The organism is Actinoplanes sp. TFC3, from assembly GCF_001553785.1.
Taxonomy (GTDB): Bacteria; Actinomycetota; Actinomycetes; order Mycobacteriales; family Micromonosporaceae; genus Actinoplanes.
This window is the reverse complement of sequence record NZ_LOJP01000001.1, coordinates 5,104,238-5,145,550: the sequence shown is the minus strand read 5'-3', so window position 1 is coordinate 5,145,550 and position 41,313 is coordinate 5,104,238. Positions and strand designations below refer to the sequence as shown.

At 67.4% G+C, this 41,313-nt stretch carries 35 protein-coding genes and 2 pseudogenes; 13 read left to right on the top strand and 24 right to left on the bottom strand.

Annotated features, from left to right (window positions below):
* Positions 1-110 precede the first annotated feature (110 nt).
* From TFC3_RS23190 to TFC3_RS23165, 7 genes are all read right to left on the bottom strand, one after another.
* On the bottom strand, positions 111-2,417 hold the full coding sequence (locus TFC3_RS23190) for a discoidin domain-containing protein (protein ID WP_067503669.1): 2,307 nt from the start codon (positions 2,415-2,417) through the stop codon (positions 111-113).
* A 35-nt stretch (positions 2,418-2,452) separates the two neighbouring features.
* Positions 2,453-4,036 (bottom strand): glycoside hydrolase family 13 protein, encoded by a 1,584-nt coding sequence (locus TFC3_RS23185; RefSeq protein WP_067503666.1) that lies wholly within the window; start codon positions 4,034-4,036, stop codon positions 2,453-2,455.
* Positions 4,037-4,087: 51 nt separating this feature from the next.
* On the bottom strand, positions 4,088-5,047 hold the full coding sequence (locus TFC3_RS23180) for a carbohydrate ABC transporter permease (protein ID WP_236718267.1): 960 nt from the start codon (positions 5,045-5,047) through the stop codon (positions 4,088-4,090).
* Between the two features lie 10 nt (positions 5,048-5,057).
* Entirely contained in the window at positions 5,058-5,975 is a 918-nt protein-coding gene (locus TFC3_RS23175; protein ID WP_082772246.1) for a carbohydrate ABC transporter permease, read from the bottom strand.
* On the bottom strand, positions 5,972-7,330 hold the full coding sequence (locus TFC3_RS23170) for an ABC transporter substrate-binding protein (protein WP_067503660.1): 1,359 nt from the start codon (positions 7,328-7,330) through the stop codon (positions 5,972-5,974). Before TFC3_RS23170 ends, TFC3_RS23175 begins: the two co-directional genes overlap by 4 nt.
* A gap of 198 nt (positions 7,331-7,528) precedes the next feature.
* Entirely contained in the window at positions 7,529-7,660 is a 132-nt protein-coding gene (locus TFC3_RS39570) for a DUF899 family protein (protein ID WP_255363808.1), read from the bottom strand.
* A gap of 81 nt (positions 7,661-7,741) precedes the next feature.
* The gene (locus TFC3_RS23165) at positions 7,742-8,722 is read right to left on the bottom strand and encodes a LacI family DNA-binding transcriptional regulator (RefSeq protein WP_067503657.1); all 981 of its coding nucleotides are present in this window, start codon (positions 8,720-8,722) and stop codon (positions 7,742-7,744) included.
* A 230-nt stretch (positions 8,723-8,952) separates the two neighbouring features.
* Between TFC3_RS23165 and TFC3_RS40220 the strand changes: the two genes are divergently transcribed.
* From TFC3_RS40220 to TFC3_RS23140, 5 genes are all read left to right on the top strand, one after another.
* On the top strand, positions 8,953-9,483 hold the full coding sequence (locus TFC3_RS40220) for a methyl-accepting chemotaxis protein (RefSeq protein ID WP_369819640.1): 531 nt from the start codon (positions 8,953-8,955) through the stop codon (positions 9,481-9,483).
* Between the two features lie 42 nt (positions 9,484-9,525).
* The gene (locus TFC3_RS23155; RefSeq protein WP_067503652.1) at positions 9,526-9,909 is read left to right on the top strand and encodes a YchJ family protein; all 384 of its coding nucleotides are present in this window, start codon (positions 9,526-9,528) and stop codon (positions 9,907-9,909) included.
* 9 nt (positions 9,910-9,918) lie between these two features.
* On the top strand, positions 9,919-11,229 hold the full coding sequence (locus tag TFC3_RS23150; RefSeq protein WP_369819639.1) for a kynureninase: 1,311 nt from the start codon (positions 9,919-9,921) through the stop codon (positions 11,227-11,229).
* Positions 11,226-12,224, top strand: coding sequence for an amidohydrolase family protein (locus TFC3_RS23145; protein ID WP_067503649.1), 999 nt, complete (start codon positions 11,226-11,228; stop codon positions 12,222-12,224). Before TFC3_RS23150 ends, TFC3_RS23145 begins: the two co-directional genes overlap by 4 nt.
* A 227-nt stretch (positions 12,225-12,451) precedes the next feature.
* Complete coding sequence (locus TFC3_RS23140; protein WP_067503646.1) at positions 12,452-13,276, top strand: SDR family oxidoreductase; 825 nt, start codon at positions 12,452-12,454, stop codon at positions 13,274-13,276.
* A 146-nt stretch (positions 13,277-13,422) separates the two neighbouring features.
* Here the strand turns inward: TFC3_RS23140 and TFC3_RS23135 are convergent, their stop codons facing one another.
* The 3 genes from TFC3_RS23135 to TFC3_RS39560 all read right to left on the bottom strand — a co-directional run bounded on the left by TFC3_RS23135 (position 13,423) and on the right by TFC3_RS39560 (position 17,774).
* Positions 13,423-14,442 (bottom strand): Gfo/Idh/MocA family oxidoreductase, encoded by a 1,020-nt coding sequence (locus tag TFC3_RS23135; protein ID WP_067503643.1) that lies wholly within the window; start codon positions 14,440-14,442, stop codon positions 13,423-13,425.
* Positions 14,443-14,548: 106 nt separating this feature from the next.
* On the bottom strand, positions 14,549-16,879 hold the full coding sequence (locus TFC3_RS23130; RefSeq protein WP_067503639.1) for a bifunctional diguanylate cyclase/phosphodiesterase: 2,331 nt from the start codon (positions 16,877-16,879) through the stop codon (positions 14,549-14,551).
* The gene (locus TFC3_RS39560; protein WP_236718438.1) at positions 16,872-17,774 is read right to left on the bottom strand and encodes a GGDEF domain-containing protein; all 903 of its coding nucleotides are present in this window, start codon (positions 17,772-17,774) and stop codon (positions 16,872-16,874) included. The genes TFC3_RS23130 and TFC3_RS39560 overlap by 8 nt, the downstream gene beginning before the upstream one ends.
* Before the next feature lie 783 nt (positions 17,775-18,557).
* Here TFC3_RS39560 and TFC3_RS40525 point away from each other — a divergent pair.
* Positions 18,558-19,118: pseudogene (locus tag TFC3_RS40525) on the top strand (methyltransferase domain-containing protein); the annotation flags it as partial.
* Between the two features lie 42 nt (positions 19,119-19,160).
* Positions 19,161-19,388 carry a hypothetical protein gene (locus TFC3_RS39550; protein WP_236718460.1) on the top strand — a complete coding sequence of 76 codons (228 nt, stop codon included), beginning with the start codon at positions 19,161-19,163 and terminating at the stop codon, positions 19,386-19,388.
* 11 nt (positions 19,389-19,399) lie between these two features.
* Here TFC3_RS39550 and TFC3_RS23115 read toward each other — a convergent pair whose 3' ends face one another.
* Complete coding sequence (locus TFC3_RS23115) at positions 19,400-20,023, bottom strand: hypothetical protein (protein WP_201787201.1); 624 nt, start codon at positions 20,021-20,023, stop codon at positions 19,400-19,402.
* Positions 20,024-20,222: 199 nt separating this feature from the next.
* Between TFC3_RS23115 and TFC3_RS23110 the strand changes: the two genes are divergently transcribed.
* On the top strand, positions 20,223-21,329 hold the full coding sequence (locus tag TFC3_RS23110) for a sensor histidine kinase (protein WP_067503633.1): 1,107 nt from the start codon (positions 20,223-20,225) through the stop codon (positions 21,327-21,329).
* A gap of 14 nt (positions 21,330-21,343) precedes the next feature.
* On the opposite strand, the gene TFC3_RS23105 is transcribed toward TFC3_RS23110, so the two are convergent.
* Positions 21,344-22,444, bottom strand: a complete 1,101-nt coding sequence (locus TFC3_RS23105; RefSeq protein ID WP_067503630.1) for a lactonase family protein — start codon at positions 22,442-22,444, stop codon at positions 21,344-21,346.
* A gap of 30 nt (positions 22,445-22,474) precedes the next feature.
* Between TFC3_RS23105 and TFC3_RS23100 the strand changes: the two genes are divergently transcribed.
* Entirely contained in the window at positions 22,475-23,140 is a 666-nt protein-coding gene (locus TFC3_RS23100; RefSeq protein WP_369819638.1) for a response regulator, read from the top strand.
* 31 nt (positions 23,141-23,171) lie between these two features.
* Here the strand turns inward: TFC3_RS23100 and TFC3_RS23095 are convergent, their stop codons facing one another.
* The 4 genes from TFC3_RS23095 to TFC3_RS23080 form a co-directional block, all read right to left on the bottom strand.
* On the bottom strand, positions 23,172-24,677 hold the full coding sequence (locus tag TFC3_RS23095; protein WP_067507308.1) for a glycoside hydrolase family 130 protein: 1,506 nt from the start codon (positions 24,675-24,677) through the stop codon (positions 23,172-23,174).
* Positions 24,674-25,843 carry a glycosyltransferase gene (locus TFC3_RS23090; RefSeq protein ID WP_067503627.1) on the bottom strand — a complete coding sequence of 390 codons (1,170 nt, stop codon included), beginning with the start codon at positions 25,841-25,843 and terminating at the stop codon, positions 24,674-24,676. The genes TFC3_RS23095 and TFC3_RS23090 overlap by 4 nt, the downstream gene beginning before the upstream one ends.
* On the bottom strand, positions 25,840-27,003 hold the full coding sequence (locus tag TFC3_RS23085) for a glycosyltransferase (RefSeq protein ID WP_067503624.1): 1,164 nt from the start codon (positions 27,001-27,003) through the stop codon (positions 25,840-25,842). Before TFC3_RS23085 ends, TFC3_RS23090 begins: the two co-directional genes overlap by 4 nt.
* A 126-nt stretch (positions 27,004-27,129) precedes the next feature.
* A complete protein-coding gene (locus TFC3_RS23080) occupies positions 27,130-28,131 on the bottom strand; it encodes a glycosyltransferase family 4 protein (protein WP_067503621.1) in 1,002 nt (333 codons plus the stop codon).
* A gap of 61 nt (positions 28,132-28,192) precedes the next feature.
* Between TFC3_RS23080 and TFC3_RS23075 the strand changes: the two genes are divergently transcribed.
* Positions 28,193-29,893: an alpha-glucosidase gene (locus TFC3_RS23075; RefSeq protein ID WP_067503618.1), complete on the top strand. Its 1,701-nt coding sequence runs from the start codon at positions 28,193-28,195 to the stop codon at positions 29,891-29,893.
* 431 nt (positions 29,894-30,324) lie between these two features.
* On the opposite strand, the gene TFC3_RS38580 is transcribed toward TFC3_RS23075, so the two are convergent.
* Positions 30,325-30,471 (bottom strand): hypothetical protein, encoded by a 147-nt coding sequence (locus TFC3_RS38580; RefSeq protein ID WP_173745343.1) that lies wholly within the window; start codon positions 30,469-30,471, stop codon positions 30,325-30,327.
* A gap of 220 nt (positions 30,472-30,691) precedes the next feature.
* On the opposite strand from TFC3_RS38580, the pseudogene TFC3_RS36160 reads away from it, so the two are divergent.
* A pseudogene (locus TFC3_RS36160) lies at positions 30,692-31,162 on the top strand (TspO/MBR family protein).
* Here TFC3_RS36160 and TFC3_RS23070 read toward each other — a convergent pair.
* The 3 genes from TFC3_RS23070 to TFC3_RS23060 all read right to left on the bottom strand — a co-directional run bounded on the left by TFC3_RS23070 (position 31,134) and on the right by TFC3_RS23060 (position 34,304).
* Entirely contained in the window at positions 31,134-31,691 is a 558-nt protein-coding gene (locus tag TFC3_RS23070; protein ID WP_067503615.1) for an NUDIX domain-containing protein, read from the bottom strand. The pseudogene TFC3_RS36160 and the gene TFC3_RS23070 overlap by 29 nt on opposite strands.
* A 163-nt stretch (positions 31,692-31,854) precedes the next feature.
* Positions 31,855-32,220, bottom strand: coding sequence for a VOC family protein (locus tag TFC3_RS23065; RefSeq protein WP_067503612.1), 366 nt, complete (start codon positions 32,218-32,220; stop codon positions 31,855-31,857).
* Between the two features lie 56 nt (positions 32,221-32,276).
* Positions 32,277-34,304: an N-acetylmuramoyl-L-alanine amidase gene (locus TFC3_RS23060; RefSeq protein WP_236718265.1), complete on the bottom strand. Its 2,028-nt coding sequence runs from the start codon at positions 34,302-34,304 to the stop codon at positions 32,277-32,279.
* A gap of 95 nt (positions 34,305-34,399) precedes the next feature.
* Between TFC3_RS23060 and TFC3_RS23055 the strand changes: the two genes are divergently transcribed.
* Positions 34,400-36,643, top strand: coding sequence for a bifunctional diguanylate cyclase/phosphodiesterase (locus TFC3_RS23055; protein ID WP_236718264.1), 2,244 nt, complete (start codon positions 34,400-34,402; stop codon positions 36,641-36,643).
* Between the two features lie 7 nt (positions 36,644-36,650).
* Here TFC3_RS23055 and TFC3_RS23050 read toward each other — a convergent pair whose 3' ends face one another.
* The 4 genes from TFC3_RS23050 to TFC3_RS23035 all read right to left on the bottom strand — a co-directional run bounded on the left by TFC3_RS23050 (position 36,651) and on the right by TFC3_RS23035 (position 39,902).
* A complete protein-coding gene (locus tag TFC3_RS23050; protein WP_067503603.1) occupies positions 36,651-37,550 on the bottom strand; it encodes an NADP-dependent oxidoreductase in 900 nt (299 codons plus the stop codon).
* Positions 37,551-37,686: 136 nt separating this feature from the next.
* Positions 37,687-38,607 (bottom strand): sugar kinase, encoded by a 921-nt coding sequence (locus tag TFC3_RS23045; protein WP_236718263.1) that lies wholly within the window; start codon positions 38,605-38,607, stop codon positions 37,687-37,689.
* Positions 38,608-38,630: 23 nt separating this feature from the next.
* A complete protein-coding gene (locus TFC3_RS23040; RefSeq protein WP_067507305.1) occupies positions 38,631-39,260 on the bottom strand; it encodes a bifunctional 4-hydroxy-2-oxoglutarate aldolase/2-dehydro-3-deoxy-phosphogluconate aldolase in 630 nt (209 codons plus the stop codon).
* 48 nt (positions 39,261-39,308) lie between these two features.
* Entirely contained in the window at positions 39,309-39,902 is a 594-nt protein-coding gene (locus TFC3_RS23035) for a hypothetical protein (RefSeq protein WP_067503601.1), read from the bottom strand.
* A 111-nt stretch (positions 39,903-40,013) separates the two neighbouring features.
* Between TFC3_RS23035 and TFC3_RS23030 the strand changes: the two genes are divergently transcribed.
* Positions 40,014-40,808: a transglutaminase domain-containing protein gene (locus tag TFC3_RS23030; RefSeq protein ID WP_067503597.1), complete on the top strand. Its 795-nt coding sequence runs from the start codon at positions 40,014-40,016 to the stop codon at positions 40,806-40,808.
* Positions 40,809-41,313 lie beyond the last annotated feature (505 nt).

The window sequence follows — 41,313 nt, the reverse complement described above, 5'->3', positions numbered from 1 at the left end:
CCCCGATCCCCGGTCAGCAGCTCGGGGCCGGCTTGCTGGCCGGCCCCGAGCTGCTGACCGGGGATCGGGGTGGGCGGCGATCGGTGAGTCGCCGCCCACCCCTGGGCTGCCTAGGAGGAATAGACCTCGAATTCGGAGACCTGACCCGCCGGCCAGCCCGTGTTGCCGGTGAACGTCAGCCGCAGATACCGCTGCGTAGTAGCCGGGAACGAAACCGTGACAGTGTTCCCCGACGCCGGGTTGAACGTGTATCCAGCCGAAGCCTTGACGGTGCTGTAAACCGAGCCGTTAACGGAACCCAGCACCGACAATGTCTGCGTACGCGTACCCCAGGCCGAGGCGGGCGGGAGCTTGAGCACAACGCGCGACACCGAGCGGTTCTGGCCCAAGTCGACCGTCAGCGATTGCGGCCAGGCATTGTTTGCGCTTTCCCAATACGTGTTCGCGTTGCCATCCACCGCGTTACCCGGACCGTACACATCCGCTTGCCCGGTCGCAGTGGCCGGCCTGCCCAGCGCGAGATTGCCAGTGGCCGGCGGCGGCGTAGTGGGCGGCGTAGTGGGAGGCGTCGTAGGAGGAGTGGTCGGCGGCGGGGTGGTGCCGGAGTTGTTCCACTGCGGCGCGGGCCACGGGCCGCAGTACGGGGTGTCCGTGTACCACCCGGTGTTCGTGCCGGTTCGCGTGATCTGGAAACCCGAGCCGACACAGTTGTGAATGGGCGTCGGCTGGGCGATACCGGTTGCCCGTACATTGTTGAAAGTGACCTGGCTCGGCGCTTGCACCTGCAGCGCGTAGGTCCCGGCGCCTTGGATGGTGACGTTTGACAGCGTGATGCCGCTTGACTGGCCCTCAATCCACTGCAGCGCGGCGTAGGAACTGTCGATGATGTCGGTGTCCGTGATGTTGATGGCCGCACCGGTGATCGGGCCGTTGAGCGCGTCGAACCAGATGGCGCCGACGCCGAAATTCCAGTTGTAGTCGGAATTGCCGGCCCGGATGGTGGTGTTGCGTGCGAGCGTCCAGGTGCCGGCGACTCCGGTCGGCCCGTTGACGCCGGGATAGCGGTTCGCCACGTGGATACCGCCGCCGTTGGTAACGGTATCGGTGACCACATTGTCGGTCATGACGATGTCGCGGCCGCCGTAGCTGACGATGTTGTTGGCCAGAATGGGCGCGACCACGGTGTTGTGGGTGAAGGAGTTCGCCACGTTCGGCGTGTTCTCGGCCCACATGGCCAGGCCGTCGTCGCCGGTGTTGCGCACGAACGTGTTGGTGACGGTCGAGTTTGTGACACCGATGTGGAAGTTCACGCCATCGGCGGTCTGGTCGAGGATCCGGCTGTTGCGGATGGTGAAGCGGTCCATCGGGCCGTCCATCCACGCACCGACCTTGGTGTGCTGCATCCACACGTTGTCGATGACCGAGTTGCTCATCGCCCCGCCGAAAGCATTCACCTGATCGGCATCGACTCGTTCACGAATGTCGCCGATGACCGCCAGATCTTTTACGGTTACGTTCTGACTCGGACCGCCTTCGGTCGTGTATTTGCCGTAGATGCCCGCGGCCAGGTTGCGCTGGGTCGGGTGCCGCCCGCCGAGCACGGTGTACCAGGGGCCGGCGCCGGCCAGCGTCACCCGGTCGACGATCACGTGGCTGTACAGCGTGAAGTTTCCTTGCGGCACGTAGACGACCCGGCCGGAGGAAGAGCCGGCGTTGACCGCGGCCTGGAACTTGGCGGTGGAGTCGGTCGCGCCGCTCGGGTCGGCGCCGTAGTCAGCGACCACGTCGATCGCACCGGCGGGCTTGGCGATGGCGGCGGGAACGTTCTCGAAGTCGGCCAGGTCGATGGTGAAGGTGGGGGACTGGGCAGTCGAAGAAACTTGTAGACGGATCTTTGTTCCGGCAGCGTAGGTGGTGCCGAAAAAGGTCCGCGCTTCATCGTAGAAATGGTGCGGGTTGGTGTCGCCCGGGTTGTTGTTGAACGGATAACCGCCGTAGTACCAGCCGTACTTCGAGGTCACCGGCACCGACTTGAGCACGGTGCCGTTCGCCCGCAGCTCCAGCGACGCGTCGCGGCCCGCGCCGTTGTTCCCATCGGGGATGCTGTAACGGAACGTGACCGCGTTCGCCGGCTTGCTCAGGGTGAACTCGACATATTCACCGGTGGCGTCGAGGGTGACGGCTTCCCGCCCGGACGCCTCCGACGACAACTGTCCGTAGTAACGGCTCGTACCGGTGCGGGTGCCGTTGGTTGCTGCGTTCTCCGCTTCCTGCTCCGTGAACGGCACGGTGGCGCCGCGCCCGGCGACGTCGAAGGGGGAGAGGCCGGCGGCTTGCGCGGGGGAGGCGGACGACCAGGGGACGGCGACGGCGGTTGCCAACAGCGCGAGCGCGGTGAGCGTTCTCTTTGCTGCCATGGGGGATTCCCTTCCGGGTTTCGGATCAGATCCGATCAGGTGCGGGGGATGCGCAGCCAGACGGCGGTGTCGGGGGGAAGCCGACCACCGTCGAGAGGACTGCTGGCGAGCTGGACGGTGTGACGATCCGGCAGCGCAACGGCTTCCGGAGACATGTTGAGAACACAGGCAAAGTCCAAGCCGCGGCGGTACGAGAGCACGCCCGCGTCATCGCCGAGCCACGCGAAGTCCGGCGTATGCAAGCCACTTTCACCGCGACGCAAACCAATTGCCGAGCGGTACAGCTCAAGCATCGAGTTCCGGTCGCCTGTTTGCGCTTGGACTGTTCGGTCTTTCCACTCGGCTGGCTGGGGGAGCCACGGCTCGGTGGCGGAGAACCCGAACGGCGGTTCGTCCCCGCTCCAGGGCAACGGCACCCGGCACCCGTCGCGGCTGTGCCCGCGGCGCGCGTACATCGGGTCCTGCATGCGCTCGACCGGAATGTTTTCGTTCTCCCAGAGACCCAGTTCTTCGCCCTGATAGAGATAGGTGGCACCGGGCAGGGACAACGACAGAAGCGCGGCGGCGCGGGCCCGGCGGGTACCGAGTTCCAAATCGACCGGGGTGCCGTCGAGGTTGTTCTCGAAACTGAAAGTCGTGGTGCCGCGGCCGTACCGGGTGACGTGGCGGGTCACATCGTGATTGGAGAGCACCCAGGTTGCCGGCGCTCCGACCGTACGGTGGGCGTCGAGGGTTCTGTCCACGCATTCGCGCATGAGCGTCGCATCCCAGGCGCACCCCAGAAAATCGAAGTTGAACGCGGCGTGCAGTTCGTCCGGGCGCAGATAGTTTGCGAAGCGCTCCACCTCGGGCATCCATACCTCACCGATCAGCGCCCGATCCGGATATTCGTCCGCAACCCGGCGCCAGGCCCGGTAGACGTCGTGCACCTCATCAAGGTCGTGAAACGGGTGCGGCCGGCCCTCGACCACCGCGGGCAAGTCGCGATCCTTGAACAGCAGAGCCGCGGAGTCGATGCGGATACCGTCCACCCCACGGTCGAACCAGAACCGCAAGATGTCCTCGAACTCCGCACGCACCGCCGGGTGATCCCAATTCAGATCCGGCTGCTGCGGCGTGAACAAGTGCAGATACCAGGCTCCATCGGGAGTACGGGTCCACGTCGACCCGCCGAACTCCCCGACCCAGTCCGTGGGCAGCTGATCGCCCTCCGGTCCCCGCCCGGGCCGGAACCAGAACAACTCGCGTTCCGGGGCGTCCGGATCGGCCAGCGCCTTCTGGAACCAGGCGTGCGCGCTGGAGATGTGATTCGGAACGATGTCCACGATCATCCGGATACCGGCCGCGTGGGCGTCCCGGATCAGCGCTTCGGCTTCGGCAAGGGTGCCGAAAACCGGATCGATATCGCGGAAATCCGCCACGTCATAGCCGGCGTCGGCCATCGGTGAGGGATACCAGGGGCTCATCCAGATCGCGTCGACACCGAGCCCGGCCAGATGCTGCAGATGCGCGCGAATGCCGCCGAGGTCGCCGATGCCATCGCCGTCAGAATCGGCGAAACTGCGCGGATAGACCTGGTAGATGACGGCGTCGCGCCACCAGGCTGTGGGGTCAGCCACTTCGACCTGCTTTCTGTTGACGAGCGTCAGCCCGAGAGACCGGCGGACCGGTCAGCCCTTGACGGAACCGGCGGAAAGACCGCCGATGATGCTGCGCTGGAAGATCAGGAAGACGACGATCATCGGCAGGCTCGCGATGGCCAGCCCGGCCATGAACTCGGTCGGCGGCACCTGACTGGTGTTGGCCAGCCGGCTCAGCGCCACGCTCAGCGTCTGCGAATCCGGGTCCTGCAACACCAGCAAGGGCCAGAGGAAGTCTTTCCACAACGCGACGATGATGAAGATGGAAACCACGCCGAGCACCGGACGCGACAACGGCAGGATTATCGACCACAACTGGCGCAGCTTGCCGGCACCGTCGATCGCGGCTGCGTCCAGCAGATCATCGGGGATCTGGTCGAAGAAGCGCTTGAGGACGTACACGTTGAAAGCGTTGGCGGCAGCGGGCAACCACAGTGCCCAAGGGGTGTTCAGAAGGTTGATGTGCACCAGCGGCACATCCGCAACGGCTTTGTAGGCGGGCACCAGCAAAGCGGCCGGAGGCAGCATCAAGCTGGCGAGCATGCCGCCCAGCACCACCCGTCCGAAAATGGGCTTCAGCTTGCTCAGCGCATAGGCGACACCCACGTCGACGAGCAGGGAGATAAGCCAGCCGCCGAGGGCGTAGAAGACGGTGTTGGTGAAGTACTTCGCGATCTGCATATTGGTCCACGCCGTGGCATACGTGCCCGGATGCCAGCTCTGCGGAATCAGTGTCGGCGTACTCTGGGCGTATTCGGCGGGCGACTTCACCGCGCTGGTGACCATCCAGTACAGCGGGAACAAGAAGACCAGCGCGAACACGACGAGCGTCACGCCGAGAACGGCGAAGTAGAGCTTGCGATGGCGCCGCAGATCCACCACCGAGATGAGGGTACGAACAGCAGGCTCACCGGATTTGCGATTCTTCATCGGCGCCGGCTGAACGGGTGGGGCGGATGCGGGAGTCTGCGGCGGGGCGGTCAGGGTCACGGTTACCTCCTCAGTCCGCATTGCGGGTAAGGCGCAGATAGACAGCCGAGAAGGCGCCGAGCACCACGAACAACAACACGCTCATCGCGGCGGCCAAGCCGAAGTCGTTGTTGACGGTGAACGCGTAGCGGTAGACCAGGACGAGCACCGTGATGGTGTCCGGGTTCGAGGTGCCGGTCAGGGCGTACGGCTCGATGAAAACCTGCATGGTCGCGATGATCTGCAGCAGCAACAGGACCAGCATGATGAACCGCATCTGCGGGAAAGTGACGTGTCGCAAGCGCTGCCAGATGCTCGCACCATCCAGCTCCGCAGCCTCATAGAGCTCGCCCGGAATGCCCTGCAGCGCGGCCAGGTACATCAGTGTCGCACCGCCCAGATTTGCCCAGGTCGAAACGAGGACCAACGAGATCATCGCGGTGTGCGAGGACTGCGTCCATTGCGACTCGGGCAGGCCCACGCTGCGCAGGATCGAGTTGAACAGCCCGTTGCCCGGGTCGTAGAAATAACGCCACAGCAGCACCGACACAATCGGCGGCAGCATCACCGGCAGGTACACCAGCACCCGGAAGTAGCCGCGGAAGTGACGGAACTCGTTGAGCAGCACCGCGATGAAAAACGGCAGCACATAGCCGAAGACCAGCGCCAACCCGGTGAAGAAAAGCGTGTTCTTCCAGGCAGTCCAGAACAGCGGGTCGGCAAAGAGCGTCCGGTAGTTGTCCCATCCGACCCAGTACGGCGGTACCACGAAGTTGTCCTGCTGGAAGCTGAGGATCACACCCTTGACCAGCGGATACCAGGAGAACAGCGCGAAGCAGGCCAGGCCGGCAGCCAGGAACACGTACGCCAGCAGGTTCTCCGAAACCTTGCGGCGCAGGCGGCCCGCGCGCGCGTCACGCGCGCGGGCACCTGTGGACAGAGCAGTCACTTGACGCTGGCCAGGATCTGGTTGGCCTGCGTTTCCGCGTCGGCCAGCAACTGGTCGACGTTGGCGTTCTTGTCCGTGAGCACCTTCTGCATCGCCACGTCCAGCGACGCGTAGATCGGCTGGGCGTTCGGCGGCTCCAGCTTCACCGGGATGCTGCCCATGCTCGCGGTGAACGGTGCATAGTTGGCCTGCGGCACGTTGGCGTACTTCTTGTCCGCAGTGGCCTGCGTCTGGGCCGCCGCACCGGTGAAGATGGCCGGTTCGGGCAGGCCAACGGGCTGCTTGGTCTCACTGGACCACTTGTTCTCGGCCTCGAACCGGTCCGCCGAGGTGAACCAGAACGTCAACCACTTGAGGCCGGCGCGGATCTTCTCGGGGCTGAGCCCAGCCTTGAACATGTAGCCCTCGCCGCCGCCCAGGGTGCCCTTGCCGTCGGGGATCGGGCCGAGGCCGTACGTCTCGTACTTCCCCTTGTACTGATTGACGATTGTCGGGATGTTGTCGGCCGTTGCCAGGTACATGCCAAGCTTCCCCGAGCCCATCTGCTGCAGCAGGTCGGCCCACTCCAGCAACTGCTTCTGACCCATGGAGTTGTCGGTCCAGCGCATGTCCTTGAGCTGCTGCAGGACCTGCTTGCCTTGCGGGCTGTTGAAAGCCGCTTTCCACGTCCCGTTGTTGTTTACCGCGACCTCGCCGCCAAGCGAGTAGAGCTCAGTCGTGTAATGCCAGCCGCCAGTATTGTTCTTGCTGTAGTCGCCGTACCCGACGGTCCCGTCACCCAACGCGGCGATCTTCTGCGCCGCGGTGCGCACATCCCCCCAGGTCTTTGGTGGATTGTCGGCATCCAGCCCGGCCTTCTTGAACAGGTCCCGGTTGTAGAGCAGACCCATCGAATAGTTCTTGTACGGCAACCCGTACGTCTTGCCGCCCTCGTCCTGGAAGACGCGCAGCACCTCCGGCTTGAGCTGCGAGGTGATCGGATAGTCCTTGAGGTACTTGCTGATGTCGGAGACCTGGCGCTTGGCGATCAAGCTGGCCGGGTCGGTGAAGTAGACGTAGAAGACGTCCTCGAGCTGGCCACCGGCCAGTTTCGCCGGGAATGTCTGCGGGTCCATCTTGCCCTCGCGGGCGTCAATCTTGATGTCCGGATTCGCCTTCTCGAACTCGGCGACGTTGGCAAGGAAGCGGTCGTGGGTGGCCTTCTCGGTAGCCGGCGGCAGCCCGTTGATCACGAGCGTGACCTTGCCGTCCTTGGACGCGGACGCATCATCGTCCCCGCCGCAGGCCGCGGCCGACATGGCGACCCCGGCAACGAGCAGCAACCCCAGAGCACTGCGCAGCCTGGTTCTCAACATGGGGGTTCAGCCCTTCTATGTGACGCAGGTCTCGTGCTTTGTTTCGTAGCGGTGACGATACAAAGTCCAACGAGGTCGCGCAAGAACTCGACTGAAGGTAGAAAAAACGCGACTGTGACCGCAAAGAAGGGACAGGCCGGGTGGCCTGTCCCCTCGGTCGGTGCTTCGCTGAGGTCCTTACCGGTGCTTCGAGCCTGGTCAAGAGCTGTTTGGAGCCCGGCGGCGGGCGGGCGGCCGAACCGCCGCAATCGCGTCGCCATCATGGGTATGGGCCTTTTCGCGCAGCAGCAGCTCATCGCGCGCCGCCTGCCAGGTGGAGAGGTCGACGATGGGCGGAATGTTCGTCGTGGTTGTCCTCCTCGGTGGACTTCTCTCACCGTCAGGACTTACGACACCGCCGGAACTCAGCTCTCAGCGCGGAGCCGGTCCCGTCGATCCCCGCACCACCAGTTCCGGCTCGAACAGCAGCTCGTCGGTGGTCGCGGCGGCGCCTTCAATCTGGTTGACGAGCACGTCCACGGCGGCCTGGCCCATCAGCTCGATCGGCTGACGCACCGTGGTCAGCGGTGGGTCGGTGCAGGTCATCAGCGCGCTGTCGTCGAAGCCAACGACGGAGATGTCGTCCGGCACGTCCAATCCCAGCCGCCGCGCCGCCCGGATCGAGCCCAGCGCGAGCACGTCGCTGGCACAAATGAGACCGGTCACCCCGCGCTGAATCAGACGAGACGCCGCAAGACGAGCGCTTTCCATCGAAAAATTCGTACGCTCAATGGCATCTTCCTTGATGGAAGCTGCAGCAAGTTTGCGGCGTGACGGCACATGGTCCTCCGGTCCGAGCACCATTCCGATCCGCTGATGACCCAAGGAGAGCAGATGGCCGTACGCCTGCTCGACCGCAACCGCATCGTCTGTCGAAATATGCGGGAAGCCCAGATCCGTGACCCCGCCATTGACCATCACCACCGGCATCCGGCGATCCTGCAGTAGCCGGTAATGCCCATGCTCGGCCTCCGCCAGCGCATAGGAACCACCGGCGAACACCACCCCGGAAACCTGATGGTCGAGCAGCATCTCGATGTAGTCCCGCTCGGGCACTCCACCGATCGTGCGCGCACACAACGCCGGCGTGAAGCCGCGCTGAGCCAGCGATGCAGTCACCACTTCGGCCAGCGCGGGAAAGATGGGATTCTGCAATTCCGGGAGTACGAGCCCAACCAACCGGCCGCGTTCCCCCCGCAACTTGGTCGGCCGCTCGTAGCCAAGTACATCAAGAGCGGTAAGAACGGAAGCCCGCGTCGCCTCGGAAACCCCGGCGCGCCCGTTGAGCACCCGGCTCACCGTGGCCTCGCTGACGCCCGCCTTCTTGGCCACCTCGGCCAGCCGCTTGCTCACGTCCCCGCCCCCTCACCCGATCGCCCGCTCACACCTCAAGCCTCCTCTTGCGCGGCCCAACTGCCGCGCCTCAAGCCGTGTGCTCACCCGCACCCTCTCAAGCCGCCGGTCACCTCCCACAGGCACCCCAGCACCCCAACCTCGGAATCTTACGTCAGATTTATGAAAAAACTGAACCGCCACTTTCAACACCTGACCGATCCGTGATCGCCTTTGCGATCCCGCCCGAAATGACCCGAGTACCCCGTCCGGGATGTGATGGTGGAGAAACGACCAGTGAAGTGATGGGGCTGAACACGATGACCGATTCTTGGGACACCGGCCACCGCGACTCGGTGTACCGGCTCGCCGACGTCAGCAGCGACATGGCCACGGCCACCCGCTCTGCGGTGCGCGCCGCGGAGACTGCCGTCGCGGTGATTCAGAAGCTTGAAGCGAGCAGCACCGAGATCGGCAAGGTGGTCCAGCTCATCGCCACCATCGCCAAGCAGACCAACCTGCTCGCGCTCAACGCCACGATCGAGGCGGCCCGCGCGGGCGAAGCGGGGCGCGGATTCGCCGTGGTGGCCAGCGAGGTCAAGGACCTGGCGAACGAGACCGCGACCGCCACCAGCGAGATCGGTGGTCAGGTGGGTGGCATCCGCGAGGGTACGCGCAACGCGGTAGCCGCGATCGAGGAGATGCAGACCCTCATCGAAGAACTGGACCGCTGCCAGCAAGTAATCAGCGGCATCGTGGTGGAACAGCAGAGCGCTCAGTAAGGCGGAGTCGGCGCGCGGCGGCGGTTGCGGAAGAATAGACGGATGGCGTCACTTTGCCCATGCGGCTACGGGCTTCCGTACGAGGAATGCTGCGGCCCGGCTCACGAAGGTCAGGCCCCCGCGACCGCCGAGGCGTTGATGCGCTCGCGATACTCGGCGTTCGCGATGGATGAGACGGACTACTTGCGGACCTCCTGGCATCCCGAAACCCGGCCGGCTTCGGTAGCGTCCGACCCGCAACTTCGCTGGGTCGGACTGAAAATTCTGGACAGCAGCGGCGGCGGGCTGTTCGATGCCGAGGGAACGGTCGAGTTCCAGGCCCGCTACCGCGACGGCGGCAAACCCGGCGACATGCACGAACGCAGTCGCTTCGTACGCCACGACGGTCGCTGGGTCTACTGGGGCCCCATCCCTTCCACCGCTTGAGGAACCCTCGTGACTGAAGACCTGCCGCGCCACCCCGAAGAGACCGGCCCGCCGTGCCACGCCGAAGAAATCGTTTCGCCGCGCCGCGCCGAGGATGACGATTTGCTGCGCCATGCCGAGGAACTCGACGCGGGCGACCCCCTGGCTGACCTGCGCAATCAGTTCCTGACGGCCGGCAATGCCGACGTCATCTCGTACCTGGATGGGAATTCGCTGGGACGGCCGCTGCGCGCGACCGCCACGCGGATCGATGATTTCGTGCGCGAGCAGTGGGCCGGGCGGCTCATCCGGGGGTGGACCGACGGCTGGCTCGATTGGCCGCAGCGGCTCGGCGATCGGCTCGGCGAAGTGGCTCTCGGTGCGGCGCCCGGCCAGACCATTGTCGGCGATTCGACGACCGTGCTGCTCTACAAACTCGCCCGCGCAGCCGTCGACGCCCGCCCCGGTCGCACGACAATTGTGGCGGACACCGACAATTTCCCGACTGATCGGTACGTTCTCGAGGGTATCGCCGCCGAACGTGGGCTCACGCTGCAGTGGATCACCACCGACCCGGTCTCCGGAATCACCCCCGAGCAGGTCGCGGAGGCCGTGTCCCCGGGCACCGCGCTGGTGCTGTTCAGCCACGTCGCGTACCGCTCGGGCTGGCTCGCCGACGTTGCCGCCATCAACGAGATCGCGCACGACGCCGGGGCGCTCACATTGTGGGACCTATCGCACTCGGTCGGCTCGGTTCCGGTGCGCCTGGACGAATGGGGCGTGGATCTGGCGGCCGGTTGCACCTATAAGTACTTGAACGGAGGGCCGGGAGCACCGGCTTTTGCGTACGTCCGCAAGGATTTGCAACCCACGCTGCGCCAACCGATCCAAGGCTGGATGGGCCACCGGGCCTCGTTCGAGATGGGACCCGGCCATGAACCGGCGGCCGGAATCCGCGCCATGCTCAGCGGCACGCCCCCAATCCTGGCGATGGTCCCGCTCGACGCCAACCTCGACATGCTCCAGTCGGCCGGCATCGAAACAGTCCGCCACAAATCCTTGCAACTGACCGACTACGTCTTGCTGCTCGCCGACCGCTGGCTTGCACCCCTCGGTGTGGAAGTTGCAGGCCCCCGCGAAGCTGCCCGCCGAGGCGGCCACGTAACGCTGAACCGGCCAGGGTTCGAAGACCTGCTTGCACCGTTGTGGGATCGCGGCGTCATCCCCGACTACCGGCGCCCGGACGGCCTGCGGATCGGCCCGGCCCCGCTGAGCACCAGTTTTGTGGAGGTGCATCGAGGGCTCGGCGTGCTGCGTGACCTGCTGGAGAAGCAAGCGTGACGTGGTACCTGCCCGAAACGGTGTGGGTTGACGGGCGACTGGCGAGCGGGCTTGCAATGCAGGCCGCTGCCCCTGTCGCTGTTGTGCAATCTCAGTCGACTTCCTCCAGCGCTGACGTCGTGCGTCTTCCAGGATCGGTTCTCCCCGGTCTCACGGACGCCCACGTGCATACCGCGCTGATCGACCTCCCCATGCTGCGTGCCGGTGGCATCGCCGCTGTCTGGGACCTGGGCGGACCGCCCAACCATCTGGCCGGTCAAGCCCGGAAGAACACCATGGCCGTCCGGTACGCCGGACCGTTTATGATCGCACCGGGCGGCTACCCGAGCGACCGTTCCTGGGTGCCACCCGGAAGCTGCCGCGAAATCCATTCCCCGCTCGATGCGAGTGCAGCAGTCGAAGAAGCGCACGCTTTCGGCGCGTCTTTCATCAAGGTGACCGCGCACGCCGACGGACCGATGCTGCCGCCCCATACGTTGGCCGCCGTAGTCGATGCCGCACACGCGCGCGAACTGCCGGTAGTGGTTCATGCCGAGGGCCCCGGAACCGTCGCGGCAGCTTATGACAGCGGTGCTGACCTGCTTGCGCATACCCCGTGGACCGAAAACGTGGACGACGGCCTGGTGCGGGCGTGCGCCGACCGAATGACGTGGATCAGCACGCTGGACATTCACGGCTGGGGCACCCCAACGGCGGCGCGCACTATCGCTATCGGCAACTTGCGCCGCTTTTGGTCGTACGGCGGAAAGGTTCGTTACGGCACGGACCTGGGCAATGGCCCCCTGCCGGTGGCAGTCAACGCCCGTGAAGTGCGCGCACTCGGAGAAGCAGGGATGCAACCATCCGACATCCTCACCGCCATGACCGAAAATGACGGTACGACCGGACTGACCTGGATCCCGTCAGGGCTGGACTTGAACCCCGAGATGTTCGCCCAATCAATCGCCACCGCGCGGGTACTCGGCCCGGAAGCCCACCCCTCTCCAGAGGCCTGACTGCCAGTCGGATCTCTCGACTGCGGCCTGCCGTCTCCGGCGGGGCATGCCGTCCGGCTGGGGCTTGCCGTCCGGCTGGGGCTTGCCGTCCGGCTGGGGCTTGCCGTCCCGGCTGCGATCGGCCGTTTCGCCTGCGGCTGTTTCGCCTGCCGCTCTTTTGCCTGCCGTCATGGTTGTGGCTTGCGGTCTTTTCCGGGGTGGCTGTGTCTGGGTTTTATGCTTTGATCATGGGTTTGACTGTGGTGAGCGGGGCGAGTGGTCGCTTGGGCGGCCGAGTTGCTGGTCGGCTGGGCGCGCCGCAACGGTTGCTGGTTCGTGACGCTTCGCGGGCGCCAGCCATCGAAGGTGCCGAGGTTGCGGTGGCTGCGTACTACGACAGGGACGCGATGCGGAAAGCGCTCACCGGAGCGGCAACCGTGCTGATGGTGTCCGGCGCCGAGACGCCCGAACGGGTCGCTCAGCACAAGACGTTCATCGACGCGGCCGTGGACGCGCAGATCGAGCACCTGGTGTACACCTCGTTCGTGAGCGCGGCGCCGGACGCCGTGTTCACGCTGGCCCGCGATCATTGGGCGACGGAGGAGTACATCAAGGCAAGCGGCATCCCGTACACGTTCCTGCGCGACAACTTGTACGCCGACTTCCTGCCCCTGCTGGTCGGCGAGGACGGGGTGATCCGCGGTCCCGCCGGCGACGGCCGAGCCGCTGTGGTGTCGCAGGACGATGTTGCCGACTCGGCGGTGGCGGTGCTCCGGGAGCCGGGCGCGCACTCTGGTCGTACCTATGATCTGTCCGGCCCCGAGGCCTTGACTTTCACCGAGATGGCAGCGGTGGTCGCCCGCGCCACCGGCCGCGACGTGCGCTTCCACAACGAAAGCCTCGAGGAGGCGTACGAATCCCGAGCCTCCTACGGCGCGCCATCGTGGCAGGTCGACGCATGGGTGAGCACCTACACGGCAGTCGCAGCCGGCCAGATGGACGTGGTCGACCAAGCGGTAGCGAACTTGACCGGCCGCCCAGCAATGACCTTGGCGGAGACCTTGCGCGGCTAAGGCAGCGCGGAGACCTTGCGCGGCTGGAGCTGCGCAAAACCCTTGTGCGAGTGAGGGTGTCCGGATGATCAGGTCGGTCGTGCGTGGCTGCACAAGCGTTCGTCTCGGCCGGAGTGAATGCCGGCCGGGACGAGGGCGCCGAGTCTTCAGATGTCCACGGTCTCCCCGGTGGTTGCGCTCATGCGGGCCGCGTCCAGGACGTCCATGTTGCGCACGGCGTCCCACGGGTCGACGGGCACCGGGTTCTCGCCGCGCACTGCTGCCGCGAAGGCCGGGTAGAACTGGTCCCAGCGGCCGCGCTCGCTGCGGACCGGCGCTCCTGTTGCCCCTCGGTAGAGACGGCCCCACGTGTGTTCGGGTTCGGTGCCCCAGCGGTCACCGAGGGTGGCGGGGGAGCGGCCGGCCTTGAGGGCTGCTTCCTGGCCGTCAAGACCATCGATGATGTACGTCCCCGTGGTGCCGCTGACCCGGAAGCGCGGGCCCGGCGCCGCCTGTCGCCAGCTTCCCCACAGGTGGCTTTCGACGCCGCTGACGTGGTGCAGCGCCACGAACACATCGCTGTCGAGTTCACCGTCGGCGCGCAGTTCGGCGTACACCCGGGCGGTCGGTCCGAACAGCAGGTGCGCCTGGTCGATGAGGTGTGCGCCGAAATCCAGCAACGTTCCACCGCCGGCGGCGGGCGGCTGACGGTCGGGCGACCACCTTTCGAAGCGCGACTCGAACCGGCGTACCTCACCAAGAGCGCCCTCGCCGATCAGCCGCTGCAAGGTGAGCAGGTCGGAGTCGTACCGGCGGTTCTGGTAGACGCTGAGCAGAACACCGGCCTGCTGCGCGAGCGTGGCAACTTCCCTCACCGCCTCGGCGTCGAGGGCGAACGGCTTGTCGACCACGACGGGGATACCCAGCGCGATGGCTTCGCGGGCCAGCGAGGCATGGGTCGCAGCGGGAGTGGAGATCGTCACGGCGTCCACGCCGGCGGCGGCAAGATCGGCGATCGAGTCGTACGCCCGCACGTCGGGGTAGGTCCTGGCCAGCTCGGCCCGCCGCTCGTCGGACCGGGTCACCACACCGGCGAACTCCACGCCCGCAGCGGCCGCAATGAGCGGTGCATGGAAGATTCGCCCGCCCGACCCGTACCCCACCAGACCGATCTTTGTTGCCGTCATGTTCCGGATCTTACAAACCGGCGCCCGCGGGAGCCATGACGCAGGCCGTCCGATCTGCTCGCCCCCCGCCGGGTCTTCCCCTGATTCGTTGCCCGGGTGGGCGAACTCAGCCATGGCGGACAACGTTGCGGTAGATCGCGGGCGTGCCCTCGGCCAGTAGGGCTGCAAGCTCAGCAGCCGGCATGATCGGTGCGATCAGCGGCCCCTGCACCGCGGTCGCCTTCGTGTCGCGTAACCGCTCAAGCTCCTCCTCAGTGGTAACGCCCTGCACAAGGGTCTCCGTGCCGAGCAGGGCACCAACCGACAGCATCAGGTCCAGTGTCTCCGGGGCACCGGTGAGGAATGAGCCATTGATCTTGAGCTGGTCGATCGGGAACGCTCGCAGCGACGCCAGCGACACGTATCCCGTACCGAAATCGTCGAGCGCAATCCGCACCCCGCTGGCGGACAGCACATCCAGCTGGGCGCGGGCTCGCGCATCGTCGATCTGTTCGGACTCGACGATTTCCAAGGCCAGGCGCGAGGGTGCAAGCTTGCATTCGGCGAGCGTCCCCAGGACGGCCTCGGCGAATTGAGGATCGAAGAGTTGATGAGCGCTCAAGTTCATGCCGAGCTGGAGCTTGCTTCCCCCCGGAATATTGCCGATGTCGGCAGCAACCCTGCGCAGGAAGAACGCGGTTACCGCCGTCAGCTCGCCGGTTCGCTCGGCCAGGGCAAGCAGCTCGCGGCAGTTCACCGGGCCCATGCTCGGGTGCCCCCATTGCACGAGAGCTTCGACGCCCGCCCACTTGCCTGTGGTCAAGTCGAGGTACGGCTGGTAGAACACCTCGATCTCGTCGCGCTCGATGGCATACGGGAGCTGGTCTTCGAGTAGCCGGTGCCGGGCGACCTCGCCGTGTTCCTCGACGGTGAACAGTGACACCCGGTTCTTGCCGCGCGCCTTGGCCGAGTACATGGCGATGTCGGCGCGCCGGGTCAGTTCGGACGCCTTGGTGCCCAGCTCGTTGATGGCGACACCGATACTGGCGCCGACTCGTACGGTGGCTTCGCTCAAGCGCATCGGCTCCACCAGCCGGTCGCACAGCGTCTCGGCCATCTTGACCGTCCCCGCGGCGTCCGCCACGCCGGTGAGCAGGAGCACGAACTCGTCGCCGCCCATGCGGCCGGCGATGCCGTTGTTGCCGCCCACCTCTTCGATGCGTCGCGCGACCTGAACCAGCAGCTCGTCGCCGGCGGCATGCCCGTAGCCGTCGTTAACCTTCTTGAAATCGTCGAGATCGATGTTGAGCATGGCGACCGAGCTGGGAGCACCGTTGTCGACCGCGGTGATCAGCTCCCGGAAGAACTTGGCCCGCGTCGGCAGGTGGGTGAGGCTGTCATGGTTGGCTTGCCTGTCGAGTTCGGCGTGCGAACGCAAGCTGTCCTCCGCGAGGCGTACTTGCGTGCCGAGGGTGCGGAAGGCGTTGATGACCGGCTCGGGCACGGGGCGGACGCCACCGACCAGCCGATAGCTCCGCGTAGCTAGCTGCTCGACATTCCAGCTCAGGATCCGGGGCGCAATCCGGGACAGCACTTCGGCCGGATCGGTCAGCACCGCCGCCGGCAGAACCTGAGCGTGCAAACCTTCAACCCCTGCGCCGGCGGCGGCCTCAACGCGCAATCCGCTCTCGTCCTCGGTCAGAACCAGCAGGGCAATCCCGGGACTCAACGTCGCCAGACGTTGCCCGGCATCCAAGGCGATGCGGTGGACCGTGGCGACCTGGGTGGCAGCTAGCATCTCGTTTCCGGCTTGGGCGAGCAACGCCTCCCGCGCGGCTGCCTGCTCCTGCCGGCCCAGTGCCGCATAGATCGCTCGGGTCAGCGCCGTCACCAGCAGGATCTGAGGGATCAGCTGAGCCGACCGCCCCAGGTCCATGAGCGCGCCGATCGGGGTCGGTGCGGCGATCAGTGCTGCCGGAAGCGACAACATGCCGAAAAACGACCGGACCGCCCACGAGCGCAGCGAACCGTAGAGCGCCTGCACCAGGAGCAGGATCATGGTCAGACCGATGGTGGCGATGGGGTCGCGGAGGGCGGAACCGGCGACTGCGACAAAGAGCGGGAGCACAATGGGGTCGACGACCCAGGTCCGTCCCCGCACGTAGGTGGTCAGGAAGCCCACGGCCAGACCGGCGAGCGACAAACGCGCCAGCACGTCCCATACGTGCGACCCGGTGGGCTGCAACTCGCCGAGCTGGGTGGTCAAGCTGATGCACGCGAGCACCATGGCGCCGAGCCGGACCCGGCCCAGCGTGGTGGCCGGAATGAGAAGCTGCCATCGCCGCACGTTCGCCTGTTCGGTCACAAACAGCTCGGTCTGAGCGACAGCAGTCGCCCGGACGCCCGCCAAACTGTGGGCGTCGGCGGCAGCCCCGGGGATTTCCTGATGGTCAGGCATGTTGTAGCCGATCGCCGCCGCGGTCCTGGTGCCGGGCCGGGTCGAACCGCTCCACCTGATGCTTGCCGCGGACCTTCGCCGCGTACATGGCGATATCGGCGCGCCGGGTCAGTTCGTCGGGGGTGAGCCCGACATCCGCCAGGGCGATGCCGATGGAGGCACCGACCCGTACCGCGGCACTGCCGAGCGTCACGGGTTCACTCAATGCGGCGCACCGCTCGCTGGCGACCTGTTGAGCCGCCCCGGAATGGGTCAGACCGGTGAGCAGCAACGCGAACTCGTCGCCACCGAGCCGCGCCGCGAGCGCGCCGGCGCCCCCCGCTTGACCGATGCGCCCGGCCAGCTCCACCAGCAGGTCGTCGCCACCGGCGTGCCCGTAGGTGTCGTTCACCTGCTTGAAATCGTCAAGATCAATCTGCAGCAACGCCACGGTGCCCGGCGGTCCGAGGCGTAGCGCCTCTCTCAGCTCCTTGAAGAACTTCGCCCGGGTGGGGAGTCCCGTCAGATCGTCATGGTTGGCCTGGTAGTCGAGTTCGGCATGCGAGCGGCACGCGGTCTCGCCCAGGATCACCTGGTGACTGATCAGCCAGAACGCGTCGGCAATGTCCCGCTGGACCGGCTTGATCCCGCCGACCAGTGAGTGCAGGTCATCAGAGACCGTCTCGATGCGCCAGTGCCGGAACCGACCGGTGAAAGCGGCGATCAACTGCGGATCAGCAACCACTGTTTCCGGCACCGCAACACCCAGCACCTCATCGGGAAGACCGGCCGCATTGTGCACGTAGAGACCGGCCGGTCCGCGCCGCAGCACAACGAAGGCGACGCCCGGCGTCAGCCTCACGATCTCCCGAGCCGCCTCTATGCCGGTGCGGCGCACGGACTCGACATCGGTCATGCTGATCATCCGGCTGCCGGTCCGGGCCAGTACGGCATCACGCGCGCTGACGCTCTCCTGATGCCGCAGAGCCAGATAGATGCCCCGCATCATCAGCGCCATGAGTGTCAGCGGCGCAATCATGTTGATCATTGCGGCGGAGTCCCATGCCATGCGTCGCCCCAGCGACATCGGGGAGATCGCCACGGCGGCCGGCACCGCGACGAAGGACCCCAGGGTCCGGGCTGCCCACAGCCACATCGGGCCGTACAACGACAGAGTCAGCGTGACTGCGAGCGCAAGCGTCACGGTGGTTAGCGGATCCCGCAGGCCGGATCCGCCTATGACGATGAGAAGCGGCAGCGTAAAGGAGTCCCACCACGGCGCCCGGCGCAGCAGCGAGGTGAGAACAAGTGCGGTCACCATGAAAACGATCGCCATGAACGAGGCCAGGAGCCAGGCGGGCGTGCGCTCGGCATTGCCGATCTGCGGCAGGTTCGCCAGCAGCGTCAGGCTGCTGACGGTCGCGGCCGCCAACCGGGTCTTACCGATGTTGCCGGGAAACAACCGGCCGGCAGCGCCGACCAACGATTGCAGAGCTCCGGTGCCTCGCGGGACGCGCCACAGCGACACGCGAATGCTGGTACGCGTACGCCGACGGGCATGCGTCGGGCTGCGTCGCTTGTCGCGCGGCGGCTGCCGAAGCCTGGTCACGCTTGCTCGATCGGTCGGCCAGGACGTCAAGTGAGACTTCCCTGTCGGAAGGTTGACGGCGGGCTGTGAAGCCCTTCCTCCCAGGTCACTATGGGCGCCATGGAACCCGCACAGCTGGATCGTCCCCCGTACGCGGATCTCGACCGGATGCCGTCCGACACGCTTGCCATGCTGGTGGCGACGCTCGACGCGATGACGCGTCACCCGGAGATCCGGCGCGTGCGGCACACCGCGTGGGAGCTGCTGCGACCTGCCCCGGGCCAGCGGCTGCTGGACGCCGGATGCGGAACGGGCGACGTGGCCCGTGAGCTGGCTGCTGCGGTCGGCACGGAGGGCGAGGTCATCGCCCTTGACCGCTCCCAGGCGACCTTGGCAGCCGCGCGCGAGCGACAACAGGGCGGAAACGTTCGCTACGCCACGGGCGACGTCTGTGATCTCGACCTGGACGACAACAGTGTCGATGGCGTCTGGTGCGAACGGGTGTTGCAACACGTCCGCGATCCCGACCGCGCCATTGCTGAACTTGTACGGGTCACCCGAAGCGGTGGCCGGGTCTGCCTGCTCGACACCGACTGGGCCTCGCTTGCCTTCGATGGTGTGCAGAGCGCACTCGCCGGTGCGGTGCTCAGACAGGCTCGCGGCCGGCTTACCCCGCATCAGCACGACCTCGGCCGGACCCTGCGCCGCCGGTTGGTGGACCATGGGCTGACCACTATCACGGCCACGCCGGTGACCTGCTATTTCCCGGACCCCGGCTCGGCGGCGGTGGTGCTGCCCATGGTCAACCCGGCCGTTCCGGCACACACGTGGGCGGCTCCGCACGACCTGTGGTCCGACTGGTTGGCTGAGATCAGGGCAGCCGGTGCACGCGGTGACTTCCTGGCGGTCCTGACGATCTGGGTGGTTGCCGCAGATGTATGACTGGAGACTGTTCATTCGTCGGCCGTCTCTCGAAAGAATTGCCGCTTCTTGACGTCACGTACCACGAAACCGATTCGCCCCAGCTCCTCGCGTAGCTGGCGGCTTTCCTCGGCGTCACCCTTGTCGAGGGCCCGCTGCCTGGCCGTCAACAGCGCCTCGGCCGTGAGGTCCATGGCGGGAAGCCCGGGCACCCAACGCGAATACTTCCCTTCATAGGGGTCTTGCTCGGCCCACAAGGATCCGAAGAGTGCCGCGAGGCGCTCCGGCCGTAGATGACACGGCTCACGGGCCAATTCTTTTCCTGTACGGCCAAGCAAAACCAAGTGGTCGTGCTCGCGGAAGGCGCGAGCCACCGACGCGCGAGACACCACCCGGCGTACTCCTGGCCGGGACAACACCACCTGCTGCCGGTACAAGCCAACGGTGAGTGACTCCTTGTCCACGAAAAAGGCCAGGACGAGGCCAAGCAATGCTCCGATGCCGGTAGCGCCGATCAAGGCGCCGGGCTCCGGCAATCCAGCCACCAGCCGGAACGGTCCACGCATCGGTGCGAACGGGATGCGCAGCAACTGGGCGGGAAGCAGATGTGCAACCCATCCCGCCCCAGCCGCAGCAACCGGCAGCCCGGTCCACACCAAGGCACGGAACCACCGGGGCGTAGCGACCGTCTTGTCGCCCGGTTGTGGGCTCGTCTCGTCTCTCACGTACCGACCTTGGCTCGGCGGGGCCCTCCGCCGATACGGCCAAGAGTCGATGTGTCGTCGACCAAAGTCGATGAGTCCATCGACTCATGGCCACTGCCCACCCGAACGGCGGAAAAGTAGCGTCGACGCCATGAAACGGTCATGGCTGCTGGAGCTCGGTCTGGGGCTGTTCGCGATGGCCCTGGGCTCCTACTTCCTCTGGACAACCGTGTCCGAGGGCGGCGGTGCGGCGATGCCGGCCGAGGTGCTCGCGGGCGCGTGTGCGTTTGCCGGTCTGATCGCTTTCCGGCGCACCCACCCGGTGGCTCTGACGTTGGTTCTCATCCCCGCCGGGATTGTTTTCGGTCTTCCGATGGGCGCTACGCCGATCGCGCTTTTCGCAGTCGGACTGCACCGTCCCGCGCGTGTAGCGGCGCTCTTGGCCGCTCTGCACAGCGTGATCGTGACAGGCGCCTATTACCTTGCGCTCGGCCCGACACGGACCTTCGCCGAGGCGTCGGCGTTCATCGTTCTCACACATGTGAGCCTGGTGACGGTTGCGATGTTGATCCGGTCGCACCGCAGGCTCGTGCGCGCCTGGGCGGACCGCGCCCGGCAGGCGGAAGAGGGCCAGAAGCTGCGCGTGGAACAGAGCCGGCACCTCGAGCGGGAGCTGATCGCTCGGGAGATGCATGACGTCCTCGCCCATCGCATCTCGTTGCTCGCGCTGCATGCCGGTGCGCTCGAGGTGAGCCGGGATGCCTCCGAGCAGGAGCAACAGGCGGCGAATGTCATCCGCCAGAGCGCTTACAAGGCGTTGGAGGATCTGCGCAGCGTCATCCACATGCTGCGCGATCCTGCCCTTGACCATCCTCAGCCGACCCTGGGCGACGTGCCGGCGTTGGTCGAGCAGTCCCGCCATGCCGGCGCACATGTCTCCTTGGACTTCGTCGTGACCAGCCCGGTGCCCGACGGGGTGGGGAGGCACGCGTACCGGATTGTGCAAGAGGGGTTGACCAACGCTCACAAACACGCGCCCGGCGCACCGGTGACCGTGGCGGTCACCGGGCGCAAGGACGACGGATTGGTGGTCGAAGTCGGCAACCTGCTGCACAGCAATGGAAGCGACGTGCCGGGCGCGGGCGCCGGGTTGGTCGGGCTCCACGAGCGGGTGCAGATGGCGGGCGGACGTCTGGAGCACGGACCGACGGCGGCCGGCGAGTTCCAGCTGAAGGCCTGGTTGCCATGGAGTCAGTAGCGCAGGGCCGATGCTCAGATCAAGATCTGAGCCGCCCCGGGGACGGGGAGAGAGCCGGACACGTCGCCGGGAATGCCGTCAGTGAGGGAAAGCCAGGTGACGGTGCCCGAGCGTTGGTTGGCGACATAGAGCCGCTCGCCATCCGGATCGAGGGCGAGGTGACGCGGCCAGTCGCCGCCGCACGGCGGCGCGGCGACCCGTTCGATGCCCATGCCGTCCTCGCTGATGCCGAAAACACCGACCGTGTTGGTGCCGCGGTTGCTGACGTAGAGGAAACATCCGTCGGCGGAGACGACGATCTCTCCAGGGTAGTTCGTTACTCCCGTGTCCGGAGCGGCCGCAACGACCTGGCCGGGCTTGAGGATGCCGTCGGCGTAAGAGCACACCGTCACGGTGGAGTCGAGTTCGTTGGCGACGTAAGCGACGGTGCCCGAGGGGTGAAAGACCAGATGGCGGGGACCGCTTCCCGCGGGCAGCGCGGTGCGGGCCACCTCGGTGAGCACTCCCACCTCGGCATCCAGCGTGTACGTGAAGATTGCGTCGCGGCCGAGGTCGACGGCAAGCAGATAGGCGCCGGACGGGTCGACGACGACTTGGTGAGCGTGCGAGCCCGAGCCGTGCGAGCGCTTGTCCGATGCCTCGGCGGGAGTGCCGTCGGCGTTGATCGGGTGGGTCACCACCGCGCCTTCTCCGTACAGGGAGACGAACAGGAAAGCGCCGCTGGGGTGAACGGCCACGTGGGCGGGTCCACTGCCGGTGGGGACGGTGCCCTGCACGCTCAGGTCCGGCGCCAGAGCGCTAACTGTGCCGGCTTCCTGCTCGCTGATCGCGTAGAGCAGGCCACCCGCCGGGCTGGTGGCCAGCCACGAGGGTTCCGGTATCTCGGCCGTGGAAGCGTCAACCACCGGCGCTCCGGTGTCGGGGTCGAGGTGCCCGCCGGCGATGCCGGGACCCCCTGCGGACGTGTACGAGCCGAGGTGGAAACTGGTCGGCGGCGCCTCATCATCGGCGGCCGCTGGGAGAGCTGTGAATGCGCCGGCCCCAGCAGCGGCGGTGAAGGCGGCAACACTGCCCAGTTTGAGAATTCCTCGACGGGTGGTCCTCGATCCATCCATGTAACTCAATCTAACGGAGGAGCTGCTGCCGTGGTGGTGCGGGTGCTGCTCGTAGACGATGACGCATTGGTTCGCAGCGGGCTGACGTTTCTGCTGGACGCGTTCGATGACATCAAGGTGGTGGGAGCGGTGACAGACGGAACGCAAGTCGCGGGGGCGATCAACCGGGACCGGCCGGATGTGGTGCTGATGGACGTACGGATGCCGGGAATGGACGGGTTGACCGCCACCGCAGCATTGCGGGCCAGGCGCGATCCCCCTGAGGTGATCATGCTGACCACCTTCGACCGCGACGACCATGTTGTCCGGGCGATGCGTGCAGGGGCCAGCGGGTTTCTGCTCAAGCACACCCCGCCACATGACATCGCGCGCGCGATCAGAAGCGTTGCGGCGGGGGAGCCGATGCTTTCACCGGGGGTGCTGCGGCGGGTGATGACGATGGCCGCGGCCGGAGATGTCGACCCGCGCGAAGAGCGTGCCCGGGTGGTGCTGCAACAGCTCAGTCCCGGCGAACGGGAGGTGGCGCTGCTCGTCGCGCAGGGCCACACCAATCAGGAGATCGGTGTGGCCCGGCTGATGTCGACGGCGACGGTGAAGGCCTACGTATCACGGATTTTGGCGAAGCTGAAGCTCGCCAACCGGGTCCAGATCGCCCTGCTCGTGCACGATGCCACGGCCGGCCGCGATGCGGGCTGACATGGACTCAGGCACCCTGCGAGCTGGGATTTCAGGCGACCGGAACCATGGCGCGGAGCAGGTGGTCCAGCTCAATGCTGGCGAAGCCGATCCGGACATCGCTCGCACCGTACGGGAGCCAGAAACGGCCGTCGTGGACCAGACCGCCGCACGAGTAGACGACGTTGGGCACGTAGCCCTCGCGCTCGATCTCGTCCGGCTCCAGCAGTCCGTCGGGCAGGTCGGCGATCACGCGTTCCGGGTGATCCAAGTCGAGCAGCATGGCGCCGATCGCGTACCGGCGCATGGGGCCGACACCGTGGGTGAGCACGAGCCATCCCTCGCTGGTCTCCACCGGGGAGCCGCAGTTGCCCACCTGGATCAGGTCCCAGCCACGGTGCGGGCTCAGCAACGGCACCGCGGCCTGCCAGCGGTTGGACGAGTCGCGTTCGCTCAGGCCCAGCGTCTCGCCGTCCGAGCGGCACAGCGCGAGGTGGCGGCCGTGCACCGGGCGTGGGAACAGGGCAACCCCCTTGTTCCTCGCCGCCGGGCCGCGCAGCGCGGTGACCTCGAAGTGGCGCAGGTCGCGGCTCTGCAGCATGCGGCCACCGATCTGCCGGCCGTCGTATGCCGTGTAGGTCGCGGAGTACGACGTACGGCCGTCAGGCTCCACCACCTGCACAAAGCGGGCGTCCTCCATGCCGTTGCTCTCCGCGGGCGTGGCCGGCCAGAGCACTCGCTGGTGCACGGGAACGGTGACCGGGAAGGCGACCGCGTAATCCGTGGCAGTGATCTCGCGCAGCAACGCCAGCGTCTCGCCGGTGGTGGGGCGCGCCAGCAGTTCGCCGGGAAGGTGGCCGAGAACGTCCTCGAACTCCTCCTCCGAATAGGTTTCCGGCAGCGACGCCAGCACGGTGGCCGACAACTCGTTGTCGATGTCGCCCTCGGCAAGCCCCGCGGCGAGCAAGTCACGCTGGTGACGGGCGTCCGTACGCTCGCCGACCATCAGCGGGCCGTCGCGGTCCTCCAGCCGGATGTGGTCTCCGGGGCCCAGCACCGCCGAACAGAAGCCGATCGACGAGATGTGACCCTCGCCGATCTGGCGCAGGCTGATGGCCACCCGCAGTTGTCCCGGCTCGACGCCGGTCTGGTCCGGGTGCGGCACCATCGACGGGTTGCACAGCGCCGCGGCCTCGATCGCGTACTCGTGGCTGAAGTACGCGCCGATCAGGGTGCGGGCGTTCGGCGAAAGCTCGACGTCCTGAGGCACGCGGTGGTGCAGCAGGTCGAAGTGATGGCCGAACGTGCCCAGCAGATCGTGGTGGCGTCCGGCGAAGCGGGTCAGCACGTCGTCGAGCAGCCGGGCGATTTCATCTTCGTCGAGCTGCAGGATGCGCTCGATGAGGCTGGACGCACGGTTCTGCAGGATCTGCGCGTCCTCGCCGGGCACGAACAGCTTGATCACCACGCGCCGCCCGTCGGGCTGCATCGTCAGCGCGTGGCGCAGAGCGAGAGAGGTGGTCTGGACTTGTTCTTGCGGATCGAGAGTTGCTGTCACGCTGGGCCGCCTGACGGTCGGGTCGCGCTGCGCCCTGCCCACGCACGGGCGTGTTGCAACGTGGAGACGAGCGCGAGAGTGGATTCGGCACCTTGATTCAGATTAGGGCCTTCCGGTGTCAATCCGTCATAACATCCGCCAGTCAGGGGGTCATGCATGACGGTTCCGGTGTCGTTGTCGCCGAGGAACCAGGCGATCGCCTGGAACAACGGGGCATCCCAGGCGTCATCGCCGGTAACCGCTGACGCGGTGGCGCAGGCGTCCGCGGTTGCCGCCGCCTCGATCGGCTGTTGATCGAAACGGTGACGCGACGCCGGCAGCGCCGGCGCGGAGGGCGAGGAGAGAGTGGGCGCCGTCAAGGAAGCCGACGACGGGGGCCGGGGCGCCGACGGCTCCGGCCGCTCCGGTCGCCAGCCGCCGACCGGAACGGTGGACAGGTGGCCGTTGTGCTCCTGGACCTGGCACAGCCAGGTCAGCATGCGTAGTCCGTCAGTCAGCAGGGGTTCGTCACCGAGGAGGTCGCCCGCATGGATGAGGACTTCAGCCAGGGCCGGATTGGCGTAGGTCAGTACGGGTTCTGGCCAGACCCAGCCGGGGTCGCTGCCGGGCAGCCCGACCACGGTCGCCGCGTCCGCCAGAAGCTGCGCTGCCGCCCGATCTGCCGGGAAGGCGCGCAGGACCTCCGCCGCGCCCAAGCCCGCGAAGGCCATGGCCCGCGGCCACGGCGAGCGCTGCTGGGCGCCGACCAGGAAGGACTCGTATGCCTCCCTGCGGATCCACGGCACGACACTGCGCCCGGCGGCGGTGCCCAGGCCCCACAGGGCGCGGCCCCACCAGTCACCCAAGCTGGGTTTGTCCTGCCAGCGCCGGTCGTACGACATGCGGTTGCGGACCGAGCCGTCAGGCGCCATGGCATGGGTGATGAAGGCGAGATAGCGCTCGGACAGACCGGTGACCAGCGCTGTCGGCTGCGGTTCGCGGCTGGCTACGAGCAGGCCGCGGGCGACATCGTCGACGCAATAGCCGTGCTCCCGCCGTACCGTCGCATGTCTTGCATGTTCGAACAGCCCCGTGTCGTCGGACAGGCGGGCGATGTGCGACCAGTTCGGTTCCGGGGCATCGATGAGCTGCAGGGGCGGCGGGACCAGCCGCAAGGTCACGCTCATGCGGGTACGGAAGTGGCGACGGGCGTGCGGTCGGCAAGCAGACGGGCGGCCAGGCTCTGGTACCGGTGTGCCACGGCCGGCCAGCGCAGGGTAGGGCCACCTGCGAGGCCGGTCAGATGATTAGCGACATCGGGCGATTGCAGCAGATGCTGGATGGCCGACGCCATGGCCTCCGGATCCTGGTGCGGTACCAGCAGGCCCGGGCCGTCCGCGAGCAACTCCACCGCGTGTGGGAATTCCGTGGCCACGACCGGCACGTCCGCGCCCACGGCCTCGATCAGCACGCCCGAGGTGACCTGCTCGGTCGAGTCGTACGGCAGGACAACCACGTCGGCCGAGCGGATCAGGCGGCTCAAAGCGGTCTGGTCGAGGTAAACGTCTTCCCAGCGCACCTGCTCCGACACGCCCAGCTCGGCCGCCAGGTCCTTCAACGAGTTGCGATAGGCGTCGCCGTGCTGTTCGAGAACCTTCGGATGGGTGCGTCCGGCCACCGTGTACAGGGGCATCGGGTCCATGTCCCGCAGGCCAGCGAGCGCTCGCAGCGCCCACTCGATGCCCTTGCCCGGCCCGAGAAGCCCCCACGTCAGCAGGTGCGGCACCTCACGGGCTTCGCGCGGCGCGCTGGTGTGACTGCCGGCACCGTGCGGGATCACTGTGACCTTGTGCGGGTCCACGCGGTAGCCGGCCGTGAGGCGCCGGCGGGCGGTGTCGGTCATGGTGACCACCGCGTCCGCGGCCTCGGTTACCCGCTCGAGCACAGCGCGCTGGGACGGCGACGGTGTGCTCAGCACGGTGTGCAGCACCACGATCGTTGGCACCTTGAGCGCCTGCAGCAGCGGCAGGACTTCATCGCCGTCGGTGCCGGGGTAGATGCCGTACTCATGCTGCACGACCGCCACGTTGAAACGGTTGAGGGCGGCGGCTGCGGCGGTCCAGCCGCCGGGCGTGTCGGTGTGCCACGTGTGAACCACCCGCGGTGCCGCCGGGTCCACCTCAAGCCCGCCTCCGGCCGCGTCGGCCGACAACAACCGGACCACACCGCTGCCGGACGCCCCGGGCATCCCGGCTGCGGTCAGGTGGGACGCAAGTGCCGCATTGAATGTCGCCAAACCGCACTGCGTCGGCGGATAGGTGCTCAGAAAGCCATAGGTCACGGGCATGGCAGCCCCTTTCTGATCAGGCGGCTGCCTCCCCGCACCGCGAAGGAGAGCGAGCGGAAGTGTAACCCTGGCCTTTCGGGAGAATTGCCGCTATTTAGTAATAGGACGTTAACAACAGAGGAGTGTTCAGCCGAGCAACTTGCGGTAAATCGCCAGGTAGTCGTCAACCATCCGGTCGGCTCCGAAGCGGCTGCGGGCGCGAGTCCGGCAAGCGGCGCGGTCAAGCGTGGCAACTTCCTTCACGGCGTGTACAGCTTGGTCCACGTCATCGACCAGGTGACCGGTAATGCCCTCGTCGATGACTTCGGGCATGGAGCCTTTCCGGTACGCGATCACCGGCGTGCCGCAGATCATGGACTCGACAACGGACAGCCCGAACGGCTCGGCGAAACGGATCGGGTGCAGCAACGCGACGCTGCCGCCGAGCACTCGGGCGCGATCCTCCGGCCCCACCGAACCCCGGTATATGACCTGGTCACCGTCGATGTGCGGCTCGACATGCGAACGAAAGAACTCCTCGTCCTGCACGATGCCGCAGAGCACCAACCGGCGTCCCGCCTGCCGCGCGATCTCGATCGCCATGTCGGTGCCCTTGTCGGGGTGGATGCGCCCGAAACACACCAGATCCTCGCCGCCGTCCTCGGTGAACGGGAGCTGGTCGAGATCCACGCCGTGGTAGACCGTGCCCGCGTAGTCGAGGTCGGGGCTGCGGTCGGCGTCGGAGATGGACACGAAGGCCGAGTGCGCCCTGCGGTAGGCCGGCAGGATGGTGGGGCCCGAGAAGCCGTGAATGGTTGTCAGCATGGGTGCCCGGCAGAGCGCGGAGAAGGCGAGCGGCAGCCAATCGAGGTGGTTGTGCACCAGGTCGAAGTCCCCCGAGCGTTGCAGGGCATAGCCGACGTGCAGCGCCTCCCAGACGCGCCCGTCGAGTTCAGGATCCTCTTCGTACCCGTGGACCGCGACGCCGTCCAGGGTGGCCTTCGTGATCGAGTCGAGCGTCGCGAAGAGAGTCACGTCGACGCCTCGGGCGGTCAAGCCCTCGGCGAGCAAACTCGTGATCAGTTCCCACGGGCCGTAGTGGACCGGCGGCGTGCGCCAGGCGACCGGTCCGAGCAGCGCCACCTTCATGATCCTCAGTATGGGAGCGGATCCGGTGTTTCGTACGAGGTTCGCGTGTTAAAGAGAGACCATGGAAAACCCCTGGTGGCACAGTGCCGTCGTATACCAGATCTACCCCCGCAGCTTTGCCGATGCCAACGGCGATGGAATGGGCGATTTACGCGGGATCATTGACCACCTCGATCACATCGCTGGGCTGGGCGTCGACGTGATCTGGCTGTCGCCGATCTATCCGTCCCCGCAGGACGACAACGGCTACGACATCAGCAACTACCAGGACATCGAACCTATTCTCGGTACGCTCACAGACTTCGACGAGCTGCTCACCGGCGTTCACGAACGCGGTATGCGGCTGGTCATGGACCTGGTCGTCAACCATTCCTCGGACGAGCACGCGTGGTTCGCCGAGAGCCGTTCGGCCAAGGACAGCCCGAAACGCGACTGGTACTGGTGGCGGCCGGCCCGCGAGGGCATGGAACCGGGTACACCCGGCGCCGAGCCCACGAACTGGGGTTCGGTCTTCGGTGGCCCGGCGTGGGAGTACGACCCCGGCACCGGCGAGTACTACCTGCACATCTTCAGCAAGAAGCAGCCGGACCTCAACTGGGAGAACCCCGAGGTCCGCGAGGCCATCTACGAGATGATGAACTGGTGGCTGGACCGCGGTGTGGACGGCTTCCGGATGGACGTCATCGACCACATCTCGAAGACCACCCCGCTGGCCGACGGTGCCGTCCGACCGGGATCGCTTTACGGCGACGGTGCACCGTTCTACATGCACGGCCCCCGAAACCACGAGTTCCTGCACGAGATGCACGAACGCGTTTTCGCCGGCCGCGAGGCGTTGCTGACAGTCGGCGAGATGCCTGGCGTCACCGTGGACGAGGCCAAGCTCTACACCGACCCGGTGCGCGGCGAGGTCGACATGGTGTTCAACTTCGACCACGTGTGGGTGGACCGTGGCGCCGACCCATGGTTGCTCTACCCGCTGCAGCTCACCAAGCTGAAGGCCATCTTCGCCCGCTGGCAGGCCGGACTCGCCAACAAGGGCTGGAACAGCCTCTACTGGAACAACCACGACCAGCCGCGCGTGGTGTCCCGGTACGGCGACGACTCACCGCAGTGGCGCACACGGTCGGCCAAGATGCTCGGCGCGGTGCTGCACCTGCACCGCGGGACGCCGTACGTCTACCAGGGCGAAGAGCTCGGCATGACGAACTATCCATTCGAGTCCATCGCCGACTTCCGCGACATCGAGGCGCTCGGGCAGTACACGCAGGCCGTGGATCACGAAGGTCAGACGCCCGAGGCGGTCCTGACCGTGCTACGCGCCCGCAGCAGGGACAACGCTCGCACGCCCATGCAGTGGGACACGTCGCCGAACGCCGGCTTCAGTACAGGCACCCCGTGGCTGACGGTCAACCCGAACTACACGGACATCAACGCGGCCGCGGCGGTGAAGGACAAGGAGTCGGTGTACCACTTCTACCGCCAACTCATCAGGCTGCGCCAGGACGAACCGGCGGTGGTGTACGGCGACTTCACCATGCTGCTGCCCGACGACGAGCGCCTGTATGCGTACACCCGCCGTCACGGCGGCACCGAGCTTTTGGTGATCGGCAACTTCACGGGCGAGCCGGTACGCGCGGAGATCGAGGAAGCCGAGGCCTGGTCATCGGCTGAACTGGTCCTGACGAACGCGCCGGCACCGGCGGGGCTTGAGCTTGAGCCGTGGCAGGTCGTCATCTATCGCCGACAAGTCACGTCCTGAGGGCCGCCTTGGCCTCGGCTGGCGGGGAGTGCGGCCTTGGCTGGTGGAATGTGCGGCTTCGGCTGGTGGGATGTGCGGCCTTGGCTGGTGGGGTGTGCGGCCTCGGCTGGGCGCTTTGAACCGGAGGGAGCGGTCGCCAGCGAATGCCAGTCAGCCAGCAACCACAGCGTCTGGCTGCGGCGATAAGGCACACCAGCCGGAATTGGCCTCGTGCAGGTGACCGCCGCGGCCTCTCCTCGACAAGAGGTCATGTCGAAGAGAGGCCGTCGGCGGGGGCAGGCCTCGCGCGAGAGAGACCCACGCGGGGACTGGCCTCGCGCGCGAGCGACCCACGCGGGGAGAGGCCTCACCCAGGAGCGACCCAATGGGAGCGGCAACTCGCGGTGAGAAGCCTCACGCGGGGAAAGGCGTCACCGCGTGAGGCGGCCGTCTCACGCGGTAATGGTGTCCCAGGAGTAGGCGAGCAGGGCGAAGGCGGCGCCGAGCAGGGCCAGGGATACGCCGCGGGTGCCGATGGGCAGGGCGGCGAGGACGAGGAGGATAACGGCGATCAGGTAGAGCACGCCTTGGATGTGCATTGGAGAGCCTCAATTCGTCGGGGGTGTGGCGGCGCGGCTCATACCCTCTGGAGAACTGCTCCCAAACACGATGGCTCTGCACGGCCCGGGCTGGCCGCATTGCCGGGGGCGAGTGGGCGGCAAGTCTGCGGGCAGTCGAGGGCTTAGCGGGTGGTCAGTCCCGGGCGGGGCGGTCGGACGCTGAGCGGGTAGGCGGACTCGGGCGGGGTAGCCGGGGCTGATGAGTAGGTTTGCTGGCGCTCGGCCCTTTTTCAGCCTTGCTCCGTTCAGGGTTGCGGTGGCGGTCGCTGCGGTTGGTTGGCGGGTTGGGGGTGGCCGGGACGGCGGCTGAGTACCAGCGGCTTGAGCAGCCTTCGTGGGCGCCGCCTTCATGGGTCTTTGGGCCGGTGTGAGATTTGCTGTACGTCCTCATCGCCGTTGCCGGTTGGCTGGTGTAGCGGGAGGCGGGGTGGACGACGGCGCTTACGGCGTACGGAAACTAAGTGGTTTCGAATGCGGTTTGGACTTCGATCTTTTTCGGGGCTGGGCGGTACGGGCTTGCGTTGCTGGACCTCGCGGTGCTAAGGGTGATGATCGGCGTCACTGTGGCGTTGTTCCGGCCGATTCGCGGGCTGCGACGCTGCCGCTGCTTTATTGGATGTGGGCGACGTTTGCGACAGCGCTCAACGCTTGGATTTGGCACGCCAATTGAGCTTTTCCAGGAATCGGCCCAGGTGAGGGTCGAAGCGGGCCGGGTCGGCGGCCGCTAGCTCGGAGCGATTCCACCAGCGGACGTCGGCGAACTCGCCCTCGTCCACGGTCAGCGGTGTGTCGCGGGAGAGTTCGACGAGGTACCAGAGGCCGACGTCGGTGTGCCGGGCGTCGACGCCCACCGTCTGCGTGACCGTCAGGAAAAGTGGCTGGGTGAACGACGCGTCGACGCTCAGTTCCTCGGCCAGTTCGCGCCGAGCGGCCAGCGCCGGGTTCTCGCCGGGCTCGACGTGGCCGCCGGGCGGAAGCCAGAGCCGGGCGTTGCGGTGGTCGACCAGCAGCACGTCGCCGGTTTGCGGGTCGGCCGGGACGACGTAGGACACCAGGTGGCGCGGCGGGGTGGCCGGTTTGGCCCGGCGGTATACATCATCCGTGGTTTCCAGCCAGGCCAATGTGTCGCTCAGATGCGCGGCTTCCAGCTCGTCATGCGGCTGGAGGGCGGCGATCGTCGAGTGCAGGAGCGGCAGCATCCGGTGATGATGGCTAGAGCGAGGCCGGACGCCGCTCCTGTGCTGTGGCCGGACCTGGGCATGGTTGGGAGCGATGGCGTCGGGCCGGATGGTGGCGGGGGCTGACGGCGCGCCGCCCCGGACGGAACGGTCCATCCGGGGCGAGCGGCTCGAGCGAGGTGCCTCAGGACTGCAGGCAGATGTCGAACGGGTGGCCGGCTGGGTCGAGCAGGACTCGCCAGCGTTCGGGGTTGGGTTGGTTGTCGGGCTTGGTGGCGCCGAGGGCGAGGGCCTGCTGCTCGGCCTTGTCCAGGTCCTCGACGTAGAAGTCGAGGTGGTAGCGCTTGGGCGCCTGCTCCTGCGGCCAGCCGGGGGCTGAGTAGCCGGGCACCTGGCCGAAGCCGATGCTTGTTGAGCCGTCGCCGATCATGGCGTACTGAGTTTCGCTGTGCAGGACGTTCCATCCCAGCACCTCGGAGTAGAACGTGGCCAGGGCGCCTGGGTTCTCGGCGTCCAAGTTGATCATCGCTAGTGTGGCGAATCCAGACATGGACCCATCGTGCTCGGGGAACCTGACATCTTCTGTCAGGTTCCCCGTTCGGGTATCTACTTCAGGTAGACCAGGCCGTCGGAGATCACACCGGGCCGGCCAGTGGTGCCCTCGACGACAATCTTGACGGTGTGCTGGTCGCTGGCATTCCACGAGCGGGACCAGACCGCGCGGCGGTACAGGGTGTCGGTCGAGCGCAGGTCGATGGTGCCGGCGGGCTGGTCGTCGACGTACACCTGGATCGCCCCGGACACCGCTGTGCGGCTGAAGGCCAGTGCCGCCGAGCGACCGGTGAACGTCCAGCTCAGCGAGGCCCCGGCGGTGGTGGCCCGCAGTGCGGAACCGTCGAGGTAGGCGCTGTTGCCCACCGAGCGCCACGTGCCGGTCTGCTCGGCGCGGTCCTCGGGCACCAGTACCGGTGTGCGCACCGCGGCGACCGAGCGCGCATTGCCCGCCCGGTCGGTGGCGCGCAGGCCGTAGGTGGTCTCGGTGCTGGGGCTGACCGAGCCGGCCCACGACGTGGCAGTGACGCCCAGGTCGGCGGACGCCGGGGTGGTGAGCACAACCGAGGACAACCCGCCCGCGTCCTGCACGGCCCAGCGCAGCCGGACGGGCACGATGCCGTTGAGCGAGCCGGTCCGCAGGGCCACGCTGGGACCGCTGGTGAACTGGGGCAGCGTGGCATCGGCGTAGACGGCCAGGCTTGCGTACGAGACCCGGTTGTTCAACGCCACCGCGCGTACCCGGACGTTGTGCCGCCCCGGGGTGAGCTGGAGCAACTGCTGACCTTGCGTCGCCGGCACCGATGCGGCCAGCTCGCCGTCGACGTACACGTCGTAGCGGTCCATCAGCGTGGTCGCGGTGTCGACCTGCCAGTAAGGGCGGATCGCGCTGCGGGTGAACCAGGTCGAGCCGGTCTTGCGCGCCCCGTTGATCTTCGTGATGGTCAGGTCGGCGGGCCCCGCCGCCGCGATGCTGCGGATCGAGCCGAGCTGTGAATACAGCGTGTTGCCGGGGCACTCGGTCTTGCCCGTGTCGCGGTGACCGGAGACCCGGTTCAGGATCGCGGTGCTGCCCTTGGCGTAGCGATCACTGCCGCTGGACACCAGCGCCGCGCGCCCACCGGGGGCGTGGCCGTAAATTCCCAGCTTGTACGACGCCACCTGCGCGATCACCGTCTTGACTTGCCGCGACACCGCCTGCGATCCGTAGTTGCCGAGCACCGCGATGGCGCTGCTGCGCGAGTTGAACCCCAGCGTGTGCGCGCCCAGCACCGGCTTGGTGATGCCGCCCCGGCGCCCCTCGAACAAGGTCCCGCACTTGTCGACCAGGAAGTTGTAGCCGATGTCGTTCCAGTGCTTGCTCTTGACGTGGTACGCCTGGATGCTGCGGATGATCGCTGCGGAGTCCGAGCAGCTGTAGTTGTTCGTGCCGGCTGTGTGATGCACGAACAGCACCGAGACGTCGGTGGTGTACTCCGGCGCGTTTTTGACCAGCTTCTCGTTGGCGCCCCACCCGGCGCGGGTAACCACCTTCGGGATCGGGCGCTCGGGCACCGTGACGGCGGCCGGCTTCATCGTCGCTGCGGGAGTGCCGGGGTCGATCAGGTCGAGGCGCATGCCCCGGGGCGGCGGCGCCGTGCCGCCCGCGATGCGCGCCTGCACCCCGTCTGACGGGTCGACCCACAGCGGGTCCGTGCTGCCCCGGGCCTGGATGGCGTCCTTCGAACCGGGGGCCGCCGGGCTGGGACCGTCGGCTTCGAGAGTCTGCCAGGGCGTCCATGCGCCGGTGGCCATGGAGCGGGTGCGGACCTGCACCGCCGCGGCCGGCGTGGCCGACGCGTCGGCCCAGGTGGCGCCGATCAGGCTGAACCGTGCGGTGGTGCGCGGTCCGTCGTTCGCCGCCCGGGAGAAGCCGCGTGCGGCACCGGCGCCGGTCGCCAGGTCGATGGTTTGCAATGTCGGTTCGCTCGCCGCAGCGGCAGCCAGATGCGGTGGAGAACCGGTGTTTCCGCTCGCCAGAACGACAGTGATGCCGGCCAGCATCAGGGCGCTCGTTGCCGTACTCAGGACTCGTTTCGTCACGCCTGTCCCCCCGCGAAAGACTTCGGATCGGCCCAGATCAGGATGAAACGTGCGGGGTCCGCGCGGGGCTGGTATGCGTTATTAAGGGTCGTAAATTGTCTGCCGATAGGCAGGACGTGACCCGCGCCAGGCTTTTCCTCGGCGCGGCGGTCGCCGCCATCGGGCTGGAAATCGCCGGCCCGCAGGCTCTGCGGCTGCCGCTCTTGGTGCTGTGCGCGCTGAGCAGCCTCGGGGCCATGGCCTACGCCGTACGCCGGATCGCGCTGCCCGATCAGCGGGGCCCCTGGCTGCACCTGCTCGGCTCGGCGTCGCTGTTCTTCGCCGGCGTAGTCATCCGGGCGCTGGTGCCGGGCGCCGGGGAGTCGCCGCCGACCGCGATGGCGCTGATCCCGAACGCATTCGTGCTGCCCGGCTATCTGCTCATGGGCGTGGCCTTCGGTACGTTGCTCAAGCTGCGCCGGGCGCTCGAGGACGACCCGGCCCGGGTGGACGCGGTGCTCGCCGGGCTGGCCACCGCCTTCATGTGCTGGACCTATCTGGTTGCGCCGTCGATCCAGCAGGACGGGCTCTCGCCCCTGCGCTTCGCCAACGCGTTCTTCCCGGTGATCGACGTGGTGCTGCTGGTCCTCGTGGCGCAGCTCGCGCTCTCCGGTGCCCGTGCACCGGCCCTGTGGCTGCTCATCCTGGCCGCCGCGGCCATGTTCACCGGCGACTTCGTCTTCATGCTGCGCGACGGCGAGCTGGCCCCGGTCTCGGCCGAGCTGGTCGACGTGTTGTTCATGGCCACGTTCCTGCTGGTTGCCTCGGCGATGCTGGACCCATCGATGCGCACGCTCACCCAGCCGCAGCGCATCGTCGTGCGCGACCTGAGCAAGCTGCGCACCGCGCTGATCGCCCTGACGGTGGTCGTGCCCGTCGTCATCACCACCGTCGAACCAACCTCCGGGGTGCTCGACGGCGCGGTCCGCGCGGTGCTGTGCGTCTGCCTGGTGTTCGCGATCCTCTATCGCGTCGTGCGTTCCAACAATTCCCGCGTGCGTGCCGAGCGGGCCACCCGGCGCCGGGCCACCCACGACGAGCTGACCGACCTGCCCAACCGTGGGCTGCTCGTCGAGACCGTTGCGGCCTGGAAAGACCGGGAGATCGGCCTGCTCTTCATCGATTTGGATCGCTTCAAGCTCGTCAATGACCACTGGGGCCACGGGGTCGGCGACGAGTTGCTGTGTGCGGTCGCGGACCGGTTGAGCCGGCAGGCCCGCCAGGGCGACCTGGTCTGCCGCATCGGCGGCGACGAGTTCATCGTCGCGGTCCCGTCGGCTGACGCTGCTGCCTCGGCGGCCTTCGCCGAACGGGTTATCGCCAGCTTCACCTGCCCCTTCAACCTGTCGGTCGGCGACGTGGTGATCACGGCTTCGATCGGCGTCGCGACGTCGCCGGGTGCGGCTCAGGCCCTCGACCTGATCCGCGACGCCGACACCGCCATGTACAAGGCAAAGGACTTCGGGCGCAGCACCTACGCGCTGTTCGACGAGTCCCAGCGCGAGCAGGTGCGCAACCGCATGGACCTCGAGCAGGCGCTGCGCGGTGCGCTCGAACGCGGCGAGCTTTACGCCACCTACCAGCCGCTCGTCAGCCTGACCACTGGCGAACTCGACGGCTTCGAGACCCTGATGCGCTGGGACCACCCCGAGCTCGGGGCGGTGTCGCCGCTGCAGTTCATCCCTGTCGCCGAGGAGACCGGCCTGATCGTCGACGCGGGTGCCTGGCTGCTGCGCGAATCGGTGCGCCAACTCGCCGCCTGGCGCACGGTTCGCGGACCGGGCGCCCACCCGCTGCACGTCTCGGTGAACGTGTCGGTCCGTCAGCTGCGCGACCACGCCCTGGTCGGCATCGTGCGCGACGTCCTGCAGGAAACCGGGTTGCCGCCCGCCGCGCTCTGGCTCGAGATCACCGAATCCGGGGTCATGGAAGACCTCGAGACGGCCCTCGGCGCGCTCACCGCCCTGCGCGACCTGGGCGTCACCCTGGCCATCGACGACTTCGGCACCGGCTATTCCTCGCTCAGCTATCTGAACCGGTTGCCCGTCGGCATCCTCAAAATCGATCGCTCCTTCGTCTCCGAGGTGGGCGAGCACGGCGCGAACGAGTCGATCGTCCGCGCGGTGCTGGCCATGGCCAAAGCGATGAACCTGCGGGTGGTGGCCGAGGGCGTGGAGACGCCGCTGCAACGCGACTGGCTGCGGGCGCAGGGATGCGACCTGGGCCAGGGCTGGCTCTTCGGCAAGCCCATGGTCGCCGCGGCTCAGGAGAGCTTGATCGGCGGCAACGTCGCGGTCTGACCGCCGCTCACATCGCCAGAACCACCTTCCCGCGTCCGTGCCGCGATTCGACCGTCTCATGAGCTGCTGCCACCTCCTCGAACGCGAACACGCGCAGAGGCATCACCACGTCGCCCTCAGCAGCCAACGCCACGACCTCGGCGAGGCGGGCGGGGGACCGGCCCGCCCGCACCGAGCGAGCACCGTGCCGCTCGGCCGCCGCGTCGTCGACGATCGTGCCGATCCGCCGGGGGTCCACCCCGAGCGCGATGGACTGAGCGATCGCGTCGCCACCCGCGGCGTCCAACGCCACACTCACCCGGTGGCCGAGGCCACGCACGGCCTCGACCAGCCCGTCCCCATACGCCACCGGGACAGCACCAAGCTCGCGCAGGTAGTCATGGTTGGCCGGGCTCGCCGTGCCGATGACCACGGCGCCGGCGCGCCGGGCCAGCTGAGTGGCCAGCGTGCCCACCGAACCAGCGGCCGCATGCAGGAGCAGCACATCGCCGGCGCCGACCTTCAGCTCAGCCAGCGCCCCGGATGCCGTCTGCGCCGCGGCGACCAGAGCCGCAGCGGCCGGGAAGTCAAGCTCCGGTGGCTTGACGACGACATTCGCGGCGTCGACAACGAGCAACTCGGCACACCCGTTGAGCATCGTCGACCCCAGCACCTCGGTGCCGATGGCGGGGCCGGTGACGCCCTCTCCCCACCGATCGACCACCCCCGCGTACTCCTGGCCGATCTGCTGAGGGAACACCGCGTTGACCCAGGGCATCTGCCCGCGCCGGACGGCAACGTCGAACGGCTGGACACCGGCGGCTTGCACCCGGATGCGGACCTGACCGGGGCCGGGCACGGGATCGGGAAGCTCGGCGACGCGGAGCACATCGGACGGACCGAAACGATCGAAGACGGTTGCTCTCATGGCCTGATCCTGAACCCTCGACTTAGGTGAAGGTCAACCCCGGCACCTGAGGCGTAGGTCACTGAAATCTCAGCGGGCTCAAGAACGTGCGGGCCGGCAATCGTGGCGCTCGCCGTGCGACAGGGTTGAGCCCCGGTCAGCGGGCGACGTTGTCGGTGACCGACACCAGCAGGGCCAAGTCTTCGCGCGAAGCCAGGCCCTCGCAGTCACCCGGCACGGTCACGGCGAACGCCCCCGCAGCTACCGCCGTGGCCAACCGGGTCGCCGCCTCGGCACCGGCGAGACGCTCGGCAAGGTAGCCCGCGACAAAGCCGTCCCCGGCGCCCACCGGGTCAACAACGGAGACCGGGAGCGCGGGCAAGCGGTGCTGAACACCGTCGATCAGAGCTGAGCATCCCCGCGCTCCGTCCTTGACGACCACTTCGGAGGCTCCCAGCGCCGCCAGCTCCTCGACCGGTGGCCCGTCAACGACCAGCGCGGCCTCGTCCGGCCCGGCGAAGACAATGTCGGCCCGGGAGGCCAGGTCGCGCAGCACGGGCGCGGCGTCGAAACGGGACCACAGTTTGGCCCGGTAGTTGAGATCGAGCGACACCGCAACGCCGGCTGCGCGTGCCGTTTCGACCGCGTGGAAGACCGCCGCGCGCGCCGACGTGCTCAGCGCCGGCGTGATGCCCGTGACGTGCAATATGCCGGCCTCACGCACCGTGCTCGCCGGGATGTCGGCGGGCGTGAGGCGAGAACCGGCACTGCCCGCGCGATGGTAGTCGACGTGCAACAGCGAACCAGTGCGCCGATGTTTGACCAGCAAGCCGGTGAACGAAGGGTCGCGCATGACGATGGCGTTGACACCCTCGGCGCGCAGGCGATGCTCGATCAGGTCGCCGGTCGCATCCGCGCCGACCCGGGCCAGCCAGGTGGCCGAGCCGCCCAGGCGAGCCACGCCGATCGCTACGTTGCTCTCCGCACCGCCGATGCCGAAGGAGAAGCCGCGGGCGTGCTGCAGCCGGCCGATGGTGTCGGCGGCAACCACGCCCATGGTTTCCCCAAACGTCAGCACGCCGCGTGCCACGGCCGCAGCGGTCACGACCGCGCGTAGGCGACGGCGTCCACAGCCCGGCGGGCTCGGGCGGCCAGCGCGCTCAGACTGCCTCCGGTCGCCGCATCGCCGATCAGCGGTCCACCCAACCCCACCGCCGCGGGCCCGGCCGACAGCCACGCCGCCACGTCGGCGATCGCGATGCCACCGGTCGGCATGATGCGAATGTCGGGCAACGGTCCGTGCAGGTCCTTGATGTAGCCGGGGCCAACCGCCGAGGCCGGGAACAGCTTGACCAGGGGGGCGCCCGCGCGGCTGGCGGTGAAGATCTCGGTCGGGCTGAACGCGCCCGGATACACCGGCACACCGAAGCCGTCGATGTCGGGCACCAGCACCGGCGAGACGAGGAACGCCGCGCCCGCGTCCACGCTTGCCTTGGCATCGTCAGCGGTCAGCACCGTGCCCGCGCCCAGCGCGACATGGGCGGGTAACTGCCGCCGGAGCCCGCCGAGGGCTTCCATTGCGCCTGCGCACGTCAGCGTGACCTCCAGCGCGGTGATGCCGGCGGCCACGAGCACCTCGCTCACCGCGGAGAAGTAGTCCGCCGTAGGCGCTCGCAGCACCGCCACCACGCCGCTGCGAACGATCGAGTCGGTAACCGCCAGGTCCGTCATGGACGCCTCCCCTTCGCCAGGTTCCAGCATCGCGCGTGCAGGGGCGGATCAGCTAGTGACGCTTGACTCCTGTGATCCAGACGTCGGCTTTGCCGCGCCCGGGGACCGTTTGATGTAGGAGCGCAACGAGCGCGCCGGGAGGTCCGAAACCGCCGCCGCCGGCGGCGTGCTTTCGATCTCCAGCTCCTCGCGGATGGCGGCCTCGAGCTGCTGCATGACCAGCGGCACATGACCGAGCATCTCGCGGACAGCCTTGCTCGAATCGACGCCCGGCGGCGGGGTCGGCTTGGGAGTGTACAACTTCTCCAGCAGCAAATGAACTGCCAGGGCGGCACTGCGAACCTGGCCGGAAGCCAGCAGCCGCACGTGCATGACCGCCGGACCGGCCTCGTCCAGGTAGGTGTAGGGCCCAGGCATGGGTTGCCCGGAGTCAAGCGCCGTCCGCAGCCGGTAGCTGGCCCGTTCGAACTGCGTGAGCAATGCGACATAAGCGTCACGGCGCTCGGCATACCAGCGTTTTGTACGCTTGGCACGGCTGCGGGCATAGTTGTTGCGCGCCGACACAAGCACTGTCACACCGGCGCCCACCAGGGCAAACACGACGGCGACGAGGGGAAGCCCCCACCACGGGATCTCAGACACGCGCCTACCGTAGCGATGCCCCGGCACGGCGGTCGCGACCGTGCCCCAGATCGTGACCGTTCAGTCGTAACGCCCACCTTTTTGTCAGCCCCCCGGTCTACGGTTCGGCGTATGTCAACTGCCATCGATTACGCCTCGGCCGGCGTCTTCACCGACCTCACCGGCGTGCCCAGCGTCGTGCTCGATCAAGTGCCGGACGATCCACTGCAGATCTGCGCCCTGGTGCCCGGTTTGGTCGTGCATCCGGCTGAGATGCCGGGGGAGCGGCCCGCCGAGCAGCAGATCCGTCCCGCAGCGCAGATCCTCGATGCGCTTCTGGCGCTGGATGCCTCCCCGCTGACTCACGCGCGGCCGCCGCAGCACCGGGTCGTCGGGACGTGCCGGCACTTCGCCGTGCTCGCCTGCGCGCTGCTGCGGCACCGTGGCATTGCGGCTCGCGCGCGCTGCGGATTCGCCACCTACTTCCAGGAAGGTAAGGGCCTGGACCACTGGATCGTGGAGTACCGCGCCGGTGCCGCCGATCCCTGGACCCGCGTGGATGCCCAGGTCATGGGCGACGCCGTCGACCTGCAGCCCGAGCAGTTCCTGAGCGGCGGAGAGGCTTGGGCCGCGCATCGGGCCGAGACGATCGACGCTGCGCATTTCGGGGTGGCCGGCACCAGCAACTGGGGTCCCGCCGAGATCCGCGGCAACGCGATCCGCGACCTGGCCAGCCTGGCCAAGGTGGAGACGCTGCCGTGGGACGAGTGGGGCCGGATGGGGGAGTCGTACAAGGGGCAGACCGGTGCGGACTACGACCAGTTGATGGACGTTGTCGCCTCGGTGTGCGCGTTCGGGGATCCCTCGGCAGTGTCCGCGCTGTACACCAGCAGTGAGCTGCGCGTGCCCGACGAATTGCTCCGCTGACTGTCCTGGGACGGAGGCCCGGCCGGTACGACCGAAGTCGCTGGAGGCGATGATAAAAGCGGAATCTTTTCCTGTCCCCGCTCCTGACCCGAGCCGAAACGCACAGCGCGACAAGGCCGCCGCGCGCACTCGATGCGTTTGCCATGCGCGTGTATCGACGGCTTACCCGGGTGCGGCAAAAAATGAGCCCGATACGCGTTGGCAAAACCGCGGCCAGGGTCGCATAAATGTATTTGCTGGTGTGCGATACCTATCTTCCGAGCTCCGCGGCGCACCGGCCGCGGCACTGACGGAAGGGCGGCTATGCCACCTCTGGGAAAACGTGTCGTAACGACGGGAATGGCGGGCCTGCTGCTCACCGGCGCGGTTACGATCCCAGCAACGACGGTCGCGGCGGCTCCGGCCGGCACCCTCAGCGCGGTCGCCGGCGGGTCCAGCCCCCCCGCTGGCCGTACCAGCGCTGTGGAGAGCAAGCGGGTGGACAGCGTTCTTTCTTGTTCTTTTA

Bases quoted from the DNA above. Each gene is read 5' to 3' on its own strand.
- TFC3_RS23040 (WP_067507305.1), bottom strand. From the start codon at position 39,260: ATGACGGACCTGGCGGTTACCGACTCGATCGTTCGCAGCGGCGTGGTG.
- TFC3_RS40220 (WP_369819640.1), top strand. From the start codon at position 8,953: ATGACCCGAGTACCCCGTCCGGGATGTGATGGTGGAGAAACGACCAGT.
- TFC3_RS23190 (WP_067503669.1), bottom strand. From the start codon at position 2,417: ATGGCAGCAAAGAGAACGCTCACCGCGCTCGCGCTGTTGGCAACCGCC.
- TFC3_RS23080 (WP_067503621.1), bottom strand. From the start codon at position 28,131: ATGAAGGTGGCGCTGCTCGGACCGGTCGCCTGGCGCACGCCGCCGGTC.
- TFC3_RS23085 (WP_067503624.1), bottom strand. From the start codon at position 27,003: ATGCCCGTGACCTATGGCTTTCTGAGCACCTATCCGCCGACGCAGTGC.
- TFC3_RS23110 (WP_067503633.1), top strand. From the start codon at position 20,223: ATGAAACGGTCATGGCTGCTGGAGCTCGGTCTGGGGCTGTTCGCGATG.
- TFC3_RS23170 (WP_067503660.1), bottom strand. From the start codon at position 7,330: ATGTTGAGAACCAGGCTGCGCAGTGCTCTGGGGTTGCTGCTCGTTGCC.
- TFC3_RS23075 (WP_067503618.1), top strand. From the start codon at position 28,193: ATGGAAAACCCCTGGTGGCACAGTGCCGTCGTATACCAGATCTACCCC.
- TFC3_RS38580 (WP_173745343.1), bottom strand. From the start codon at position 30,471: ATGCACATCCAAGGCGTGCTCTACCTGATCGCCGTTATCCTCCTCGTC.
- TFC3_RS23065 (WP_067503612.1), bottom strand. From the start codon at position 32,220: ATGTCTGGATTCGCCACACTAGCGATGATCAACTTGGACGCCGAGAAC.
- TFC3_RS23050 (WP_067503603.1), bottom strand. From the start codon at position 37,550: ATGAGAGCAACCGTCTTCGATCGTTTCGGTCCGTCCGATGTGCTCCGC.
- TFC3_RS23135 (WP_067503643.1), bottom strand. From the start codon at position 14,442: ATGACGGCAACAAAGATCGGTCTGGTGGGGTACGGGTCGGGCGGGCGA.
- TFC3_RS23105 (WP_067503630.1), bottom strand. From the start codon at position 22,444: ATGGATGGATCGAGGACCACCCGTCGAGGAATTCTCAAACTGGGCAGT.
- TFC3_RS23070 (WP_067503615.1), bottom strand. From the start codon at position 31,691: ATGCTGCCGCTCCTGCACTCGACGATCGCCGCCCTCCAGCCGCATGAC.
- TFC3_RS23130 (WP_067503639.1), bottom strand. From the start codon at position 16,879: ATGCCTGACCATCAGGAAATCCCCGGGGCTGCCGCCGACGCCCACAGT.
- TFC3_RS39560 (WP_236718438.1), bottom strand. From the start codon at position 17,774: ATGACCGATGTCGAGTCCGTGCGCCGCACCGGCATAGAGGCGGCTCGG.
- TFC3_RS23140 (WP_067503646.1), top strand. From the start codon at position 12,452: ATGGGTTTGACTGTGGTGAGCGGGGCGAGTGGTCGCTTGGGCGGCCGA.
- TFC3_RS23090 (WP_067503627.1), bottom strand. From the start codon at position 25,843: ATGAGCGTGACCTTGCGGCTGGTCCCGCCGCCCCTGCAGCTCATCGAT.
- TFC3_RS23030 (WP_067503597.1), top strand. From the start codon at position 40,014: ATGTCAACTGCCATCGATTACGCCTCGGCCGGCGTCTTCACCGACCTC.
- TFC3_RS23155 (WP_067503652.1), top strand. From the start codon at position 9,526: ATGGCGTCACTTTGCCCATGCGGCTACGGGCTTCCGTACGAGGAATGC.